Consider the following 45,205-nt stretch of genomic DNA (forward strand, 5'->3'; position numbering starts at 1 on the left):
CACAACAACTGTGGAATCGTCGATAATATCTCGCGCCAGGGTCATTTCTATTTCCGTGGGATTATCCAAAACAACCATATTGCTGCCTTGGTAAAACATGCCATCCCGTTCTAAAATATCTTCCCCGTATGCCGCAATCAGCAAATCGAGTTTGGGATTCCGCAACAAACTTTGCACGTTGCTGTTGTAATCCTTGTTAAGAATTTTTTCAGAACGGTTGACAAAAAGCCCTTCGCGACAAATAGCACCAATCGTCCATTCTGGGTGTTGTAACAAAATATGGTCAATCGTTTGCTGGAGTTCTGGAACTGAAATCCGGTTAAAGGTGATAATCGGTATCCTCGCATCTTCCCCAGATTCAAAGAAAGTTTCCAAGATATGGGAAGGTACATCAACGCTTTCACCTATGGCAGGATTGAGGTGCATAAAAATACCGGGGGCGGCATTAATTTCCAGAATGCCAAAATTACCCGTTTTCCAAGATTCGGATAAACTTGGGGAAATTACATCAATTCCCAAACAAACAAGTTTAAAGTGCTGGGCAATATCTTGGGCGAGGATAATGTTATCGGGGTGAACGGTGCTAGTAGCATCGATACTGACGCCACCGGATGATAAATTGGCGACTTTGCGAAGATGAACGGTGCGACCTTGCTCTATGACGCTATCCAATGATAATTTTTGTTCTTCTAAGAACATTTCCATCGCTTCGTCGCACTGAATTTTACTCATCGGCGAAGTTGGAGTATCCAAACGCGCGGGTTTGTGATTTTCCCGTTCGATTAATTCGCCAATAGTAGCATGACCATTTCCTACAACCCATGCTGGACGACGTTCGGTAGCGGCAACAAATCGACCGTTAACGCATAGCAAGCGAAAATCTGCGCCTTTAATGCTTTTTTCCACAATTATTTGCATTGGTTGTTCGTCTGGAATACCTTTAATTGCCCTACTAAAAGCGGCTTTTAATTCCTCCCCATTTTGCACGTCAGCTGTTACCCCAATTCCTTTATGACCGGAAACAGGTTTAACTGCAACTGGGTAGCCAATTCTATCTGCTGCTTCTAAAGCTTCCCCAAGCGAGACGACAACATCACCTTTGGGGACGGGGAAGCCAAGGTTGCCTAAAAACGCTTTGCAGTCATCTTTGCGGGTGGTAAAATCTGAATCTAAATGGCTATCGCAATCAAATGTAGTTGCTATGCCCCGCACCAGTTTTTTTCCATAGCCGTATTGCATTAAACCTTCGTCCCACAAATAAAAAGCAGGTATTCCTTTATCGTGGGCGGTACGTAATAAAGCATAGACGGTTGGCCCGCCGTATACTGATTGCCGGAAGATATTTTGCAGCTTTTTAATTTGAGCGTCAAACGTAAATTCTTCGCCTTGCGTAATGGCTTCAAACCAGTCCCAAACGAGATAAACAACTGACCGACTCGTGCGTGCGTGGAGGGTTTCAAAAGCAATCCGCATATAATCCCCAACGGGTTTTACACTCCAACGGTCGAGGTGCAAACCCATGTCAAGCTTATTGACTTCTGAGACGGTACTGGCGAACAGATGGGGATAAGATTCGTAGGTTTGATCGCCCAGGTGCGGGTAGACTTGGCTTACCCTTTGAACGTACTCTTCCAGGGACAAAGGGGGCAGATATCCGGTAAAAGCAAAATCAAATACTAACGCCGCCTTGTCTAAATAAGGGTTTGGTCCGATGTAGTGCCTGATGTTAAAAATATCGAAAGCGTCGCTTTTTCTAGCGTTGACGCGAATGGTATCGGTAATTGCTTCAGTAACCATTGCCTATCACCCGATCTGATGCTCTTGTTTGGGGAGGGATTCTCCATCGGACAATCCCTCCCCATTCCAAGCTTGAGCCTAACTCTGTTTCAATCTGCTTGCCTCTATCTCAGGGTATTGTTCCAAAACGCGATCAAAAGCACTCAGTACTCAGTACTGGTTATCTCCCCAGAAAGGTGCGCTCGCACACCCTAAGTGTCTATAAGTTAAGAAGGAATTCTGGAGGCAGCAGAATATGACTGTAACAACAACTGCGCTCAGAGATGAAGTTCACAAGTTGGCAGAGGAAGCTTTTCACCGCAATCTCATTTCTGGTTATGGCGATGGCGAGTACGGCGACGAGTATCAAATTGTCTTCCAAGGGAAACCCAGGCATCTTCCCCTAACCGATGCTCGCTCGTTCCTCAGCAACTTGATTAGGCAGTCCGATTAGCAAAATTCTTTCTTTCTCCTTCTCCTCTCTCCCTCCCCCTCACATGGGGAGTTTTTTTTTAGCCAATCCGCTCACCAATCAAATTTCAGTATTGAAACAAGTCATTTAAAATATTAGCAATTTTTTACAAAAATTAGCATTTATCTACCAAGAGTGGCTGGGGCTACTCTTGGGGGGATCTGGAGCATCTTTGTAAAACTTAAATAAAATTCTGCCAACGCGGTGTTAAATTATAAGTGTTTTGGTTGACCAGCTTTTAGGTTTTCTATGCAACTGGTTGAAAGACACATTATCAAATCAACCCATCCCCTATTTTCAGAAATAGACGACCTAAGTTTTAAGTCAAAAAATATTTATAATGCAGCGCTCTATATTCGGCTCTCCCGTACTTAGGGTGATAAATTTATCTAATCTTTTGTAGGTTGGGTTGAGCATAGCGTTACCCAACTATATATCCGGCTACCTTACCATCGGGTAGAGATTTGTACTTAAAATATAACTCTGACAAAAATGACTGAAATGGCGATGCGTTATTTTCTGCCCCTTTCATAAAAACAGTCATAAAAACCCCCCGCAACTCGCTTTGAGTATAACAGGAGGCTATTGATACTGGAGATCGCCGGTAAGAATTTTTATCGGGTTTAGTAGCTATCTTGACCTGGAACGTTGTCGGTATCTGCGTTATCGTTATTCTGATTCAAGGCAGCATCGCGAATAGCTTGCCATAGGTAAATCAGATCCATATCGTTGAGATCGCTAGCTTTGTAACGCGCGATCGCTTGTTCCACTTCTTCGGGAGTTTTGAGGACGGGAACCTTAGTGAGTAATTCTTGCATAAAAGCCTTCTCCTACTGACATGGACAAAAGTCTGAGTCAGACCGTATCACCCTATTTTAATCCCCAACCAATGTCAGCAATACAACTTTTTTGTGATTCTTATCAATAATCTTGCGTGATACTCATCACCGCGAATTTGCTCTGCGATCGCTTATGATCTATGACTTTTAACACTGAGGGGAAACCAATTATATCACAAAAAATAGTGTATGCGCTCGCCGGAAAAACTTGTGGCGGCGATGAAGATATAAATATCAAACAAATCTATGAAACAAAAATTTTAGGTAAGGTAATTATGCTTAGCAACGCTCATCTTTATCCAGAGTCTCCTAGTTTAGCCGATATGATTCTGCATCCAATCCGCCAACGGTTAGAATCTATTCAAGTGCGCGACGCTCAATTTGCTCGGTTAGTCTGCAAGCTCATCCCTTCTCAATGTCCATTTGAAAGAGATATTCAAATCTTTGGCAAGACGCTGTTTCACATTCCCCCGCTGTGCAAGTTGAATCCTTTCTACGAACAGTTCGTCGGATTGCGTTTCCAAGCGTTGTGTTTTCTTGCCGATGTATGCGGTGAAGATGTGAGTCAATATTGCTGTTAAATAAGTAGTTTGACATGCAAACCCTCCTGAATACCCTGATGGGTCTACCAGGAGGTAATTTTTTATCCTAATTGGGAAAAGCTATTAGTAACGCAAGTTGCTAGTTATAAACTTGGGCGTTGCTGGTAGCTAATTGCTAATTGCGAGATGTGAAGCTCACAACAATAATATCCTGACATTAGCCATTAGCCATTAGCCATGAGCATAACTAGCAACTTGAGTTAGTAGCTATCCCCTCCGGGAACGTTATCGTTATTAGAATCGGGGAAAATCTGATTGAGGGCGGCATCGCGGATAGCTTGCCACAGCTTAATCAGTTCAAAACCGCTCAGATCGCTGTTTTTGTAAAGTTCTATTGCTTTTTCGATTTCTTGCGGCGTGTTGAGCATAGGAACAGTAGCGATAAGCTCTTGCATGGGGATACCTCCAATTGACAAAACTAAAGTGAAAGTAAAACCAATCCCTCTATATCTATTCTACGGATATTTATTTGATAAAAGTGTCTAAAATTACAAACTTCGCTCTAACTCATAAGTTAATGTCATATTACTCAACTTAACTTTACAAATGATTGAGTACTATCATCACCTAAGTTTATTAAACCGATTACAAATAATAGGGATTGGGATCGCTCTCAAAACTCGCAATTGCGTTAATAATAGAGACATCAAACAAATTCTTACCAGTTGATATCTTGATTAGGGTGACTTATGTCTGCATTCAATAGCATTTATCCACAAACAACCTTGAAGTCTGGCAGCTTAATGGAAAGTCTCCTACAACCATTACGCCAGCAGCTAGACTCAATCGAAATTCGCGATGCTGAATTAGCCAGGGCGTTGTGCAAACTCATCCCATCTCAATGTCCGTTTGCCAGAGATATTCAAATATTTGGGCGGACTCTTTTTCGCATTCCACCCCTGTGTAAAATCAATCCTTTATACGAACAATTAATGGGCTTGCGCTTCCGATCTTTAGTATACTTAGCTGATGTATGTGGCGAAGATGTTACCCCATATTGCTATTAAATTTAACGCAGAAACCCGGTTTCACTCTCGTACTCTCGTTCCCAGGCAAGAGCCTGGGAACGACGATCTAAGAGGCTCTGCCTCGCTTGTTACTGGTGCAAGACCTAAGTTGGCGATCGCGCAAACACCAAAGTTTCTCTGAAAAATAGTTTATGCCCAGGAAAGAGCGCAGTAAGAAACAAAGGTGATAGGATAATTGCCTTGCGATCGCGCAAACACCAAAGTTTCTCTGAAAAATAGTTTATGCCCAGGAAAGAGCGCAGTAAGAAACAAAGGTGATAGGATAATTGCGTGTCTTACCAAGCTTTCAAGAAATTATTAAAAAAGCTATTAATCGATTGTCGCAACTGGTTTTGACGATTCCACTTTTGAAAATCTCGTTCGTAGTCCTCGCCGTCGGATTGAAAAGTATTCCAAGCATTGAGGCCAAGACCTAGCCCCCAAAATAATAGAATGTACAGCGACCAAGTTAGCGTTCCAGCACCGACTAGATTAAGCAGAACAAAAAAAGTATTAACGATTGCATAATTACCGAAGCGCTTTTTTAATCTCCCAAGTCGATAGGTATTAAACGCTTGCCGCTTTTGCAACTCGCCTTGCTGATTCAACCACTCCCGTTCTGCTGCTAGTAGGTTTTCCGGGGAAATTTCTAACTCGGCGGCAATTTCCGCCAGCTGATCGCGGCTAAATTCCCCTTCATAATTTTGACGGGAAATCGCCAGGTGCAGAATTTGCTGGATCTCTTCTTGGCTATAGACGCGGGTAATCTTGCTGTTGTCGGTTTGCATGATCGGCGTAGATTGCAATAAATTTTTTTCTCAAGCGGTCACATATATTACAAATCTGTCGGTTGGGTTTCGTTACCTCAACCCAACCTACTTATACGATAGCTTATGCGAAGTCTCCCACCAGAAAACCGTACCTCAACGGACGGATACCGCTATAGCCGAAATCTTAAAACCATTTTTACATTTCGTTACACTGGAAACAAGATAAATCGCAGGAGGCCAGATGAACGGCACTATTCGCGTTGGCAACCTATTTGGCATACCATTTTACGTCCATCCGTCCTGGTTCTTTGTTTTAACCTTATTCACTTGGACATATAGCAATCAATTGGCGGTTTTGTTTCCCGGACTCGGTGCGGGAATCCCGTGGATACTGGGATTGATGACTGCTTTGCTGTTGTTTGCCTCTGTTTTGGCGCACGAATTGGGACACAGTTTCGTTGCCAAAAGTCAGGGAATTGAAGTCAAATCGATTAATTTATTTCTATTTGGTGGGTTAGCTAGCTTGGAGAAAGAATCCAAGACGCCAGCAGAAGCATTTTGGGTTGCGATCGCGGGGCCAGTCGTCAGCCTGCTGCTGTTCGGTCTGTTTACCGTCGTTGGCACTAACCTTACCATTTCTGGGCCAGTGGCAGCAATTGTAGGACTGCTAGCATCGCTCAACTTGATGTTAGCCTTATTCAACCTGATTCCCGGCTTACCTCTCGATGGTGGAAATATCCTCAAAGCGATCGTTTGGAAAATCACCGGCAATCAATATAAAGGTATTGTATTTGCAGGTCGCGTCGGTCAAATCTTTGGTTGGATAGCAATTATCTCTGGATTTCTTCCGATACTATTCGGCAGGTTTCCCAACTTTTGGACTTTATTAATCGGTTGGTTCTTGCTGCAAAATGCCACTCAGTTTGCCCAATCTGCTAAAGTGCAAGATAAACTCTCAAGCTTGACGGCTCTTGATGCGGTTGTTCCTAATAGTCCGATAATTTCAGAATCGCTGACTTTGAGAGAATTTGCCAACGAGTACGTAATTGGTAAAGACACCTGGCGCAAGTTTTTGGTAACTGATGAAAGCGGATATTTAGTGGGTGCGATCGCAGTAGACGCTTTAAAAACCATCCCCGTCGATCTTTGGCCTCATACTTTAGTCAAAGAACTCGTACAACCAGTCGATCCAACCACAACCATCAAAGCCGATCAATCCTTACTAGACGTAGTAACGCTGATCGAACAAAAGCAGGTTTCTCAACTCCCCGTTGTGCGGGAAAACGGAGTGCTAGTAGGAATGCTAGAAAAAACTTCGATTATCAACCTGCTGCAAAGACAAGCACAAGCAAAACTCGCATAGATAACTTTGGATTTTGGATTGATTAAATCCAAAATCCAAAATCCTTTAATCCAATAACCACATCGGCGAAGAAGTTTTAGCAGGCTCCCCTGGTTTTTCTGGCGGGAGCTTTTCGATTATCGGAATTGATTTTTTAGGAATCGTAATTGCTTTTTTAGGCACAATAGCTTGCGTGGTTGGCTGCGCGGTTGGCTGCGTGGTTGGTTTTTCTTGCTTATCTTTTTTCAAACCTTGAATTTCTTCAATCAGCTTGCCATTAGCTTCTGCCAGTTCCAACGCCGTTTTCTTAGCTTGATCGAGTTCATTTTTGATTTTCATATTTGCTTGAACTAGATCTTGCTCAAGCTTCTGAACCAAACTTTTTTGCTCGTAAAGCTCGGACTTTAACTGATACACATTCTCCTGAAGCTCATATTCTCGTTTATGAGCTTTTTCCAAAGCTGCTCTCAACTCTGCGACTGTCGATTCTTCTCGTTGATGAGCCTTTTCTAAACTTGCTCTCAACTCAGCGACTGTTGCTTCTTCTCGTTGATTAGCTTTTTCCAAAGCCGCTCTTAATTCTGCGATCGTTGCTTCTAAAGCAGCTTGATTAAAGCCATTACTTTGCGCTTGAATATCAGAATGTTCCGGCGATTCTTCTGTAACTTCTATTTCCGGTTCAACGATATTTGTATCCTTTTCTACCACAGTCGAAGCTGAAACATCGATTGTGTGAGATGGTTGAACAGCATCGTTGGAATTATCCTTAATATTTTTTCGAGCCATAATTTCCTCCCAATCCCCTTATAAACTACATCAATGAGGCGATCGCATACCTCAGCCTACCTGTATATTTTGCAGTCGATGCCTCTGTCTGCCCCTGGTGCGGTTCCTTATAAAAAGAATATATCGCTTTATCAGGGACTTGCAGCTTAAGATTTCTTTAGAGCTACCTCCACATCACAAGCTATGACACCTACCAACAGCCTCCCCAATGGGCCAACCATGCCCGTGTTTTTACGATTAATTAAGTTTATTACGCAACCCATTTCATACTTAGACGACTTCTCGCAAACCTACGGCGACACCTTCACCGTATGGGGTCGCCAAAATACACCGATTGTATACTTTAGTCAACCCCAAGCCCTCCAGCAGATTTTTAATGCCGATTCCAGCAAATTAGACGCAGGACGGGGAAACCGGGGGTTAAAATTTTTACTCGGTGATAATTCCCTCGTATTGCTAGATGGCGATCGTCACCAACGCGATCGCCAACTCCTCACCCCACCCTTCCACGGGGAGAGAATGCGCGCCTACGGTCAAACCATCTGCGAAATTAGCCGCGAAGTCAGCGATAATTGGAAAATCGGCAAACCCTTCAATATCCGCCAGTCGATGCAAGAAATTTCCCTGCGCGTTATCTTGCGATTAGTATTTGGCGTTGATGAAGGCGAAAAATTCCAACAACTGCGCCAATTAATTAGTTCGATGTTAGAAATAATGGGCGGGCGGTTTACATCCACAGCCTTCTTTTTTAGTTTTTTACAACAAGATTGGGGTGCTTGGAGTCCTTGGGTAAAAATATTACGTCAAAAGCAACAAGTTGACGAATTAATCTTTGAATTAATCCGAGAACGTCGGGCACAATCAAAATCAAATCGGCAAGATATCCTCAGTTTAATGTTAGCGGCGCGCTACGAAGATGGCAGCCAGTTATCAGAGTTAGAATTGCGCGATGAGTTAATGACATTATTAATAGCGGGACACGAAACGACAGCTTCTGCATTAACTTGGGCATTTTATTGGCTAGATCGTTCGCCAGAAGTGCGGGAAAAATTGCTCAAAGAATTGGCAAGTGCGGAGGGAGAATTGAGTGAGATCGCTAAACTCCCTTATCTAACCGCCGTTTGCTCTGAAACCCTCCGCATCTACCCAATTGCCATCAGCGCCTTCATCCGGACAGTCAAAGCGCCGCTGGAAATTATGGGTTATAAATTACCAGTTGGTGCGGTTGTAATTCCCAGTATTTATTTAGCCCACCATCGAGAAGAAGTCTATCCCGAAGCCAAACAATTTAAACCAGAACGTTTCTTAGAACGGCAATATTCCCAATACGAATACTTACCTTTTGGCGGTGGTAATCGTCGCTGCATCGGGATGGCATTTGCTCAGTATGAAATGAAGCTGGTACTGGCAACAATTTTGTCGCGGTTTGAAGTATCTTTAGTTAACAAACGTCCCGTTAAACCCGTGCGTCGCGGTTTAACATTAGCCGCACCAGCAGGAATGCGAATGGTTGTGACTGGAGAACGTAAATTAGCAAAAACTCCTGTTGCGGTTTCATAGTCAGGACTAAGCTGCTACGCATTTAAATCCAATAAAGAGGCGGGCAAGATGCCCACCCCACAAGAAGAAGAGAAAATTTGACTCTCAAATTAGGTGCGTAGCAGCTTAGAAACCGGGTTTCTGTGTAGATCTTTAGTTGCAAAACGACGATTTTTCAGAGAAACTTTGGTGTTTGCGTAAGTCCTGATAGTTAGAGTTGTTGGTGCGTTACGCTGTCGAAGAGAGCAACCTAGAGGATTAGATTAATAGATTGATGAATAGACAAAGATTGTTTCAGCACTCATATTGGAGTATTTTAGCCTGCTGCCTGGTCATCGCTATAACTGTGATGTATTGGGGAGGACCGATTTCTGTTAGAGGAGCGGTTGCCGAATTGAGGATTGGAGAGGGCGATCGAAGTATTTTTTTGTCCGGACATCAGTTTTTATGCGATTGGCAACATTCCCGATATAATGTTACCCGATGTAGAACTATACTGAAGGGTAAATTACTTGAGGTTGAATTTACCTTAAATAGACCGCTCGCCGGACCAGACCCCTGTAACATCAGATACGACGGGCGCGTTTTTCCATGCAAAGGTTTTAACGACTATCGTCATAAAGAGGGTCAAGTCGATCTCGATATGGAGAACTCTTTAGATTTAACAGAGTCAGATCGATGGTGGCTGTTGTTAACCAACCCTTTAGCTAATATCTTCGGAAATATCACTGAGATCGATTGGAAGAATATAGAACCAATTGTGACTTGGGTGGTGTCAATTTTGATTAGCGTGGGGATATGGTTGGAGTTGAGCCGAGCATCTGTTTTGTGGGCGACAATCTTGAGTCTCGGCACACTAGCACTGGTGAGACCATTAGTTTGGTGGTTCACTATATTAGTGCTGGTACTGACTGGACATGCCGATTGATGCACAAGTAACAGTAGGGTGCGTTAACGTTAGTGTAACGCACCTTTTTTGATTCAAAAACTTAGCTTGAGAATCTTGATCAAGCAGCATTTTTAGGCTCAATTGAGACTCGGTTTTCTTCTAAGCGATAGCGTTCCTCGTCAGCTTCTAGTTTGAGTAGTTCCTGGTGGCTTTCACAATAATGAATTGCCTCGTAGATAGCAGGTAGTGGCAAATCCCAATTTTCGGTTGCCTGCTCTGGCGACATTTGATTGGCGGGCGCATCCTGCCAAACAGTTGAAGCAAGCAGTTTGCGTCCTTTGATATAAAGCTGTTTGCGCCAAGGATGGGGGCGAGCAACTAAATATTGCCAATCTTCAGTCTGGGGAGTATCTTGTAGCGATTGAATGATAGCGCCCACCAGTGTGAGGCGATCGCTCACAGAGAGTTGGCAAGCTTGCTCTTTTAGCTGCTGTAGAGACATAGAAATAGCGTCAACAAAGGCTAATATCTCAATTTTAGTATGAGCGAGCGCCTAATTCTCACTTTCTGAAACCAACTTTCCCTTTTCAAAAGCAATCGTTCGCCCTTCTCGTGCATCTTGAAGAGAACGGCGTAATCGTGTTTGAAACTCTTCATTGTGCAGCATCAAGTAATCAATCCAATCATCTTCATCAGCAAACCCAACCAAATAGCCTACTGGCTTACCCTCATGGAGCAAGATAACGTCTTCTTCCTGAGCTATTTCTAAAAACTTAAGCAAATCATTTTGAACTTCACGCTCGTTGAATCTGTTTCATCATTAGCCTCCTGAACGGTGAGCCATTTGTTAACATCAGATTTATGTTTGATAGCCAGAATTAAAACTAACTTCCTTTCTGGCTCAACTGTGTACTCGATATCATAGAACACTCGATGCTCGTCAACTCGAAGACGGTACTGGGGAAAAATTAGATTCACTAAGTAATAGTAGAGTGCGTTAACGTTAGTTTAGCGCACTATTTTTGATTCAAAAACTTAGCTTTATAATCTTCGTCTACTTTTTGCTAAATGCTGAAGATTTTCTGGTAGTTCTGGCTGTAACTCAGCAGATATTTCTCTAAAAATTACCTCAATGTACGAAATACATCTATCTCCAGAACCTGGATAAGTAAGAGCAAGACTTATCAATAAGCTACTGGGAATTCTTTGACCATTATCTGCAAGAAGAACCGTGTCTTCTGAACTTAGAATCAAATTGTCAATATGGTCTGAGTATGCGTATCGAATTTGATACTCCATACTCCTATCAAAAAATTCTTCTAACTCCTTGCAACTGAACTCAAACCACTCACCATTGGCTCTAAATTGCTTAAACCTTTGATGCAAATACTTTTCAGCCAAGCTCATAAAGTTACTGTGCCATACTCTAATAAACTTGCAAGTAAATGGCATTTGTGGCGCAATTTGAAGGAGTCGTCTATCAGGAGCTTTGGTTTTACCGATTTTGTAATAGTTGCTGCCCTCAGCATGGATTAGATATATGTACCCTTGTTCGTAGGGTACAAAGCCACCTGTGCGGTTATATTCTCTTCGTAAATTTTCAGCGAAATCTGGACAAAGCTGTTTAATGCAACTCCAAGTTGGTTCAAAAACCCGATCGTTCTGCATAGACAACACATCAAAACTTTCCCCAATTATAACAATACCTAACCGAATACTCAAAATACTGTTTCCATCAGTCAATAAAGTAAAGGTAACAGGTGTAAATCGATTCTACCTATAGCGGATTCTCTCCTGATTATATTTTAAACCGCTCAATTAGAGTATAGCTGTGCAACCATCTCAGAACGAGACGAAACCTCAAGTTTCCGAAACATTCTTTTTAAAGCCTGTTTAACCGAGTTTTCTGTAATCCAAAGTTCGGCACCAATTTGGGCATTAGTTAGTCCTTTTGCCACCAGGGAGGCAATTTGAAGTTCGCGCGGGGTTAAACGATTAATGTTGGGTGAATTGAATTGAGATCGTAAAGACTTTATAGTAACTAACCTAGTCGATAAATGCAGGCAAATCGCACCTAAATCGTTCAAATTATGAGTATCAAATGCGGCAGTTCCCCGTTCGCGAGTTAAGCCAATTGCTCCTACTAAACGACCCTGACTAACAATTGGCCCAGCCATAACGTGACCGTGGTCTGCCAGCGGACAAATTGTCTCCCAGAGTCCCGGCGGTAACAATAATTCTTCATGGACGGGAGCATGGCGTTCAACTAAATAACGCAAAACTGGATTGTGGTCTAAAGACAATGCCAATTTGAAAAGGCTGGAATTTTGCAGCGGGACAGGTGGAAGTTCTTCATAGAAAAAAAGACTCCAACGTTTGGCAGCAAAATAGTTACCAACTCGCACCATAATGCGCGATCGCAAGCTTTCTTCATCCCGCACTTGACCAATCGCTTCAAACAAGGACTGCAAAGATTCTGCCATTACTCCCTTGACAAAATTAATCAAAGTGTACCCGATCGAGGACTAGGCGCAACCCCAGCATCACCCTATCTTAGCTTTAGTGCCATCCCAGGAGAAAACCATGTTTCAATACGCTCATCCCGAAGTGCTGGTCAATACCCAATGGTTGGAAGAACATCTAGATTGTGCCAACATCCGCATCGTAGAAGTCGATATCAGTCCAGATGCGTGTAAAAACGCACATATCCCCGGTGCAGTTTTCTGGAATATTTTTACTGACTTGCTGTTACCAGATCTGCGGATTAATTGCGATCGCATCGCTATAGAAAAACTACTATCCCGGTCTGGTATAACCAACGAAACAACAGTAGTTCCTTACGGCAGTTATCCAGCAACTGGAGGCTGGGTATTTTGGCTGTTAAAATTGTTTGGACACGACAACGTGCGCGTCCTCAATGGTGGCTATCAGAAATGGATTTCAGAAGGTCGTCCCGTCGCCACAGATTTTTCAACTTTTGCCCCAACGCAGTACTCTGTAAAGGATATTGATGCTAGTTTGCGAGCGTCGCACGAAGAGGTAAGAGAATCTATTAGACCTCTCCAACCAACAAACTCAAAGACAGGCGAGACGCCTATCCCACAAGAGTTGTTGGATAAGTCTATTACTAAAGGTGATTCTCTAATGGGGAAGGTGCGCGATCGCATTTTACTAGATGTCCGCGCCCCTCAAGAATACAACGGTGAATGGTTCTTCAATCAACCGCCACAAGGAACAGAACGCGCTGGACACATACCCGGTGCAGTGCATATCGACCACGTTCTCACCCTCAATGAAAATGGAACTTTTAAGTCGAGAGATGAATTGCAAACACTGTTTAGCAGTAAAGGTATTACACCAAAAAAAGAAGTGTTTCCCTACTGTGCCATTGGTGGACGATCTGGATATACCTGGTTTGTCTTAAAGTATTTATTGGGTTATCCAAACGTGAGGAATTATGATGGCTCGTGGAATGAATGGAGCCGTCTTAGCGATGTGGCGATCGCGTAGCGTGCCGGAGGCATGAAAATTTAGCTGGATAATTATTATATCTCTCCAATAACTCTTGTGGGGTGGGCATTCTGCCCGCCTTTAAAAGGAGTTATTGGAGAAGTCTATTATAGGTGTTTCGCCCCAGCGGCAATTAAAAAACTCTGCTTCAGGACTGACGCAAACAAAGCGGGTTTCTATCAAAAATCCTTGGTTTGGAAACCAGAGATCTAGGTCGAAACCCGGTTTCTAACCCCAGGGTTTTTTATTCAAGCTTTACCCAGGAGAGCAACAAGTATTTCTAATGGGTAGTAAACCGAACTTGATAATAAGCGATCGCACCCTAAATAATCGTAATTAGACGATTCTATCCAAACTGATTAAACATCAGCCCTATGCCAAAAAAACTTGCTCCTTTTCTCCACAAAATCCTCACTTACGGGTTAGCCATCCTCGTAACATCTTTTCTCACCGTAGGCGTCCTACAGGTATCCCCCTCCCAAGCTGAACCAATCGCTGCGCCTCCGCCTACCAGAGAAACCGTGCATAGCTTTGTCACCGCCGCCGTCAACCGCGTCGGGCCAGCGGTTGTCAGAATTGATACCGAACGCACGGTGACAACCCGCCAGATCGATCCCTTCTTTGACGACCCCTTTTTCCGCCGCTTTTTTGGCGATGAATTCCCCCAACGCAGTCCAATGCCACAACGCCTGCGCGGCGAAGGATCGGGCTTTATTATCGATAAAAGCGGCATTATCCTGACCAACGCCCACGTTGTCGATAGCGCCGATAAGGTAACCGTAACCTTAAAAGACGGACGCCAGCTAGAAGGAAGGGTGCAGGGCGCCGATGAAGTAACCGATTTAGCAGTGGTAAAAATTAATACTGGTGGTAAAGATTTACCCGTAGCACCACTGGGAGATTCCAGCGCGGTGCAAGTGGGAGATTGGGCGATCGCAGTCGGCAACCCGCTGGGACTTGACAATACCGTCACCCTGGGTATAATCAGTACCCTCCGCCGTTCCAGCACCGAAGTCGGCGTTCCCAACAAGCGGCTTGACTTTATTCAAACCGACGCGGCGATTAACCCCGGTAACTCCGGTGGACCTTTGTTAAACGCTGCGGGGGAAGTGATTGGCATCAACACCGCGATTCGCGCCGACGCGATGGGAATTGGCTTTGCCATCCCGATCAACAAAGCCAAAGAAATCAGCGCTAAACTCGTGCGCGGGGAAAGCGTGGCGCATCCGTACTTGGGGATTCAAATGACCACCCTCACCCCGCAACAAGCCAAAGAAAACAACGACGACCCCAATTCCGCCTTCACCATACCCGAAGTACAAGGGGTATTAGTTGTCAGGGTGTTACCCAATACCCCGGCAGCGTCGGCAGGTTTGCGACGGGGAGACGTCATCGTTCAAATCGACGGACAACCCGTTACCAGCGCCGACCAGTTGCAGAACATGGTCGAACGTAGCCTGGTTGGTCAACAGCTACAGCTGACGGTACAGCGCGGCAATCAAACCAGTCAAATAGCAGTGAGGACAGCGCAACTGGAAAACGTCAATTAGAGAATGGGTAATGGCTAATTGCTAATGGCTAATTGCTAATTGTTTTTACCATTAGCGATTAGCCATTAGCCATTACCTAATCTTCGTCATCATCATCATCATCCTCATCATCATCGATCAGATCCTCATCATCCAGAAGCGAGTCATCGCCGCCAAAACCGAAACGGTCATCGTAGGAATTGCCATCAAACCCACCCCGTCGCGACGAATTGAAACCGCCATCCATGCCAAAACGACGCGCCGTCCGGTCATCGAGCACCACATCCTGAATCGCCTTCCCGTGCAGCGATTCTAAGTCTTCTGCATCTTCATCCAACAGGGCGCTGCTTTCGTAGGACAAATCGACATCGGTACTGGCTGCACCGTCCTCATAAGCATTGAACCCAGTGCCAGCTGGAATCAACCGCCCGATGATCACGTTTTCTTTCAGTCCGCGCAACCAATCGGATTTACCTTCAATCGCCGCTTCCGTGAGAACCCGCGTCGTTTCTTGGAAACTCGCCGCCGAGATAAAGCTATCCGTATTCAAACTAGCCTTAGTAATCCCCAACAGCATCGGCGTATACTGAGCCGGAGCGCCCCCAGTAATCGACATCGCATCATTCACCTGTTCGATTTGGCGCAATTCGACTAACTCACCGGGAAGCATTGTCGTGTCGCCGCCATCATCCACCCGCACCTTAGAAGTCATCTGCCGCACGATCACCTCGATGTGCTTGTCAGCAATATCAATCCCTTGGGATTGATACACCGACTGCACCTCGTTTACCAAGAACGTTTGAGTCGCCCTCAGCGCGCTCAGCGCCGCTTCATAAACTCCCAATTGTTCTCGGTTGAACTCAAAGAAAGTCTCCAAGATCTCGTGGGGGTTAGCAGGACCATCCGTCAACGGTTCCCCAGCCTTGACGTGTTGCCCGTCGGATACCAGCGGGTTTTGACCAGGACCGATGGGGTACTCTGCTATGCGTCCATCATCTTCGATCACCTTAATTTCATCGGGTTCGTCTTGCCGCCACGTCAGCTGCACCGTACCGGGACGACGCGCCAAAATGCAGGCTTCCTTCGGTTTGCGAGCTTCCAGCAGTTCTTCAATCCTCGGCAGACCTTGGATAATATCCCCGGTTTTAGTCCGCTCGAACACCAACAGCACCAGGTTATCCCCCCGCTGTACCAAGTCACCATCTTCGATGTGCAGCACCGCTCCTGGGGATACCCGGTAAGGACGAGCTAGCCGCATCACCACTTGGTAATTGTCAGTTGTCAGTTGTCCGCTTGCAGTAGAGGACGCGGGGACGCCCGGACGGGGAGACGCGGGGACTTCTTTACTCTCCGCGTCTCCCCGTCTCCCAGTCGACCCGTCTTCTTCCCCATTGCGACTAACTCCCGACGACTGACGGTTGAGAACCCTCACTACCTGACCGGATTCTGGTATCTCAACTCCAGGCGCAATAGTAGACCCAGCCACCAGCAAATCCCCTGGCTTAACGGTTGGCTTGGCAGTTCCCGTGTTAATCCCTAGCTTGTCCGCTTCCCGCACTACCAAAACCCGGCGAATTGCTTCCCCTTCGTCGCGAATGCCGCGGATTTCCCCCGCATCTTTACATTGAATCTCCGTCCGAGCGACGACGGCACCGGGGGCAATCCGATCGCCATCCTGCACCAACAGCCGCGTGTGGGTACTCCCACTCGTCGCATCCGCTGCCACATCCCGGCGAATCACTAGCGACTCCAGAATCACCAACTGCAACCGCATCACATCAGGATCTTCCTCATCCGGCACCAGTTCGATATCTGCTGCCAGTCCAGCCGCATCCTTGCCGATTTCCAGCACCAGTTGAGTCCGCAGCAACTCCAACCCTTCAACCGACTTCACCCGCTCCCCATCTTTATAAGGCAGACGCTGCACCGCCCGCAACATCAGGGATTGCTCTTGCAGCGGCGAACCATTCCCCAGGTCAGCACCCTCAACATCCGCCCGTACAACCTCCCCAGTCCCCGTTTGCGAAGGCACTGAAGGGATAGACGGAATCGCATACTCAGTCACCGGACGCAGCAACAGCGCTGGTCCCTCCGGCGTTTCCACATATTCCAGGTAGCGCAACTCCGACGCCACCAAACCCGGTACGATCTCTTGTCCCGGCGCCGCGATCGTCCCATCCAACGCCATCACCGCCTCCGGGTCATCCACCAAATGCAGTTCACCCGGCTTAACGGCAATTTCCCGCAGAATGTCATTTTTCTGCACCACTTCCACTACGCCGCTGCTAGCACAGAAGATGTCTTTCACCACCTCGTGCCCCGCCTCGACGTATTGACCGTCCTCGACCAACAACAAAGAAATGTCTTTATTCACCTCATGGGATTCTTCTGGAATCCACAGCAGGGTTCCCCCCTGAATCACCTCATAACCCAACTTAGCCTTGCCCCGCTTAGCCACCTCCACACCGGCGTACTTCACAATACCTCCCGTCGCAGTGCGGTAGCGGTCGTCAATCAACTCAGCCACCACCTGGTTATTCGCCACCTTCGTGCCCGGGGTTGCCTTGAGCGAGAACAGCTGACCCTCCGTAGTTTCAATTAAATAGTGGTCGCGTCCTTGGTAGCTTTCGACACGCACAATTGCCGAATCCAACAGCACGCTGGCGGTGATAATTTCAATTTCCCGTCCCCCCTTGCTGGTGCTTTCCGCTGGCAGTCGCACCACGCCGCCGTGTTCCGTCACCAGTTTAGTTTCGGCTAAAACAGAACCGGGTTCCACGCGCTCGCCATTCTTCACCACCGGATCTGCACCCGGTGGCAAATTATACACTTCCCCCGACAAAATCCAAATCAAACCGCCCCGCGCCGCGTTGCGAGTGACATTGCCCTGACGGTCGGTTTTTTCTTCCACCACCAAGTCGGTGAACTTCACCTCCCCCGCCTTATCGCTGGCTACATCCTTCGTCACCTTTTCCGTCGTGCGGCGCACGTTGCGACCCGTAATCGGCACCTCAGCCAGCACTTGATTCGCTTTTACCGCTTGCCCATCCCGCACCAGCAGAGTAGAACCTTGGGGTACAGCATAAGTTTGGGTATTTGCTTCCCCCTCTCCACGCCCTACTAAAGTAATTTCTGCATTATTTTCCATCACCGCCGCATCTTCCCCGTGACGGGTACGGAACGGCCTTGCCCTCAGGGACTTACCGATGCGAATCGTTCCCTCAAACGCCGCCCGCAACTGACGGGCAACTTCCCCGGTAAACACGCCTCCCGTGTGGAAAGTCCGCATCGTCAGCTGAGTACCCGGTTCCCCAATCGACTGGGCGGCGATAATTCCCACCGCTTCGCCCAAATCTACCACCGAAGCATGGGCGAGGCTCCAACCGTAGCAAGCTTGACACACCGAGCGAGCAGCTTCGCAGGTGAGGGGACTTCGCACCACGACTTCTTCTACCCCCGCCTTCTCAATAGCGACTGCCAATTCTTCCGAAACCGCCTGATTGCGAGTTGCCAACACCACCCCCGTCACCGGATGAACCACATCCGCCGCCAGCGCCCGCCCCAGCAAGCGATCCGACAGCTTAATCAGCGTTTTCGACTCATCCCTCATCGCTGTCAAAGTAATGCCCCGCGTGCTAGAGCAGTCAGCTTCCCGGATAATCACATCCTGAGATACATCCACCAAACGGCGAGTCAGATACCCAGAGTCAGCCGTTCGCAGCGCCGTATCTACCAAGCCCTTTCTGGCCCCGTAAGAAGAAATAATGTATTCTGTAACCGTCAAACCTTCCCGGAAATTGGTTTTAATCGGCAAATCGATAATTTCCCCCTGGGGATTAGCCATCAACCCCCGCATCCCCACCAACTGGCGCACCTGAGAAATATTCCCCCGCGCACCGGAGAATGCCATCATGTAAACCGAATTCAGCGGATCGCTTTCCTTAAAATTCCGCACCACCTCATCTTTTAGCGCTTCAGAAGTGCTATTCCAGGTATCGATCACCTTTTGAAACCGCTCAACCTCAGTAATTTCTCCCCTTGTATAACGAGCTTCAGTCGAGCGAATTTCTTCTTCAGCAGCTTCCAGGAGACTTCGCTTGCTCTCAGGCACTTGTAAGTCATCTACGCTAATCGAAACCCCAGCCTTGGTCGCATAGCGGAATCCCAAATCTTTTAACTTGTCTGCCACTTGAGCCGTCCGCGCCGTACCATAGTTGGTAAAAGCCCAGGCAATCAGTTTTTTCAGCTGACCCTTGTCAATTACCCGATTGCGAAAAACTAAATTGTCTGCCATTGTTCCTCTAATTCCTAACTAATTGGTAATTGCTAATTGCTAATTGCTAATTGCTAATTGCTAATTGCTAATTGCTAATAGTTCGCTCCTCATAGATCTGATTTTTGCAACCATTAGCCATTAGCCATTAGCCATTAGCCATTAGCCATTAGCCATTAGCCAGCCAAAGCCTCTTGAATCGTCTTGTTGTAGATAATCCGACCAGGCGTAGTCTTGATATATTGAGAAATCAGCTTGCCCTCTGCCGTTTCGCGCGTGCGGCGGAACTTATAAATACAACTGCGCGTACCGTCTTCCAGGTGCTTAACCTCCAACGGTTCGTTATCCGGTTCCGGCGTTTCCACGGAACCGTCAAATCGCAACCAAATGTAGGCGTGTAAGTCTACTTGTCGTTGCTCGTAGGCCACAATCACATCATTCATATTCGCGAAAAAGCGCCCAGACCCCTTTTGCTGCGCCGGATTTTCCGCCGTCAAGTAATAGCAGCCCAACACCATATCTTGGCTAGGCGTAATAATCGGACGCCCCGTCGCTGGCGACAGAATATTATTACAAGCCAGCATTAACAACCGCGTTTCTGCCTGCGCTTCCAAAGACAAGGGTACGTGAACCGCCATTTGGTCGCCGTCAAAGTCTGCGTTGAACGCCGGACACACCAAAGGATGCAATTGAATCGCCCGACCTTCCACCAAAATTGGTTCAAACGCTTGAATCCCCAAACGGTGCAGCGTCGGCGCCCGGTTCAGCATCACCGGATGCCCCTCAATCACCTCTTCCAGCACATCCCAAACGCTCTCATCGTTGCGCTGAATTAACTTTTTCGCCGCCTTGATATTGTTCACCAATCCCTGACGAATCAGGCGGTGAATCACAAACGGCTGAAATAGCTCAATCGCCATTTCTCGCGGTAAACCGCACTGGTGAATTTTCAGCTTCGGCCCGACTACAATTACCGAACGTCCGGAATAATCTACCCGCTTTCCGAGTAAGTTCTGACGGAAGCGACCCTGCTTCCCTTCAATAATGTCAGACAGCGACTTCAAAGGCCGGTTATTTGCCCCAACTACCGTGCGCCCCCGACGACCGTTATCAATCAAAGCATCAACCGCCTCTTGCAGCATCCGCTTTTCATTGCGGACAATAATTTCCGGCGCCAAAATTTCCTGCAACCTTGCCAAGCGGTTATTCCGGTTAATCACCCGACGGTACAAATCGTTTAAATCGGAAGTCGCAAACCGACCCCCATCCAGCTGCACCATCGGGCGCAAATCCGGCGGAATCACCGGAATCACCGACAGCACCATCCACTCGGCTTTCGCCCCCGTGGCGATAAAATTATCGATCACCCGCAGTCGCTTAATCAGCTTGGCTCGCTTCTGACCCTTAGCATTGGCAATTTCTTCCCGCAGTTGCTCGGCTTCAGCATCTAAATTAATATCTTGCAGCAAGCGTTGCAGCGCCTCCGCCCCAATTCCTACCTCAATTCCCGTCAATTGGGAATCTTCGCTGTAAAGCTGATCCTCAATTTCCATCCACTGATCTTCCGACAGTAGTTGTTTATAACTGAGATTGTCAGCATTACCCGGATTGAGAACAACGTAAGCATTAAAATAGACAATCTGCTCCACATCCCGCAGCGGCATATCCAGCAGGATAGAAATGTAGCTAGGAATGCCTTTTAGATACCAAACATGCGCGACTGGTGCGGCTAATTTAATGTAGCCCATGCGATGCCTGCGGACTCTTGATTCGGTTACTTCTACACCGCAGCGCTCGCAAACAATCCCTCTGTGGCGGACTCTTTTATATTTACCGCAATGACACTCCCAATCTTTAGCTGGCCCGAAAATCCGCTCGCAAAACAAGCCATCCATTTCCGGTTTTAGGGTGCGGTAATTAATCGTTTCTGGCTTAGTTACTTCCCCAACCACTTGACCGTTTGGTAGCGTTCTTTCGCCCCACTGGCGAATCCGCTCCGGAGAAGCAATGCCAATTTTAACGTAGTCAAATCTTTGTTCTAGCTTTGCCATTGCGATATTGGTAATTGGTAATTGGTAATTGCTAATTGCTAATTGGCTAATTGCCAATCGCTAATTGCTAATTGTTTTTACCATTAGCCATTAGCGATTAGCTATTAGCCAATTAGATTTCTTCTTCTTCCAAATCCTCTCTTGTGAGGGATTCATAGGTGGGTTTGCTCGGAGTGCGGCGGTTCGACAGATCTGCCATTAGATCCACCTCCACATCGCGGCTGCTACCATCTTCTAACGTTTCCACTTTGTGAACGGCAATATCTAATCCCAAGGATTGCAACTCGCGCATCAGCACCTTGAACGACTCAGGCGTTCCAGGACGGGGAATTGCCTTGCCTTTGACGATCGCATTCAGCGCTTCATTCCGCCCCTGCATATCGTCCGACTTCACTGTCAGCAATTCCTGCAACGTATAAGCCGCCCCAAACGCTTCCAGCGCCCATACTTCCATTTCTCCGAACCGCTGACCGCCTTGTTGCGCCTTACCGCCCAAAGGCTGCTGGGTAACCAAAGAATACGGACCAGTCGAACGCGCGTGGATCTTGTCATCCACCAAGTGAACCAGCTTCAGCATATAAGCCACACCCACCGTCACGGAGCGGTCAAACGGTTCCCCAGTCCGCCCATCAAACACTTGGATTTTCCCCGCATTATCCGGGTTAAATAACCAAGGTTGGTTGGTCTGCTCCCGCGCTTGCATCAGCTTGCCGTGAACCGTCATCCGCGACGCTTCTGCCCCGTACCGTTCGTCAAAGGGTACGATTTTATACCGCACTCCCAAAGACCTGCCAGCCCAACCCAGCAAGCACTCAAACACTTGACCCACGTTCATCCGCGACGGCACTCCCAACGGGTTCAGCACGATATCCACCGCAGTGCCATCGGGCAAATAGGGCATATCTTCAATCGGCAGAATCCGGGAAATAATCCCTTTATTCCCGTGCCGTCCTGCCATCTTGTCCCCGACTTGGATTTTGCGCTTCTGGGCGACATACACCCGCACCACCATATTGGCGCCGGGGGGCAGTTCGTCCCCTTGTTCGCGGGTAAACACCCGCACGTCTACCACGCGCCCTTTTTCCCCGTTGGGTACGCGCAGGGAGTTATCCCGCACGTCCCGCGCTTTTTCACCGAAAATGGCTCGCAGGAGTTTTTCTTCTGGCGGTTGATCTGATTCGCCCTTGGGCGTCACCTTGCCCACCAGAATATCCCCAGATTCCACCCAAGCACCCTTGCGGATAATCCCGGTTTCATCGAGTTGTCTGAGGGCATCTTCCCCGACGTTGGGAATTTCCCGCGTAATTTCTTCCGGTCCTAACTTAGTTTGCCGCGCTTCGATTTCATACTTCTCGATGTGGATGCTGGTGTACACATCGTTGTAAACCAGGCGCTCGCTGATCAGGATGGCGTCCTCGTAGTTGTAGCCTTCCCAGGGCATGTACGCGACTATGATATTGTTCCCCAACGCGATTTCGCCGCCTTCCGTTGCCGAACCATCCGCTAAAACTTGTCCTGCGACTACGCGATCGCCTATCTTGACCAAAGGCCGCTGATTCAGACAAGTATCTTGGTTGGAGCGCTGGTACTTCTGCAACTGGTATTCAATTTCGTCAGCAGTAGGGGCAACTCCAGTAGCAGAGACAAAAGCTTCTTCATCGACTTCCGCTTCTATCTCATCCCCTTTGAGAGTTTTGACGCGAATCCGTTCCGCATCCACATAGCTGACAATCCCGTTCTGCTTGGATACGATCACCATCCCCGAATCCCGCGCTGCCTGGGCTTCCAAACCCGTCCCCACCAGGGGGCGCGTCGGCTTCAGCAACGGCACAGCTTGCCGCTGCATGTTCGACCCCATCAGCGCTCGGTTAGCATCGTCATGTTCCAAAAATGGAATGAGCGAAGTCGCCACCGAAATAATCTGCACCGGCGACACCGCCACAAAATCCACCTGGTCTTTTGTCGTGGTGGTGAAGTCTTGCCGATAGCGCACCGGGACGGTTTCTTCCATAATCATCGCGTTTTCGTCGATCGGAATATCCCCCGGCGCCACCCGCTTATCGTCCTCCTCATCTGCCGTCATATATAACGGCGGCAGGTCCCGCCGCACGCGGGCATTTTCCACCCGCCAGAACGGCGTTTCCAAAAAACCATACATATTCACCCGCGCATGGGTCGCCAACGAACTAATCAACCCCGCATTCGGTCCTTCCGGCGTTTCAATCGGACAAATCCGCCCGTAGTGGGACGGGTGAATATCCCGCACCGCAAACCCCGCCCGTTCCCGCGTCAGACCTCCTGGACCTAGCGCAGACAACCGGCGCTTGTGAGTCAACTCCGCCAGCGGATTGGTCTGATCCATAAATTGGGACAACTGGGACGAGCCAAAAAATTCCTTAATCGCCGCCACCAAAGGCTTCGGGTTCACCAAACTCGCCGGGGTCAAAGATTCAGCATCGGAGACCGTCATCCGCTCCCGAATAATCCGCTCCAAGCGGTTTAAGCCCACCCGCACCTGGTTTTGCAGCAACTCGCCCACGCTGCGTACCCGCCGGTTACCCAAGTGGTCGATATCGTCCGTATTGCCGATATCAAACTCGAGATTAATCAAATAATCAATCGCCGCCAGAATATCTTGCGCCGTCAGCACCCGCGTCGTATCTTGAATCGTCAGGCGCAGCTTCCGATTCAGCTTATAGCGACCCACCCGACCCAGATCGTACCGTTTCGCGTCAAAAAAGCGCGACTCCAGCAACTGTTGCCCGCCAGACACCGTCGGCGGTTCCCCTGGGCGCAGCTTGCGGTACAGTTCCATCAGCGCTTCTTCTTCGCTGGGATTGCCTTCTTTTTCCAGGGTTTTTTGGAAATATTCTGGATGTCTGAGGGCGTCAAAAATTTCATTATCACTCAGCCCCAGCGCCTTCAGCAGCACCTGCGCCGACAGCTTGCGGGTTTTGTCGATTCGCACCCACACCAAGTCGTTTTTATCGGTTTCAAACTTCAGCCACGCCCCCCGATTGGGAATCAGCGATGCGCTGTAGGTACGGCGTCCGTTCTTATCCACTTCGGATTTATAGTAAACCCCCGGACTCCGGACGATTTGGTTGACGATTACCCGCTCGGCGCCGTTGATAATAAACGTACCCCGGTCGGTCATCAACGGCAGGTCGCCGATAAAGACTTCTTGTTCTTTAATTTCCCCGGTTTCTTTGTTAATCAACCGGGTGGGAACGTACATCTGCACGGCATAGGTGCTATCGCGGCGCTTGGCTTCATCCACATCGTACTTGGGCCGCTTGAGTTTGTAGTCTTTGCCCATGAAGTGCAACTCTAGCTTACCCGTGTAGTCGGTAATCGGCGAAAAGCTGTTGAGTTCTTCTATCAGTCCCTCTTCCAGGAACCAGCGAAAGCTTGCCCGCTGAATCTCTACGAGGTCTGGTAGCGTCACAGCTAGTTCGGTTACAGTCAGATTGGTCATGGGTCTCCTGTTGCTTTTATAGATTGCGGGGAGCTTCTTTGGGATGCTATGTTCTAAACAATCGAGCAATTTTAACCGTAGTGCCTGCGCTTGTGTAGGCTAGGGTGAGTCATCTTACCTACGCTTTTGTTTGTCGTCCCTCCCTGGGGCGTGACGTTTTAGCAACTTGCCCTAGAGGGGATAATTTTCCCCTTATCGGTCGTTAGCAATGGAATTTATGGGGAAACTCTGGTTTTTAACGTTTCCTTTCGGCTGTATCTGTATTTGAATAAGTTAAACGAACCGGGCGTACAACCATACGCCCCTTTTTCCAAATTCCAGAGCCAGTTGGCGTGCATGTTGAGTTCCACAGGTTGTGGTGCAGTGGCGGTAAATTGTGGCGTTTTGGTGGTTGTCCCAATCGAGCGAACTCTTGTATTGATAGCAGTTTCACCTTTAAACATTATGGCGCAAGCTGTCAATCGTTGACTCACTCGTGGGGCTTTATTGCCAAAGTTTTTAGTTCCGAGTCTGAAATTGGTAATTTCTTCCCGGAACTGGAGCTGTTTTCCTCTGTATTACTGTAGCACTCAGCACTCCAATGGTACTGACAGGGCAAAAAGTTTACTAGCATTCTCAGTAGTTTGGCGAGCCAATTCTGGAAGGGAAACACCCCGCAGGCGTGCTACTGCTTCGGCTACGTAGCGCACGTAAGCGGGTTCGTTGCGCTTGCCGCGTTTGGGAACGGGGGCTAAAAACGGACAGTCCGTCTCGACTAACAAACGCTCTAAAGGAACCATGCGAGCTGATTCCTGTATCTGGGTGGCGTTTTTGAAGGTGACGATGCCGCTAAAGCTGATATAAAAACCCAAGTCGAGGAACCATTGCGTTTCCTGGGGGTTGCCTCCCCAGCAGTGCATGACTCCCCGCACGGCTCCCTTTTGCTGCCATTGTTGGCGCAAGATCTCCCGCATTCGCACTGCTGCGTCGCGGCAGTGGATTATTACTGGCAAATCCAGTTTTCGGGCTATATCCAGCTGGGCGATAAATGCCGTTTCTTGGATTGTTTGGTTGTTGGCTTTGTAAAAGTCCAGTCCTGTTTCGCCGATAGCTACGACTTTGGGGTCGCATTCGGCCAAAGATAAAATTTCCTCAACCGCAGCTTCACTCCACTTGTCGGCATCTAAAGGATGCAAGCCAACCGCAAAAAACACTTCCGGAAACTGCTTGGCGAGCGCAGCGATGCTGCCAAATTCCGCAGGTTCGACGCAGGAATGGACTAAATAAGTCACACCCGCCTCGCGCCACCGCTGCCTTACTTCATCCAAATCGGACTGAAACACATCAAAATTGATGTGTACGTGGCTGTCGATCAACTGCATAGCGGGTTATGAGTTACAGGTTTTGGCTGGGGTTGGATTGCCCCTCCCCCATCATCCAAGGACTAACGACGAACGAACATCGCTAACCTGGTGCGTTAGCGATAGCGTAACGCACCCTACGCAGCTAAAGCCGCAGCTGATTTTTCTTTTTGGCGTTTGAGTGCCGCCGCCAAGCGAGATTTTTTCCGCGCCCCGTTATTGGGATGCAGCACGCCTCGCTTGACTGCCCGATCGATTTTGCTGTAAGCAGCAGCCATGTGCTGCTGCACTTCTTGTAGCAATTCTGGGGTTGGACTTGCCCCGTATGATTCTACTGCCACAAAGTATTTCTTCATCAGCGTTTTGACCGCTGACTTGTACGCTTTGTTACGCAACCGATTGCGTTCGGCAATTTTTACGCGCTTGATTGCAGACTTAGTATTTGCCACTGCTTAAACCCGAAGCAACTCTATCTACTTGAACTAACCTTCAAAATCCTGGAAAAACTAATATAGCATCTATGTCACCAGTATAGCGATCCCGACAGAAATCCAGGTTAAGCTATAAAAACGAGTAGGGGTTAGGTAGTGGGCAAGCGGTAGTAGGTGGTAGACATATAAACCCACTACCCTTAACCCCCCGCCCTGACTCACTACCTACTACCCAATACCCCGCTATTGGCATTGCTAACTCCATGCTGCGAATTATCACTCAGCGAACTGAGGCAGAGGCGGAATTGCGTCGAATCCGCGATCGCACTCACGACGAACTGATCGTTCACAAAGAAGCAACGGTTCGGGAAGTCTTACAGGCGGTTAAGCGCCAAGGTGACCGAGCCGTGTTGCATTATACAGCAGAATTTGACCAACAAACGCTGGCTCCCGAACAACTGCGGGTAAGCGGCTCGGAATTGGATGCCGCATATCAACAGGTATCTTCGGATTTACTGGCTGCAATTCGGTTAGCGCTTCGTCAGATAGAAGCGTTTCACCGCCAGCGCTTGCCCAAATCCTGGGTTCAGTTTCAGGACGACGAGGTAGTGTTGGGGAAACGCTACACGCCAGTAGACCGAGCTGGATTATACATTCCCGGGGGTCGCGCCGCCTACCCCAGTACGGTATTGATGAACGCGATTCCAGCCCTAGTGGCAGGTGTACCCCGCATCGTCATGGTCACCCCACCCGCGCCCGCAGGCTTGTCCGGCGATGCTCTCAAGCACGCCGTACCCCCGATTAACCCAGCCGTGCTGGTGGCGGCGCAGGAATGCGGCATTGCTGAAATTTACCGCGTGGGAGGGGCGCAAGCGATCGCGGCGTTGGCCTACGGCACGGAAACCATCCCTAAGGTAGATGTGATCACCGGGCCTGGAAATATCTACGTCACCCTCGCCAAAAAACTGGTTTACGGCACAGTCGGGATTGACTCGTTGGCAGGTCCATCCGAGGTGCTGGTAATTGCCGATGCAACAGCTAACCCCGTATACGTGGCGACAGATTTGCTGGCGCAAGCGGAACACGACCCGATGGCGGCGGCGATTTTGGTAACCACGGATGGGGTGTTAGCCAAGAAAGTCCATGCTGAAGTGGAACTACAGCTAGCAGATCATCCGCGCCGTACCTTGACCGAGAAAGCGATCGCGAACTACGGTCTGATTGTAGTCGTTGAATCCCTCCAGGCGGCTGCCGAACTCTCGAACGAATTTGCCCCCGAACACCTAGAACTGGAAGTTGCCGACCCCTGGGCAATGCTTGACCAAATTCGCCATGCTGGAGCTATTTTCTTGGGATACTCGACCCCCGAAGCCGTAGGCGATTATCTAGCCGGTCCTAACCACACTCTACCCACCTCTGGCGCTGCTCGTTACGCGTCTGCCCTGGGGGTAGAAACCTTTATGAAACACTCCAGCTTGATCCAATACTCGCCGACCGCACTGGGAAAAGTTGCCAGCGCCATCGACGTGCTAGCCCGTGCTGAAGGACTGCCCTCCCACGCCGACTCGGTACGACTGCGGACTAAAGGTAATCCGAACCCAGAACCTTAACTAAAAACAAGATGACGCAGATTAGGTAATAGATAGTAAGTGTTAGGAAAAGCAGCGGAGCTTGGACTAGGATCTGGGGTTTAGTGTATGTTCTTCCCTGGTGCCTAGTCCCTTATTCCCCTCACGGTCAAAACTCAGGAGACCTTATCTGTGTTCAAGACAATACTGGTGGCTCTAGATGCTTCCGAGCAAGCAGACATAGTGGTTCAAACCCTCGACGCAATCCAATTGCCAGCGGCGACGAAAGTTATCCTCGCTCATGTCATTCCCCCGTCAGAGGTGGGCGGAGAATGGGCGGCTGACCGACCCCACAACCGTTCTGAAGAAATTCCCTACTTTCATTTAGAAAAGCAGTTGCAAGCTTACCAAGCCAGCTTACCTTGTGCCAGTCAGATAGAGATTGTCAGCGGCGACGTGGCGGCAGAAATTGTTCGACTGGCTAATATCCACGCTGCCGACCTCATCCTCATCGGCAGTCGCGGTTTAACTGGTCTAAATCGGATTTTACAGGGGTCTGTTAGCGGTCAAGTCGTGGAAGAAGCCCCCTGTTCGGTCTTGGTCGTCAAGCAGAAATAAATGCTTGTGAAGTACCCCAACCTGCTGCGCTCTTGTTGGGGCTTCCAACATCAACTCAATCCAGGGACGGTCTTATTCGTCACAGGAGTTTCCCGCTTCATCCGCCGTTGCCACGTTAGGCACTCCTATCTCTTTGACAGGACTTACGCAAAAAAACAAAGGGCGATCCGAAAAATCGTGGGTTTGCAGCAGCGAGATTGACGCATCACCTTTGTTTTTGGCTCCGCCTGCGTCAGTCCTGTTTGAGTTCGAGACACGCACTCGATGATGGTCTTACACAGCGTCCACAGGCAGCCGCCGAGGTTCCCAAGGCAGTTATCCCTCTTCTGTCACTTTCCGAATTAAGCAAGTAGTAAATCAACTAAATTATCCATAATAATAAAAAGGTTTAAATCCATTCATTGCACTAATGAGGTGATTGAATCCAAGTAATAAATCGGAATTGGTAAAAATATCTATCCAGGGATAAATCGACCAAAATAGTAAGAGCGGTTGGACAATTAAGCGAAGATTATTTAGAGCATTCTTCCAGCCGCTTTCATGATTCCATTGTTTATGATTATAAAAATCAAACGAATTACTTCCTGGGACATCAGGTTCAGTTTGACGAGATTGATTTAAGGATAAAAAAGCTTGATAATTTAAACTAATCATTGTGTAAACACAGAAAATTATTGACCACCATCTCTCAATATGCTTGAAATTAGTAACCCGATAATCTGTCCAACCTAATTCCTGTTTACACTGGCGAAAACCATATTCTACCCATGTTCTTAATCCATATATCTCGCCTAAAGTCTTCTTCAGCTTACCTTTGATATTTGTCATGACAAATGTTGTATAATTCTCAGGCATTGTTTCTGGAACAGTAGTTATTTCCCAGTAAGTTATGGCTCTTTTTTTACCATAAATTACTTCCCGAATGTATCTGGTTTCTGATTTTTGATTACTAAATGTTCTTTCCAATTTACACCACTTATTCGCCCTAACCCTCTGATTAGATGGCAACCCGACTGCATGATTACTTATAATTGCTACAACATCAGGTAAATTATCTTCAGCTAATTTGCCAATAATAAATTGGCTAGTTTCACCAGATCAACTATCAGCCAGTAAAAAAATTTCAATCTTGAAGCATTCATCAATTATTTGTGTAATAATTTATCAAGCTAAATCTATTTTATTTTTAGATTTTTCTTCTGATTTTAGCGTCCCTTTAGGTTTGAATACTTTTACAATTATATATTAGCATAAACTCCATAAGCATTGACTGACACTATGCCATTATCTACTTTTACCACACTCCCTAGATATTGTCTGGCTACATAATCAGTCTTTTTACCTTTTTTCCTTTCTCCTGTTTCATCTATTACTACGGTAATTGCATTTCCATCTAATACTCTCTTGATTTTATTTAATCTTCTGCTTCTTACTTGATCTACCAATCGCTCTGAATTTGCTCAAAAAAAATGATGTAATGACTGGGCAGATTTTATACTTACTACTTTCGCAATTTCTGGCAATTATTTTATTTTTATATGTAAAAATATTCCCAAATGTAAATATTTGAATCACTCAGAATTTCTGACTTGTTTAAATATGTTTTTAGACTCGGCACAATATTCATCTATGATTCCAACTGTTGGTTGAGCATCTCTTGCCAAATGCTTCAGGATTTGTAATTCTACATCCATTGATCTACCTACCTTGTATAGTTTTATCTTTTGATTCTTTTATTCATAATACTCGGAAAGTGACAGAAGAGGGATAATATCAGGTATGTAGATATTGTGTAGATGGCTATGACTAAAAAAGGATTGAATTTACGTATATCCGATCGAAGACTGAATAAACTAAGGCTATATGCAGCCAGCCAAGAAAAGACTATGACTCACTTGGTTGAATACTGGATTGACAGATTACCAAACCCAGAGATGGACAACTACTCGGACACCTCTTGTGGGTCTTTGAGTAGTTGTCCGGCAATCATCCCCACCCTATAAGAGGGATGGGGAATTGGGTCGAGTTGGTTAATCGCTGCTAGTCGCTTTCGCTGCTAAAAATTCCTTCAGGCGCAACAAACTGAGGGTTTGACCCAAGGAAAGCGGCAGCAGCGACACGCCCTCTAGGCGAGACTGCACCCAACCTTCTCCCCAGTACCATTCGTGAAAACCGTCGATGCCGCCGCTCAATAACAGGCGCAAGCAGTTGGACTGGGCTACCTCTACTTGGTGTTGAATCGCCACAGGACCAACCCAGGTGGTGAATGTTAGACCTGGGTGGATTTCTTGGGGTAACTCGGTGTCAAAGCGTCCCAATAACAACCACTCTTGCAGTTGAGCAGGACGGCTCAGACTATCCGCGATCGCGGCTTCTCCTGCTTCTACTTCAATTCGCAGTTTGCTTTGTTGAAAAATACCTAGCATGTTTCAAATTATAGGCCATAGGGCAGGTGTGCAGAGGGGCACCAGGGGCCCTGGTGCAGAGGGGCCCTGGTGCAGAGGGGCTCCAGGGGAATTTGAATCTATATTCTCCCCATCTCCCCATCTCCCCTGCTCCCCTGCTCCCCTGCTCCCCTGCTATCATCTGGTCGGTTGCTCCCACTCCCCGTTGAGAATGTCACAATAAGTTAAGGCGAATTTTAAGAAATGTAAGGATTTGCATGGCGGATCAGTTAATTCGCGCCACAGCGGCTGATGGTGGAATTCGTGCGGTTGGTGCGATCGCAACGCGCCTCACCGACGAAGCTAGACGGCGTCACGAACTTTCCTACGTGGCAACGGCGGCGTTGGGTCGTACCATGACATCTGGGCTGTTGCTGGCTTCGAGTATGAAGCGAACCGAAGCGCGAGTGAATATTCGCGTTAAAGGAAACGGCCCGATGGGCGGGATTTTAGTCGATGCTGGATATGACGGTACGGTACGAGGATATGTAGATCACCCCAAGGTCGAACTGCCACCCAATCGTAAAGGCAAATTAGATGTGGGTGGCGCAGTGGGTGCGGATGGCTACCTCTACGTCGTGCGGGATGTGGGATATGGCTACCCCTACTCGAGTACCGTAGAACTGGTTTCGGGTGAAATTGGGGATGATATCGCCCATTATCTGGCAACGTCAGAGCAAACCCCTTCGGCGTTAGTTGTGGGCGTGTTCGTAGACGCCAGCGGAGTTTCTGCGGCAGGAGGCATTCTCATACAAGTTTTGCCCAAGGCGGCACGAGACGAAGCGCTGGTGGAAAAATTAGAATCGCGGGTGGCGGGTTTGAGGGGATTTACGCCTTTGTTGCAGGCAGGCAAAACATTGCCAGAGATGTTTGAGCTGTTGCTGGGGGACATGGGTTTAGCTATCCTGCCAGAAAGACAGATGCTACGCTTTCACTGCGGCTGTTCGATGGATCGGGTTCTGGGCGCGCTGACAATGTTAGGGGAAGCAGAACTCGAAGACATGATCGCCAAAGATAATGGGGCTGAGGCAACTTGCCACTTTTGTGGGGAAGTTTATCGAGCCAGCAGCGACCAACTGCGAGATCTAATTTTAGATTTGCGCGCCGAATCTTGAAATCCGCAGGTATAATCAACAAGATCTAGATTTTTCCGACTTGGAGGGGTAGGATCGCTCTTAACTGCTTGTTCGAGCCAACCAGATCCAAGGCACGATTATTTTGGTGTGAGCTATGAGAGAAAGGGGAAATCCAGACCAATGGTCTGCTGCTAAAGCTTCGCAACTGGGACAGCCAAGCCGCTTTAAGAGTCCGCCACTGAGTCCAGGAACCCCTGCGGTTGCGCATTCCGGCGCTTCAGGGGTAAGCGAGTCGGAAGTGCCAGCAGCAGAACTCGCCAGTGAGACACCGCCAGCAAACAAAGAGTCGCAACGCTCTAAGGTATCTCGGATGTTATTGGCTTGGATACTCAATCCGCCGCCAAGGCTGAAAGGGCTGTACACCAGCTGGCAATTTTGGGCGTTGGTGGCAACGGTAACTACGGGGGGAATGGGTTTCATCGCTGTGGGGCTGCTGCTGAAGCTGCCAGCAATGCCGAATTGTCCTTCTATGTTTTGGCCTACGGCTAGTGCGTCGGTGCGTCTGTACTGCGCTGAGCTGGCAGCTAATAAGCAGACGGTGAAGGATTTGCTCGAAGCGATCGCTCTGGTGCGAAGTCTACCCGATGACCACCCCCTGCGCGAGCAAATTAACCGCCAAACCGAAGAGTGGTCGGAAGATATTCTCAAGTTAGCTGACAGATCGTTCCACGCTGGCAAGATGGACGAGGCGATGGCTACGGCTAAAAAAATTCCCAGCGATGTTCCGGCTTACACCATAGTTAAACAGCGAATGGAACGCTGGCAATCTGTTTGGTCGAAGGCAGAAAAGATTTATCGCGCTTCTGAAGAGCAGCTGCGTAACTCCAATTGGGTGCTTGCGTTTCAGGTAGCTGCACGCTTGCAAACTGTCGGCAATGCCTACTGGCAAAGTACTAAGTTTGATGAACTTTCCCAGATTATTCAAGCCTCGCGGGAAGATACCGAGAAATTAGCCCAAGCCAGAAGTCTGACGCGGCGTGGCGGGGAATCGAATCTAGAGCAAGCTCACAAAATCGTACAGTCCATCGATTCCAAGAGCTACATTTACCAAGCAGGACAAAAATTTATCCCCGAAATCGCGCGGAAAATGCTCGAACTGGCTGAAGCGAGGGTAGAACAGCAGCAACTGGAAAAAGCGATCGAGCTAGCCCGCAAAATCCCTGCTGAAGCTAAGATGCAGGCTGAAGTAGAAGATTTTGTTAACTTGACTCAAGCCAGGTCGATCGCTAAAGAAGGCAATTCCGCCAGTGTGGAAGCAGCGATCGCTCAAGCTCAAAAAATTAGCTCGGATAGACCGCAATACCAAAAAGCCCAGGACTTAGTCAAGTTTTGGCAGCGAGAACTTGAAGACATCGCAAGGTTAGAAAAAGCTCGCCAACTGGCTGGATTGGGAACTGTAAACGATTTAACGGCGGCGATCGCGCAAGCGCAACTCGTCCCGGCGAACAATCCTCGCGCTGTTGAAGCCAAAACCGAAATTGGTCGCTGGCAAAATCAAATCCAGACGATGGAAGATCGTCCTTTCTTGGAGCGAGCCGAACAATTAGCGGCGATCGGGGATGAAACTTCCCTGCAAGCTGCTGTGTACGAAGTCAGTAAGATTGCTAAAGGGCGATCGCTCTATCAAGAAGCTCAGAACAAGATGGGGCAGTGGATCGGTCAGATACAGCGCCTTCAAGACCAACCCTATCTCGAACAAGCGCGGGAACTGGCGCGGGCGGGCAATCTTTCCGAAGCGATTGCGATGGCGCAACAAATTCAACCCGGACGGGCGCTTTCTATCGACGCCCAAGCTTCTATCTCTGAGTGGAGTGGACAAATTCGCGCCCAACAAAGTTGGCAGGAGGCAAATCGATTAGCGACTCAGTCAACGCCAGAATCTTTATTAGCAGCAATTAGACAGGCACAACAAGTCCCCAGATCTAGCGCTTTACGAGCAGAAGTGCGCGAAGCAATCAATCAATGGAGCTATCAATTGCTGAGCATGGCACAAGACCGAGCGGCTTACGATTTACAGGGTGCGATGAATATTGCGGCACAAATCCCGTCTGGTACGAGTGCTTATTCTGACGCTAGAGCGCAACTGCAAAACTGGCAAAATACGCTAAATTCCTCCCAGACTAGCTCTGATTCCCAATCTGTTGTACCGTCTCAAGAACAGGTTTCTGGATCGGGTGAGGGAAATTCTCAATAGGGGTAATGGGTAATGGGTAATGGGTAATTGTACTGAGGGCAAAAGCCTGTTAATCCAATTACCAATTACCAATTACCAATTACCAATTACCAATTTTCGATTTGGCGAACAACGGTTAATGCTGAGTACGAAACGCCAGCTGTACCTTCACCGGGGTGGGTGGAGTCTCCTACTAACCACAAGTCCTTGATGGGGGTGCGATTGGCAAATCCAAATGGACCAAAAGTAGCAACTCGCTGACCAATCCCTCCTACAATACCTTGGTCGCGGGCAGTATACCGGGCAAACGTGCGCGGGGTAGCAGCTTCTACGTGAATGATGGTTTCTGGGGTGAGGTGGAAATATTGGCAGAGACGCGCGAGGGCTTCTTCCGTAAATTCACGCTTCAATTTGTCATAATCCGCACATTGCGACCAAATCTGCGTATCCGTAAACGAAGACGCGGTAATCGTTGCTTTCCCTTCAGGGGCGCGACCATCTCCAGGATGGCTAACCGAAACAAACAGCGAGTTATTTTCCCCTATCGGACCATCGTAGTCATAAAGAAATTGCAGGTGAGGCGGACATCCAGACGGAATCGCACTCTCATCGACTCCCAAATACACCACAAAAGCACCACTAGCAGGCGGTAATTTTTCCACCCGACGACGATAACCCCCAAAGATTCTTCTACTTCCCTCCTCTTCTCTTTCTCTGCGTCCTCTGCGCCTCTGCGGTTCATTCTCTTTCCCTTCCCACAACTGCACCAGATTTTGCACTGTGACATTTGCTACAACATGGTCGGCGGGTTCTGTCCAAACTTCTCCGGTTTTTTGATTGCGGATGCGGACACCCGTAGCTTTGTCGTTTTGGGTGTAAATAGCTTCGACGGTGTGGCGCATGAGGAGTGTACCACCATCGCGTTCGAGGGATTGTACTAGGCGATCGCTCAACACCTGCATACTCCCCTTGAGGTGATACAACCCCTGGGGTGACTGGGAAACACCCAAAGCTGTCGCGGCGTAGAGTAATGCGGTTTCTTGGGCATTTACTTGGGAATAAAGCTTTAACTGTAAATCTAAAAACGTTCTCAGGCGTTGATTATCTCCCAATCCATACAAGCGCAACCCATCCCCTACGGTTAAAAATGTAAAAGGTAGCGTTAACGTCGTATCCGGACGGACAGCTTTAACTAACTGCCATAAATCCCAGAGATTGCGCGGCGGTAAAACAGGGTCGCGAGATTGAAAAGCCCAACTATATTGAAATAAATTAGCCAATAACTGCCAAAATGGCTCGCTTCCGGGAAACTGTCGCTGGCGTTCTGCTTTCCACTTCTCCCCATCGCGCCAGACATTGATTGGTTCTGTTTCACCGGGTAGGAAGACAGCACAAGCGGGGTCGCAAGGCGTCGCGGCGGGTATATCTATTTCTAATTCTGAAAAAATGCGGTGGTGAATCCCACCCGGTTCTAGTCCCGCGACTTGGGTAGCACCGACATCAAAGGTAAATCCCTTGCGTTTAAACGTCGAAGCGCATCCACCCGGCACCAAGGCTTGGTCTAAGATTAAAACTTCGTAGCCGCGATGGGCAAGCAGCGCCCCCGCCGTCAAGCCACCAATCCCCGCCCCAATAACGACTACACGCGATTTGACCTTGCTGTTTGACATAGCCGCTTAGTTTACATTTCTTAATAATTTTAATGATAAATTAAATCCTGGTGGGTGGGTCGTGCGATCGCTACAATCGATCTAGAGGAGTTTAAATTCGGCTTGTGTCTGCAAAGGATATTTTTCATGATGCTGTTCGGTTAGCTTTGGAAAAGGACTGATGGGTAGTTACCGACAATCCGCTGTATATTAAGGCTTCACGTCAGATTGGAATGTATGTTGACTTAGGGGCAGAAAGGTTACTGGCTGCGGATCGAAGTGGACAGAAAATAGCCGTAGAAATCAAAAGTTTTTTAGGGTTGTCAGCGATTAACGAGTTTCATTTAGCGCTAGGTCAGTTTTTAAATTATCGACTTGCATTAAGTAAACTAGAACCAGATCGAGTTTTATATTTAGCCGTTCCAGAAGACACCTACGAACAATTCTTTGTCGATGAGTTTATTCAGCAGGCGATTGAAACATATCAAGTTAGGTTGATTGTATTCGCTCCGATGCAGGAGGAAATTAAGCAATGGAAAAATTAGACTATCGGCAGCTAATTAAAGAGTTACTGAAGCAACATGCAAAACAGCAAGCAAAAAACGATCCATCTGAAACAGAACTGATTTTTGCTCCAGAAAGCGATCGCTATCTACTTGTATACTTGGGATGGGATGGCGAGAAACGGATCTACGCCTGTCCGATCCATATTGATATTAAAGATGAAAAAATCTGGATTCAGCGCGACTTTACAGAAGCAGGTATCGCTCAACAGTTAGTTGATCGAGGAGTACCGAAATCAGATATTGTTTTAGGGTTTCGTTCGCCGTTTGTCAGGCAGTTTAGTGAATTTGCTGTTGTTTAGATCGCCAGAATAACTAACTGCATAGTCGGTGAATTGCCGCATAAATAATGGTGAATGGAAACCAATGCTAGATTGAAGCCATTATTAGGATGCAAGCGTTCAAATGACTGCAAATCATCAGACTCCTGAAAGCTCAGATAAACCGGAGCGATCGCTAAAAATTATGCCATTGGGCGACTCGATTACAGACGGTTACTTTGTGCCGGGTGGATATCGAATCGAATTGTGGAATGCCCTGACAAAACAAGGATATACAATTGAGTTTGTCGGATCTGCCAGCAATGGTCCAGACTCCTTACCCAGTCGAAATCATGAGGGACATTCCGGGTGGCGCATCGACGAAATTTGCTGGCAAATTCCCAATTGGTTGCAGAAATTTCAGCCAGAGATGATTTTGTTAACGATCGGCACAAACGATATTGCCCAGGGATATAACATTGAAACAGCACGCGATCGCTTGGATCGACTGGTGGAAGAGATTTTTAAATTTGCACCCAAAGTACAGCTGTTTGTCGCATCTATTCCCCCGATTGGCGAACCGACTTTAAATCTACGGGTGATGCTCTACAATCAGAATATTGAGGCGTTAGTTGAACAAAGACAGCAAGCTGGGGAAGCGATTCTTTTCGTGGATTTATATTCTTCACTAAATCTCAACGATCTTCCCGATGGCGTACATCCCAATCAAGAAGGATTTCGCAAAATTGCACTCGCTTGGGAGCAGGCAATAGTCGCTGCTAATTAAGTAGGTGAGTATAAAGAAACTGAACAAGAGGCGGGCGGGACGCCCACCCCACAAGAGAGCTAAAATTCTTGTGGGGTGGGCATTGGATCTTGCCCGACGCTATTGTAAGTGCAGGTTTAGATTTTTGTTGGGGAGTTCAAATAATAGTGCCAAAGTAGACGGGTAGCAATCGCGCGCCAAGGACGCCATTTTTCAGCAATCTTTTCGAGTTCTTTAGGTGTGGGGCGGGTTGCTAAACCGAGAAGCTTTTGATAACCAATAATTAATCCTAAATCTCCTTTGGGAAAAACATCAGGGCGTTGCAGCGACATCAGCAAGTAAGTATCTACAGTCCAGTCACCAATTCCTTTGATTTGTTTTAATGCGGTTCTAATCGTTGCTTCGTCTTCTAGTGCTAATCTATCTAAATCTAGTTTTCCGCTTGTTACCGCTTGCGCTAGCGCCCGACAGTATGATATTTTTTGCCGACTCAACCCTGCTGTTTGCAGTTTTTGGTCATCATAAGTTAGCAAATTTTCTGGTGTCAGGGGTACGACTATACTTGTTAATCGCTTAAAGATTGTTTTGGCACAAGCAACTGACACTTGTTGTCCCAGAATTGTTTCTATTAAACCTATAAATCCCGGTTCGCATTGCCAATTCGGCGGATATCCGAATTGATCGACAATGCGGGCTAAATCTTGATCGCCGCTGGTAAGTTCCCCTACGCCTTGGGCAATAGTTTCTGGCGTGAGTGATTTAAATTTTCTCAACATAATCTTATTATATAACGCAATTTGATATTTAATAGTTGTGTAATTGGTAATTGGATTCATTGGCAGTCTACTCTTGACAATTACCTATTACCGATTACCCATTACCAGTGTCTTTGGATGTAACTTGCAACTTGAGTTATATACCTAAATTTGTATTTTTTTAGGATTATGTCTTTAGAAGGAAGTAAAAATAGTCAAACTTTAGATAAGTTTGGTGATTAAGTGACAATTTAAACAATGCTACGTAATAACGTAAGTTGCTAGTTACATCGAGCCAAAAAAACAGGTTTCTCTCTCAAAATCGTGAGTTGAACAGCGAAAAATATATGAATAAACCGGGTTTATGATTGGGGTAATTGGTAATTGTCAAGAGGGCAAAAACCTGTTAATCCAATTACCAATTTGACTAACTAACTCAAGTTGCTAGTTACATCCCTTGGGGGCTGGTAATAGGTAATGGGTCATGGGTAATTGTACTGAGCAGACTGCCAATGAATCCAATTACCTATTACCTATTACCAATTACCAGTTACCAACTTATAACTAGCAACTTGAGTTAACTAGCAATTTGCGTTAGTTAAATATTTGAATGCTTCGCTATAAAAAGCATCAGAAGTAGGAATAATTTTCTCAGGGTTTGTAGTAGCATTCTACAGCTAAATTATGACAGTAATAGTTGCTCAATCGAAGATCAGAACAGAAATTAGGGAGTATCTCAGACTGGCGATTCCGTTAGCGATAGCGCAAGTTACCCAATCCGCCACCGGATTCGCCGATAGCGTGATGATGGGTAGGTTAGGACAAGAAACTCTCGCCGCCGGAGGATTGGCGGCGCTGACTTTTGGCGCGGTTTTAATTACTGCAAGTGGATTTGTGATGGGAGTTACCCCACTCGTCGCAGAAGCTTACGGCGCAAATCGCCCAAATCAAATTGCTTTGATTGCGCGCCAGGGATTGTGGTTATCGCTGATTTTGACCATCCCGATGATGCTGCTAATAGGAAAGATGGATACTATCATGAGTCAGGTTGGGCAAGCAGCAACAACAGTAACTCTGGCAAATACTTACTTGGATATTATGCTTTGGGGGTTTTTCCCAGCGCTGGCATTTTCTGTGCTTAGAGGCGTTGTGGCGGCGCTGCAAGAAGCGCGCCCGATAATGGCAATTGTCATTGCTGGTACGCTATTTAATATCGCGGGTAACTATGTTTTGGGTTTTGGTAAATTGGGATTTCCCCAAATGGGAATTGCCGGACTTGCAGTCGCAAGTGTTCTCAGTCTTTGGGGCATGTTTTTGGCGCTTGTTGCCTACATCCTCAGACACAAAAAACTGAGAAAGTCTCGCTTTTTTCAATATTTACATCAAATTAAACCTCGAACTATTGGGGATTTAATCCGCATTGGTTTGCCGATTGGGATATCTTCTGCTTTAGAAATTGGACTGTTTACCGTTGTTACCTACCTAATGGGAATTTTGGGAACCGATGTGTTGGCGGCGCACCAAATTGTATTTCAAACGATCGCAGTTATCTTCATGATACCCCTGGGAATGTCCTTCGCTACAACTGCGCGCGTCGGGCAATGGTTTGGACAGCAAAACCTCCAAGGTGCAACCCGCGCCGGATATGTAAGTATGTTTGTTGGGATGGGATTTATGACGCTGATGACGATGGCGCTGTTGATGTTTCCTCAGCAAGTTATTGGCTTATATTTGGATATTGACAACCCAGCAAATGCTAACGTGGTAGCACTGGCAAAACCTATGCTTACCGTCGCGGCGATTTCGCAAATTTTGGATAGTTTGCAAAAGACTACACAGGGCGCACTTTACGGACTTCAAGATACTCGCATCCCGATGTTGCTGAGTTTATCGGCATTTTGGGGAGTTGGGTTAACGAGTGGGTTTTTACTGGGATTTCCCCTGGGTTTGGGCGGGACTGGTTTGTGGATCGGACAATCGATTGGGATTGCGATCGCTGCTATTGTATTCGTTTGGCGCTTGCGTAAATTGCTCGTCAATTTACGCAATAATAAAAACCTGCTAAAAACTTAAAAGTGATTGATATGATGTCCGCCTGATTGCGCTTAATAAAAATCTCGACCCGTCACCGTCTCACCCTTCTCCCTTGTCATTCCTCACTATGCGTACTCAAACCGACATGATATGAGGAGGCGCGAGGGCAGGCAATGTATATTTCTTAACATTTTTCCATCTAATTTTGTTGTTTACTGGATCAGGACTTACGCGCGACGCTCCTAGAAACCGGGTTTCTTCGTAAATCTTTGGTTTCCTTGCTCAACGATTTTTCCAAGAAACCCGGTTTCTTTAGGTAAGTCCTGTGGATGACAGCCTTTAATTCTGCCAGCGAGATATGATTTCAGATGAGCGCTTTAGGGGTAATTATCTGGTCAAGCGAGTAAAAAGATCGCCAATAAAGCGAAAGAATTCGCTCAAATTTATCTCTGCCTGGGTTTTGGCGATCGCCATCCTGCCAACGGCGTTAAAACCAAAACCAGCTATCAGTGCAGAAAAAGTTTATATCCCTTATGGTCCTTTCCAGATTGCGCTTTCGGTTGATGCGTTAGAAAACTTTGCCAAAACAGGTGAAGTGAATAGCGAACTGCAATCTTATGCCCAATTATTAAATGCCCAAATTTTAGCTCAATTGCGAGAGTTATTAAACCGTCGTTTGAATTTGGGTCAAAATGCTGTGTCGCGGATAGCGCACTCGCCATCAGGAGAAATGCTGCTAAAACGACTAGGGCAAGTGGTTCAAACTAAACAAAATCAAAATGGTTTTAGCGCGCTGCGGGCGGCTTTAATTGCGGCAGCGCGAGAACCAGAAGGTTTTAGTTTAATCGATGTAATGCGCCGTTTCCCTTCAGAAGGAATTTGGATTAATGCCCAATTGCTGCTTGAATTAAACCAAGAGATTACAGCTTTTACTAATTATAAAAATAGCATTTTGTCAGGAGCGATCTCTAAGCAAATGCAAGCAGAAATCGCCGCCGATTCTCCCGTAGATTTCTCTAAATTACCCGATCCTATTCAACCGGGCAGGTTTCAGGTTTCCCAACGCACTCTCGATTTAACCAACAACCGTAACCGTCAATCTGCATTTGGTAGGAGAATTGGTCGTAGTTTTGAAGTCGATCTTTACCTACCTGAAGGACTAGGGAAAAAAGCCCCCGTCGTGGTGATGTCCCACGGTTTGGGTGCAGATCGCAAGATGTTTGTTTATCTGGCACAACATATAGCATCCCACGGGTTTGCTGTAGTAGTTCCGGAACATATTGGCAGTAACGCCAGACGCAGACAAGCTTTATTAGAAGGATTGGTGAGAAGCGATATTAACCCGGTAGAATTTATCGACCGCTCCCTGGATATTAAATATACCTTAGATCGGTTAGAAGCAAATTCCGAGCTGGCAGGGAAAATCGATCCACAACGGGTAGTTTTACTTGGGCATTCTACAGGTGGTTATGCAGCGTTAGCAATGGCGGGGTCCCAATTGAATAACGAACGACTGCGACAAGAATGTCAAAACGAACGTCCCACTTTAAATGTGTCGATAATTTTGCAATGCCTCGCCGATCGTTTACCAGCGTTTAACTATAACTTATACGATGGGCGAATTAAAGGCGCGATCGCAGTTAGTCCGTTTGCTAGCACCATTCTTGGTCCGGAAAGTATCGGTAATATTCAAATTCCTACTATGATTGTCGGAGGTAGCGGCGATGTTATTACACCAATTGTACCCGAACAAATACACCCGTTTCTTTGGTTGAACACCAAAGAAAAATATTTAGCGGTAATGGTTAATAGCGGTCATACATTTATCGATGCGACGGAACCAACTGCGGGAGATGGCACGCCGCTGAACAATTTGAATCAGTTTTTTGCTGGTCCAAAACCAAGTTTGGCTCAAGGATATCTTAAAGGATTGACTTTGGCTTTTGTGCAAACTTATTTAGGCGAACGCGCAGAATATCGAGCTTATTTAAGTGCTGGCTATGCTAAATTTATCGGTCAAGAACCTGTTAAAGTAAATCTCGTGCGCTCGCTCACCCCAACACAACTAGAACAAGCTTTTGGCGGCACACCACCATTACCAATTTTCCCCAAATTAGCAAACGCTCCTATTGCTAGTCGCGCCGTACCTATTTTAGAAGAAATTAAAAGAACGGGCGTTTTAAAAGTTGGCGTTGTTAACAATGCTTCTCCCTGGGGTTATCAAGATTCTAACGGTCAACCAACGGGTTATTGCGTCGATTTCCTCAATTCAATGGCGCAACATCTCCAGCAACAACTCAACGCACCAGTCAAGCTAGAAATTGCCGTGCCAGCAACTCTAGAAAATCGGTTTGAAATTGTTCAAAAAGATCGGGTATATCTCACCTGCGGGCCTTATTCTATTAGAGGTGATATTCCTGGAGTTGTGTTTTCAACTCCATTTTTTATTACCGGAACGCATTTCTTAGTTCCGACAGATAACAAAGATAGAATTAACCCGACGGGCAACCTGAGGAATATCAGTGTAGGGGTTTTAAGCAGAACTACTACAGAGCAATTTATCCGACGCCGATATCCACAAGCAAGACAAGTTTATTTTGAAACTCCAGGCGGACTTGGCGCAGGCATTGGAGCTTTAGTGCGGGGAAATATTGATGCTTTGGCAAGCGAAGGTATATTATTAATTTCCGCAGCAGTGCGAGGAAATTTGCCTTTAAATCGTTATACTTTAATCCCTGAAGAACCTTTAACTTGCGATGCCTACGGCATGGTATTACCTGCCAACGATCGACAATGGCAAAATACAGTTAATAGATTTATTGGCAGTCGGTCAGCTAGAACAGTTTGGGATAAATGGTTTAAAAATTTATATCCTTATATCTACTTGAATCTTGATTATTGTGCTGACCGATAATAGCATCATCCCACGCGGGGGCGGGTGGATTTGATGTAAAATAGAAAGTAGAACCTAACTGAGCAAAGGTTGATGCTTATGGCACAAGCAATACTCAACCAAATACTAGACCAACTTAAAACACTTGAATTAGCAGAGTTACAGCAGCTTAACCAAGCTATTCAAGATTATCTTGCTGTTAAAGAAGATGCGGATAAGCAGGTAGCATTTCATCAAGCATTATTAACTTCTGGTTTAGTGCGGCAGATTAAGAAACCGTCGCAGGAAAAGCTGAATCAGCGGCGGTTAATTCAGGTAAAGGGTAAGTCTGTTTCTGAGACAATTATTGAGGAACGCCGCTAGATGGCAGTCTACTTCCTAGACAGTAGTGCATTGGTTAAACCCTACGTCAATGAAGCTGGTTCAGCTTGGATTTTAGGATTATTTGACCCGGCTTTGAATCACGATTTATTTATCATAGCAATTACCAGTGTTGAAATTGTTGCTGCAATTAGACGGCGATCGCGTGGCGGAAGTATCGCTGCTACAGATGCAGCAACAGCATGTCATCAATTTAGACTTGACATCCAGGCAGACTATCAAGTTGTTGAAGTTACACAGAATATAATCAACTCGGCAATGATGTTTGCTGAAATATATGGCTTACGAGTTTACGATTTTACCCGCTTTGACGCTTGTTTCAGCAGACAATTAGTTGAATGTAGCGGCATTAAATGAGGGATTAGTTGTCCAAAATCCCAACAATTATCCGTAAAACGATCCCTCGTTCCCCTAAAAGCAGGTGTTTGGGTGCGTGCGATCGCCATCTACAGCCCTACTATACAGGACTTACGCAAAGCTTCTAAATGTAGGGTGCGTTAACGCAGTGTAACGCACCGCCACCACCATAGATGGAGTTGCTGCGTCAGTCCTGTATAGTTAGGAAGCATTGTTATAATTAACAAGCAAGGGCAAATACTTGGTTGGTTAAAACATGCTAATTGACAAAAAATTGTTTATTCTCGTTAGTTGCTTTGCACTTGCGGTAAACTGCGCCCCTTCAGCAACTGCTAACGAACCCCGCCCCGCTGATGGGGAATATCGCGTGCAAAGCGTTAGTGATGGAGACACTATCAAAGTAGCAAATATCAAGGGTGGTAATGAAATAACGGTTCGTCTTGCTTGTGTAGATAGTGAAGATCTGAGATATTCTCAAACCCCGCAGGCGTTGAGAGCAAGGGATAGATTGAGACAGATATTTGAGCAAGCAAATATGCGGGTGCAACTAACTTTTACAGGTCAAGATCGATTTGGTCGCTACGTAGCAGATGCAAGATTGTCTAATGGAACCTTAGTTCAAGAAGTGTTAGTAAGAGAGAGGATAGCGCGTTTTACGCCAAGATACCGGAATTACTGTCCTAATAGTTTTGCTGTATTGCAAAGGGCAGCAGGTCAAAGTCAAAGATAACAGCGCCAGATTAGATAAGATGGACGGGCAGGATGCCCATCCCACAAGAGTCTATTTTTCAGATGGACGGGCAGGATGCCCATCCCACAAGAGTCTATTTTTCAGATGGACGGGCAGGATGCCCATCCCACAAGAGTCAATTGTTCAGATGGACAAACAGGATGCCCATCCCACAAGAGTCAATTGTTCAGATGGACAAACAGGATGCCCATCCCACAAGAGTCAATTGTTCAGATGGACAAAC

40 protein-coding genes and 2 pseudogenes are annotated in these 45,205 nt (G+C 47.0%); 22 read left to right on the forward strand and 20 right to left on the reverse strand.

What is annotated here, in order from left to right; genetic code table 11:
• The coding region (locus ACE1CM_RS17050; RefSeq protein WP_374878705.1) for an acetate--CoA ligase family protein at positions 1-1,797 on the reverse strand (1,797 nt) is incomplete at its 3' end.
• A 235-nt stretch (positions 1,798-2,032) separates the two neighbouring features.
• On the opposite strand from ACE1CM_RS17050, the gene ACE1CM_RS17055 reads away from it, so the two are divergent.
• On the forward strand, positions 2,033-2,230 hold the full coding sequence (locus ACE1CM_RS17055; RefSeq protein WP_374878706.1) for a hypothetical protein: 198 nt from the start codon (positions 2,033-2,035) through the stop codon (positions 2,228-2,230).
• A gap of 439 nt (positions 2,231-2,669) precedes the next feature.
• Here the strand turns inward: ACE1CM_RS17055 and ACE1CM_RS17060 are convergent, their stop codons facing one another.
• Both ACE1CM_RS17060 and ACE1CM_RS17065 read right to left on the reverse strand, forming a co-directional pair.
• The gene (locus ACE1CM_RS17060; protein ID WP_374878707.1) at positions 2,670-2,792 is read right to left on the reverse strand and encodes a hypothetical protein; all 123 of its coding nucleotides are present in this window, start codon (positions 2,790-2,792) and stop codon (positions 2,670-2,672) included.
• 79 nt (positions 2,793-2,871) lie between these two features.
• Positions 2,872-3,066: a hypothetical protein gene (locus ACE1CM_RS17065; RefSeq protein WP_374878708.1), complete on the reverse strand. Its 195-nt coding sequence runs from the start codon at positions 3,064-3,066 to the stop codon at positions 2,872-2,874.
• A gap of 344 nt (positions 3,067-3,410) precedes the next feature.
• Here ACE1CM_RS17065 and ACE1CM_RS17070 point away from each other — a divergent pair, with 344 nt between their 5' ends.
• Positions 3,411-3,668, forward strand: coding sequence for a Mo-dependent nitrogenase C-terminal domain-containing protein (locus ACE1CM_RS17070; RefSeq protein ID WP_374878742.1), 258 nt, complete (start codon positions 3,411-3,413; stop codon positions 3,666-3,668).
• Positions 3,669-3,889: 221 nt separating this feature from the next.
• Here ACE1CM_RS17070 and ACE1CM_RS17075 read toward each other — a convergent pair whose 3' ends face one another.
• Entirely contained in the window at positions 3,890-4,084 is a 195-nt protein-coding gene (locus ACE1CM_RS17075) for a hypothetical protein (RefSeq protein WP_374878709.1), read from the reverse strand.
• Positions 4,085-4,432: 348 nt separating this feature from the next.
• Between ACE1CM_RS17075 and ACE1CM_RS17080 the strand changes: the two genes are divergently transcribed.
• Positions 4,433-4,696 (forward strand): Mo-dependent nitrogenase C-terminal domain-containing protein, encoded by a 264-nt coding sequence (locus ACE1CM_RS17080; protein WP_374878743.1) that lies wholly within the window; start codon positions 4,433-4,435, stop codon positions 4,694-4,696.
• Positions 4,697-4,992: 296 nt separating this feature from the next.
• On the opposite strand, the gene ACE1CM_RS17085 is transcribed toward ACE1CM_RS17080, so the two are convergent.
• Positions 4,993-5,484, reverse strand: coding sequence for a 2TM domain-containing protein (locus ACE1CM_RS17085; protein ID WP_374878710.1), 492 nt, complete (start codon positions 5,482-5,484; stop codon positions 4,993-4,995).
• A gap of 223 nt (positions 5,485-5,707) precedes the next feature.
• Between ACE1CM_RS17085 and ACE1CM_RS17090 the strand changes: the two genes are divergently transcribed.
• On the forward strand, positions 5,708-6,829 hold the full coding sequence (locus ACE1CM_RS17090) for a site-2 protease family protein (RefSeq protein WP_374878711.1): 1,122 nt from the start codon (positions 5,708-5,710) through the stop codon (positions 6,827-6,829).
• A gap of 45 nt (positions 6,830-6,874) precedes the next feature.
• Here the strand turns inward: ACE1CM_RS17090 and ACE1CM_RS17095 are convergent, their stop codons facing one another.
• The gene (locus ACE1CM_RS17095; RefSeq protein ID WP_374878712.1) at positions 6,875-7,594 is read right to left on the reverse strand and encodes a hypothetical protein; all 720 of its coding nucleotides are present in this window, start codon (positions 7,592-7,594) and stop codon (positions 6,875-6,877) included.
• A 183-nt stretch (positions 7,595-7,777) separates the two neighbouring features.
• Between ACE1CM_RS17095 and ACE1CM_RS17100 the strand changes: the two genes are divergently transcribed.
• On the forward strand, positions 7,778-9,154 hold the full coding sequence (locus ACE1CM_RS17100; protein ID WP_374878713.1) for a cytochrome P450: 1,377 nt from the start codon (positions 7,778-7,780) through the stop codon (positions 9,152-9,154).
• Between the two features lie 253 nt (positions 9,155-9,407).
• A complete protein-coding gene (locus tag ACE1CM_RS17105) occupies positions 9,408-10,061 on the forward strand; it encodes a hypothetical protein (RefSeq protein ID WP_374878714.1) in 654 nt (217 codons plus the stop codon).
• Positions 10,062-10,140: 79 nt separating this feature from the next.
• Here the strand turns inward: ACE1CM_RS17105 and ACE1CM_RS17110 are convergent, their stop codons facing one another.
• The 4 genes from ACE1CM_RS17110 to ACE1CM_RS17125 all read right to left on the reverse strand — a co-directional run bounded on the left by ACE1CM_RS17110 (position 10,141) and on the right by ACE1CM_RS17125 (position 12,505).
• On the reverse strand, positions 10,141-10,524 hold the full coding sequence (locus ACE1CM_RS17110) for a hypothetical protein (protein ID WP_374878715.1): 384 nt from the start codon (positions 10,522-10,524) through the stop codon (positions 10,141-10,143).
• Positions 10,525-10,575: 51 nt separating this feature from the next.
• A complete protein-coding gene (locus ACE1CM_RS17115) occupies positions 10,576-10,803 on the reverse strand; it encodes a prevent-host-death protein (protein WP_374878716.1) in 228 nt (75 codons plus the stop codon).
• Positions 10,804-11,063: 260 nt separating this feature from the next.
• Entirely contained in the window at positions 11,064-11,744 is a 681-nt protein-coding gene (locus ACE1CM_RS17120; RefSeq protein WP_374878717.1) for a GIY-YIG nuclease family protein, read from the reverse strand.
• Positions 11,745-11,836: 92 nt separating this feature from the next.
• Complete coding sequence (locus ACE1CM_RS17125; RefSeq protein WP_374878718.1) at positions 11,837-12,505, reverse strand: LuxR C-terminal-related transcriptional regulator; 669 nt, start codon at positions 12,503-12,505, stop codon at positions 11,837-11,839.
• Positions 12,506-12,605: 100 nt separating this feature from the next.
• Between ACE1CM_RS17125 and ACE1CM_RS17130 the strand changes: the two genes are divergently transcribed.
• Positions 12,606-13,532 carry a sulfurtransferase gene (locus tag ACE1CM_RS17130; protein WP_374878719.1) on the forward strand — a complete coding sequence of 309 codons (927 nt, stop codon included), beginning with the start codon at positions 12,606-12,608 and terminating at the stop codon, positions 13,530-13,532.
• 374 nt (positions 13,533-13,906) lie between these two features.
• On the forward strand, positions 13,907-15,082 hold the full coding sequence (locus ACE1CM_RS17135) for an HhoA/HhoB/HtrA family serine endopeptidase (RefSeq protein ID WP_374878720.1): 1,176 nt from the start codon (positions 13,907-13,909) through the stop codon (positions 15,080-15,082).
• A gap of 76 nt (positions 15,083-15,158) precedes the next feature.
• Here ACE1CM_RS17135 and ACE1CM_RS17140 read toward each other — a convergent pair whose 3' ends face one another.
• The 6 genes from ACE1CM_RS17140 to rpsT all read right to left on the reverse strand — a co-directional run bounded on the left by ACE1CM_RS17140 (position 15,159) and on the right by rpsT (position 26,652).
• Positions 15,159-19,355 carry a DNA-directed RNA polymerase subunit beta' gene (locus ACE1CM_RS17140; RefSeq protein ID WP_374878721.1) on the reverse strand — a complete coding sequence of 1,399 codons (4,197 nt, stop codon included), beginning with the start codon at positions 19,353-19,355 and terminating at the stop codon, positions 15,159-15,161.
• A 155-nt stretch (positions 19,356-19,510) separates the two neighbouring features.
• Positions 19,511-21,385, reverse strand: a complete 1,875-nt coding sequence (locus ACE1CM_RS17145; RefSeq protein ID WP_374878744.1) for a DNA-directed RNA polymerase subunit gamma — start codon at positions 21,383-21,385, stop codon at positions 19,511-19,513.
• A 112-nt stretch (positions 21,386-21,497) separates the two neighbouring features.
• The gene (rpoB, locus tag ACE1CM_RS17150) at positions 21,498-24,863 is read right to left on the reverse strand and encodes a DNA-directed RNA polymerase subunit beta (RefSeq protein ID WP_374878722.1); all 3,366 of its coding nucleotides are present in this window, start codon (positions 24,861-24,863) and stop codon (positions 21,498-21,500) included.
• A gap of 215 nt (positions 24,864-25,078) precedes the next feature.
• Complete coding sequence (locus tag ACE1CM_RS17155) at positions 25,079-25,336, reverse strand: hypothetical protein (RefSeq protein ID WP_374878723.1); 258 nt, start codon at positions 25,334-25,336, stop codon at positions 25,079-25,081.
• Between the two features lie 96 nt (positions 25,337-25,432).
• Positions 25,433-26,224: a TatD family hydrolase gene (locus ACE1CM_RS17160; RefSeq protein ID WP_374878724.1), complete on the reverse strand. Its 792-nt coding sequence runs from the start codon at positions 26,222-26,224 to the stop codon at positions 25,433-25,435.
• Positions 26,225-26,340: 116 nt separating this feature from the next.
• Positions 26,341-26,652: a 30S ribosomal protein S20 gene (gene rpsT / locus ACE1CM_RS17165; RefSeq protein WP_374878725.1), complete on the reverse strand. Its 312-nt coding sequence runs from the start codon at positions 26,650-26,652 to the stop codon at positions 26,341-26,343.
• A 245-nt stretch (positions 26,653-26,897) separates the two neighbouring features.
• Between rpsT and hisD the strand changes: the two genes are divergently transcribed.
• Together hisD and ACE1CM_RS17175 are read left to right on the forward strand one after the other, a co-directional pair.
• Entirely contained in the window at positions 26,898-28,244 is a 1,347-nt protein-coding gene (gene hisD / locus ACE1CM_RS17170; RefSeq protein ID WP_374878726.1) for a histidinol dehydrogenase, read from the forward strand.
• Positions 28,245-28,394: 150 nt separating this feature from the next.
• Positions 28,395-28,820 carry a universal stress protein gene (locus ACE1CM_RS17175; RefSeq protein ID WP_374878727.1) on the forward strand — a complete coding sequence of 142 codons (426 nt, stop codon included), beginning with the start codon at positions 28,395-28,397 and terminating at the stop codon, positions 28,818-28,820.
• Positions 28,821-29,186: 366 nt separating this feature from the next.
• On the opposite strand, the pseudogene ACE1CM_RS17180 reads toward ACE1CM_RS17175, so the two are convergent.
• Positions 29,187-30,514 (reverse strand): annotated as a pseudogene (locus ACE1CM_RS17180) (IS701 family transposase).
• 108 nt (positions 30,515-30,622) lie between these two features.
• Between ACE1CM_RS17180 and ACE1CM_RS17185 the strand changes: the two are divergent.
• Positions 30,623-30,823 carry a hypothetical protein gene (locus ACE1CM_RS17185; protein ID WP_374878728.1) on the forward strand — a complete coding sequence of 67 codons (201 nt, stop codon included), beginning with the start codon at positions 30,623-30,625 and terminating at the stop codon, positions 30,821-30,823.
• Between the two features lie 27 nt (positions 30,824-30,850).
• Here the strand turns inward: ACE1CM_RS17185 and ACE1CM_RS17190 are convergent, their stop codons facing one another.
• Entirely contained in the window at positions 30,851-31,246 is a 396-nt protein-coding gene (locus tag ACE1CM_RS17190; RefSeq protein ID WP_374878729.1) for a hypothetical protein, read from the reverse strand.
• 236 nt (positions 31,247-31,482) lie between these two features.
• Here ACE1CM_RS17190 and hslO point away from each other — a divergent pair, with 236 nt between their 5' ends.
• Entirely contained in the window at positions 31,483-32,379 is an 897-nt protein-coding gene (gene hslO / locus ACE1CM_RS17195; protein ID WP_374878730.1) for an Hsp33 family molecular chaperone HslO, read from the forward strand.
• Between the two features lie 115 nt (positions 32,380-32,494).
• Positions 32,495-34,594: a hypothetical protein gene (locus ACE1CM_RS17200; RefSeq protein WP_374878731.1), complete on the forward strand. Its 2,100-nt coding sequence runs from the start codon at positions 32,495-32,497 to the stop codon at positions 34,592-34,594.
• An 86-nt stretch (positions 34,595-34,680) separates the two neighbouring features.
• On the opposite strand, the gene crtD is transcribed toward ACE1CM_RS17200, so the two are convergent.
• Complete coding sequence (gene crtD, locus ACE1CM_RS17205) at positions 34,681-36,243, reverse strand: C-3',4' desaturase CrtD (protein WP_374878732.1); 1,563 nt, start codon at positions 36,241-36,243, stop codon at positions 34,681-34,683.
• 173 nt (positions 36,244-36,416) lie between these two features.
• Between crtD and ACE1CM_RS17210 the strand changes: the two are divergent.
• The 3 genes and pseudogenes from ACE1CM_RS17210 to ACE1CM_RS17220 all read left to right on the forward strand — a co-directional run.
• Positions 36,417-36,767 (forward strand): annotated as a pseudogene (locus ACE1CM_RS17210) (element excision factor XisH family protein); the annotation flags it as partial.
• Positions 36,755-37,087, forward strand: coding sequence for a XisI protein (locus tag ACE1CM_RS17215; protein ID WP_374878733.1), 333 nt, complete (start codon positions 36,755-36,757; stop codon positions 37,085-37,087). The pseudogene ACE1CM_RS17210 and the gene ACE1CM_RS17215, both read left to right, overlap by 13 nt.
• A gap of 103 nt (positions 37,088-37,190) precedes the next feature.
• Positions 37,191-37,832: an SGNH/GDSL hydrolase family protein gene (locus ACE1CM_RS17220; protein ID WP_374878734.1), complete on the forward strand. Its 642-nt coding sequence runs from the start codon at positions 37,191-37,193 to the stop codon at positions 37,830-37,832.
• A gap of 116 nt (positions 37,833-37,948) precedes the next feature.
• On the opposite strand, the gene ACE1CM_RS17225 is transcribed toward ACE1CM_RS17220, so the two are convergent.
• A complete protein-coding gene (locus ACE1CM_RS17225) occupies positions 37,949-38,587 on the reverse strand; it encodes a DNA-3-methyladenine glycosylase family protein (protein ID WP_374878735.1) in 639 nt (212 codons plus the stop codon).
• 663 nt (positions 38,588-39,250) lie between these two features.
• Between ACE1CM_RS17225 and ACE1CM_RS17230 the strand changes: the two genes are divergently transcribed.
• The 6 genes from ACE1CM_RS17230 to ACE1CM_RS17255 all read left to right on the forward strand — a co-directional run.
• Entirely contained in the window at positions 39,251-40,639 is a 1,389-nt protein-coding gene (locus ACE1CM_RS17230) for an MATE family efflux transporter (protein WP_374878736.1), read from the forward strand.
• A 319-nt stretch (positions 40,640-40,958) separates the two neighbouring features.
• Entirely contained in the window at positions 40,959-43,514 is a 2,556-nt protein-coding gene (locus tag ACE1CM_RS17235) for an alpha/beta fold hydrolase (protein WP_374878737.1), read from the forward strand.
• Between the two features lie 78 nt (positions 43,515-43,592).
• Positions 43,593-43,856 carry a hypothetical protein gene (locus ACE1CM_RS17240; protein WP_374878738.1) on the forward strand — a complete coding sequence of 88 codons (264 nt, stop codon included), beginning with the start codon at positions 43,593-43,595 and terminating at the stop codon, positions 43,854-43,856.
• Positions 43,857-44,231, forward strand: a complete 375-nt coding sequence (locus ACE1CM_RS17245; RefSeq protein WP_374878739.1) for a type II toxin-antitoxin system VapC family toxin — start codon at positions 43,857-43,859, stop codon at positions 44,229-44,231.
• 256 nt (positions 44,232-44,487) lie between these two features.
• On the forward strand, positions 44,488-44,961 hold the full coding sequence (locus ACE1CM_RS17250; protein ID WP_374878740.1) for a thermonuclease family protein: 474 nt from the start codon (positions 44,488-44,490) through the stop codon (positions 44,959-44,961).
• 32 nt (positions 44,962-44,993) lie between these two features.
• Positions 44,994-45,205, forward strand: a 212-nt coding sequence (locus ACE1CM_RS17255; protein ID WP_374878741.1) for a hypothetical protein, incomplete at its 3' end; no start/stop codon positions are given.

It is taken from the genome of Microseira sp. BLCC-F43, from assembly GCF_041929235.1.
Classification (GTDB): Bacteria; Cyanobacteriota; Cyanobacteriia; order Cyanobacteriales; family Aerosakkonemataceae; genus Microseira.

Coding starts and splice junctions, on each gene's coding strand:
- ACE1CM_RS17240 (WP_374878738.1), top strand. CDS start 43,593: ATGGCACAAGCAATACTCAACCAAATACTAGACCAACTTAAAACACTT.
- ACE1CM_RS17060 (WP_374878707.1), bottom strand. CDS start 2,792: ATGACTGTTTTTATGAAAGGGGCAGAAAATAACGCATCGCCATTTCAG.
- ACE1CM_RS17085 (WP_374878710.1), bottom strand. CDS start 5,484: ATGCAAACCGACAACAGCAAGATTACCCGCGTCTATAGCCAAGAAGAG.
- ACE1CM_RS17145 (WP_374878744.1), bottom strand. CDS start 21,385: ATGGCAAAGCTAGAACAAAGATTTGACTACGTTAAAATTGGCATTGCT.
- ACE1CM_RS17125 (WP_374878718.1), bottom strand. CDS start 12,505: ATGGCAGAATCTTTGCAGTCCTTGTTTGAAGCGATTGGTCAAGTGCGG.
- ACE1CM_RS17065 (WP_374878708.1), bottom strand. CDS start 3,066: ATGCAAGAATTACTCACTAAGGTTCCCGTCCTCAAAACTCCCGAAGAA.
- ACE1CM_RS17140 (WP_374878721.1), bottom strand. CDS start 19,355: ATGGCAGACAATTTAGTTTTTCGCAATCGGGTAATTGACAAGGGTCAG.
- ACE1CM_RS17185 (WP_374878728.1), top strand. CDS start 30,623: ATGACTAAAAAAGGATTGAATTTACGTATATCCGATCGAAGACTGAAT.
- crtD (WP_374878732.1), bottom strand. CDS start 36,243: ATGTCAAACAGCAAGGTCAAATCGCGTGTAGTCGTTATTGGGGCGGGG.
- hslO (WP_374878730.1), top strand. CDS start 31,483: ATGGCGGATCAGTTAATTCGCGCCACAGCGGCTGATGGTGGAATTCGT.
- ACE1CM_RS17250 (WP_374878740.1), top strand. CDS start 44,488: ATGCTAATTGACAAAAAATTGTTTATTCTCGTTAGTTGCTTTGCACTT.
- ACE1CM_RS17215 (WP_374878733.1), top strand. CDS start 36,755: ATGGAAAAATTAGACTATCGGCAGCTAATTAAAGAGTTACTGAAGCAA.
- ACE1CM_RS17080 (WP_374878743.1), top strand. CDS start 4,433: ATGGAAAGTCTCCTACAACCATTACGCCAGCAGCTAGACTCAATCGAA.
- hisD (WP_374878726.1), top strand. CDS start 26,898: ATGCTGCGAATTATCACTCAGCGAACTGAGGCAGAGGCGGAATTGCGT.
- ACE1CM_RS17055 (WP_374878706.1), top strand. CDS start 2,033: ATGACTGTAACAACAACTGCGCTCAGAGATGAAGTTCACAAGTTGGCA.
- ACE1CM_RS17190 (WP_374878729.1), bottom strand. CDS start 31,246: ATGCTAGGTATTTTTCAACAAAGCAAACTGCGAATTGAAGTAGAAGCA.
- ACE1CM_RS17160 (WP_374878724.1), bottom strand. CDS start 26,224: ATGCAGTTGATCGACAGCCACGTACACATCAATTTTGATGTGTTTCAG.
- ACE1CM_RS17130 (WP_374878719.1), top strand. CDS start 12,606: ATGTTTCAATACGCTCATCCCGAAGTGCTGGTCAATACCCAATGGTTG.
- ACE1CM_RS17135 (WP_374878720.1), top strand. CDS start 13,907: ATGCCAAAAAAACTTGCTCCTTTTCTCCACAAAATCCTCACTTACGGG.
- ACE1CM_RS17235 (WP_374878737.1), top strand. CDS start 40,959: ATGATTTCAGATGAGCGCTTTAGGGGTAATTATCTGGTCAAGCGAGTA.
- ACE1CM_RS17220 (WP_374878734.1), top strand. CDS start 37,191: ATGACTGCAAATCATCAGACTCCTGAAAGCTCAGATAAACCGGAGCGA.
- ACE1CM_RS17230 (WP_374878736.1), top strand. CDS start 39,251: ATGACAGTAATAGTTGCTCAATCGAAGATCAGAACAGAAATTAGGGAG.
- ACE1CM_RS17095 (WP_374878712.1), bottom strand. CDS start 7,594: ATGGCTCGAAAAAATATTAAGGATAATTCCAACGATGCTGTTCAACCA.
- ACE1CM_RS17245 (WP_374878739.1), top strand. CDS start 43,857: ATGGCAGTCTACTTCCTAGACAGTAGTGCATTGGTTAAACCCTACGTC.
- ACE1CM_RS17090 (WP_374878711.1), top strand. CDS start 5,708: ATGAACGGCACTATTCGCGTTGGCAACCTATTTGGCATACCATTTTAC.
- ACE1CM_RS17100 (WP_374878713.1), top strand. CDS start 7,778: ATGACACCTACCAACAGCCTCCCCAATGGGCCAACCATGCCCGTGTTT.
- ACE1CM_RS17075 (WP_374878709.1), bottom strand. CDS start 4,084: ATGCAAGAGCTTATCGCTACTGTTCCTATGCTCAACACGCCGCAAGAA.
- ACE1CM_RS17110 (WP_374878715.1), bottom strand. CDS start 10,524: ATGTCTCTACAGCAGCTAAAAGAGCAAGCTTGCCAACTCTCTGTGAGC.
- ACE1CM_RS17105 (WP_374878714.1), top strand. CDS start 9,408: ATGAATAGACAAAGATTGTTTCAGCACTCATATTGGAGTATTTTAGCC.
- ACE1CM_RS17200 (WP_374878731.1), top strand. CDS start 32,495: ATGAGAGAAAGGGGAAATCCAGACCAATGGTCTGCTGCTAAAGCTTCG.
- rpoB (WP_374878722.1), bottom strand. CDS start 24,863: ATGACCAATCTGACTGTAACCGAACTAGCTGTGACGCTACCAGACCTC.
- ACE1CM_RS17070 (WP_374878742.1), top strand. CDS start 3,411: ATGATTCTGCATCCAATCCGCCAACGGTTAGAATCTATTCAAGTGCGC.
- ACE1CM_RS17225 (WP_374878735.1), bottom strand. CDS start 38,587: ATGTTGAGAAAATTTAAATCACTCACGCCAGAAACTATTGCCCAAGGC.